Raw genomic sequence first — 57,671 nt, forward strand, 5'->3', positions numbered from 1 at the left:
GACTACGCCTGGACGGACCTGACCTACCTGCTCCACCAACAGCACATCCCCTGGGCCTACTACGTCTTCGACGGCACCGAACCCGACTGCCGCGACGACACCGCCACCTGCGCCCCGGTGAAGCAGAACGCCAAAACGCCCGGCCTGTGGAATCCCCTCCTGTACTTCGACACCGTCAAGGAGGACGGCGAACTGGGCAACATCCAGTCCCAGAAGAACTTCTACGACGCGGCCCGCCAAGGCACCCTCCCTGCCGTTAGCTGGGTGGCGCCAACAGACAAGGTCAGCGAGCATGCCCCCGCCAAAATCAGCACCGGCCAGGCCTACGTTGCCGGGCTTGTCAACGCCATTATGAACGGCCCCGACTGGAACAGCACCGCCATATTCCTTACGTGGGACGACTGGGGCGGATTCTACGACCACGTGCCGCCGCCCGTGGCCGACGCCAACGGCTACGGCTTCCGCGTCCCGGGCCTGGTCATCAGCCCCTATGCCAAAAAGGGCTATATCGACCACCAGACGCTGAGCCACGACGCCTACATCAAGTTCATCGAGGACGATTTCCTGCACGGCCAGCGGCTCGATCCGGCCACCGACGGCCGCCCCGACGCCCGCCCCGGCGTCCGTGAAAACAACCCGCTCCTGGGCGACCTGCCCAGAGCCTTCGACTTCAACCAGGCACCCCTGCCGCCGCTCATCCTGACGAACGCTGCCACCTACTGACGCGCCGCAGAGGGCCGTCGGCAGCGGGGTTCATTGCCAGCGCAGCTACGCGGACCCGCCGGGATGCGCGTCCCTGAGGGCCGGAGGCGTTGCGCCCTGGATGACCCAGCGGTTGCCGTCCGGGTCGGCGAAGTAGGCAAACAGCACTCCACCCATGTCCTGGACGTCACTGATATCAGCACCACGGCCCAGGAGTTCGGCGCGCGCAGCAGCTATGTCGGGTACGACGAGCTGCAGCCCTTCGAGGCTGCCCGGCGTCATGCCCGTCATTCCGGTGCCTATGACGATCGACGCAGCCGAACTTGGCGGTGTCAGCTGCACCACCCTCATCCCGGGGATGTACTCGACATCGTGGTCAAGGACAAAGCCCAGCTTCTCGGTATAGAACGACTTGGACCGGTCGACATCCGCGACGGGTACCTGCACAACTTCAAGGCGCATTTCCATGCGCCTTACAGTACCGCCGCCCGACCAGGTGCTGCTGGACGGCCCCGGCACTTCTTAAGCCTTTCTTAACGGCCGCACGGGAGAGTGGAAGCAGGCGCCGCACAGCGCCCTTGCCCCGACCCCGTAGGACTCCATGCCTGGACCAGCCCCAGTTAACCGCGTGACAGCACCCCGGAACCCCGCCGGCACACATCCGGCTGCAGGCCTGCAGTTCTGGGCCATCCCGCAGGCCCGCCACTGGCTGCTGTGGGGCGCGCTGCTGTCCGCGGCAGTCCTCACGCTCGGCCTGACGGCACAGCTTGTGCCCGGTGGCAGCGCGGCCGAACTCGTCGCGGACCAGGACCTCAGCCAGCACCATGCCGCGCTCCTGACCGGGGTGGCCATGGTCCTGAACGTGGTGTTCGGCCCAGCGGCCGGCGTGGTTCTCGTTGCCGCCGTCGCGCTTTATCTCTGGGTGGTCCGCCGCTCGTTGGTGAAGGCTGTCGCGTTCGGCCTCGTCGCCTGCTCCGGCTGGGTGGCCAGTGAGTTCTTCAAGCTCATCATCGCCCGCCAGCGGCCCAACCCGGCCCTGCTGTTCGATCCGCTCTCGCCCGAAACGGGCTCCAACAGCTTCCCAAGCGGGCACGTTTCCTTTGCGGTCGCGCTGGGATTTGCGCTGTACTTCCTGGCCCGCGGAACCCGCTGGGCCAAGGTCACCGCCGTCGCTGCCGTGCTGCTGGCCCTGGTGGTGGCCTGGTCGCGGCTGTATATCGGGGTCCACTATCCCACCGACGTGGCTGCCTCGTTCCTCGCGGCGAGTGCAGCAGTGCTGCTGCTTGCAGGGCTGTGGAACCGTTTCGCTCCGCGCATCCTGGACCGCCTGCCGGCCGCAGCCTCGCCCCGTTTAACCGGTTCAACTGGCTCAACCGGCTCCACCCGATCCACCCGATCCACCCGATCCTAAGGACGTGACCATGCACGGCATCTACGCTTCAGGACTCGCCCCGGCACTATCGGCCGCGGCCGGGACCCCGTCCCTCCTTGACCCCGCGAGCCTGCTCGAGGGCCTCGGCCCGGCCGCGCTCGGCGTCATCTCCCTGATGGTGTTCATTGAGTCCGGAGTGCTGTTCCCCTTCCTGCCCGGCGATTCGCTGCTCTTCACCGCGGGCCTGCTGCATGAGCAACTCCAGCTAACGCTTCCGGTGCTCATCGGCGTCGTCACCGCCGCCGCGGTGGCCGGCGACCAGATCGGCTACATGATCGGACGCAAGTACGGCCGCCGGTGGTTCAAGGACGACGCACGGATCCTCAAGACAGCGCACCTGAGCACCACGGAGGATTTCTTCCGCCGCCACGGAGGTGCCGCCGTCGTGCTGGCCCGTTTCGTGCCCATGGTCCGGACGTTCGCTCCCCTCAGCGCCGGCATCGCCCGCTATGAGTACAAGTCCTTCACGCTCTGGAACGTCGCCGGTGCGCTGGCCTGGGGCTCGTCCGTGACACTGCTGGGGACGTGGCTGGGCCACTATGAGATCGTCGCCAAGAACATCGACGTTATCGCCGTCTTTATGGTCCTCGCCTCCGTCCTGCCGTGGGGCATCCAGCTCCTGAAACGCCGGCGCCAGAACCGCAGCGGCGCTGCCGAACCCGAAGCCGAGCTCAGCGACGACACAGCGGGCGAACTGCCGGCGGAAGGCATGGCACGGGAGAATAGCTGACATGACAACCGCTGACGGCCGGCCGTCCCTGCTCCTGGTGGAGGACGACGTCGTCCTCGGACCGCTGATCGCAGAACTGCTGGAACCGGACTACCGGATCCGGCTGGCCAGCAACGGCCAGGACGGCCTGCACCTGGCGCTGACCCAGGGGTGGGACGTGATGGTGATCGACCGTGGCCTGCCCCTGATGGACGGCATCGCGCTGATCACCGCGCTGAGGTCCAAGGGGGTTTCGACGCCGATCCTGATCCTCACGGCCCTTGGGGCCACGGATGAAAAGGTCAGGGGGCTCGATGCGGGCGCCAATGACTACATGACCAAACCGTTCGACGCTGGCGAACTCGCGGCCCGCCTGCGCGCCCTGACGCGCACCTTCACGCCGGCCACGGCGCCTGTGAGCATCGGAGACTGGGACTTCGATCCGGCGTCGCGTTCCGTGCGTTCGATCTACGGGCAACTGGTGTCCCTCACAGCCAAGGAGGCCGAGCTGCTGGCCGCCCTGGCCGCCGAACCGGGCAGGGTTTTCACCCGGGAAGAACTGCTTGGCGAACATTTCCAGGCCGCCGACCAGCCCGGCCTGATCGACACGTATGTGCACCACCTCCGAAGGAAGATTTCCAAGGCCGTGGTCCGAACGGTCCACGGCGTCGGCTACCAGATCGGCGATGCCCCATGAATCGGATGCCCTCCGCGGCAGGCGAACCGGACCGGGACACGCTCCGGCGGGCCTCGCTCAAAGTCGCTGTACGGATCAGCGCCGCCTGCGCGGTGCTGGTCCTTTGCCTCCTCGCTGCGGCGACCGTTTACCTGATGAACAAGCTGGCGCACCCGGACCTGCCAGGTTCCGCGGCGGCCGGGGAGGCTTACACCTATCTCGATTCCAGGGACCTGATCGAGGCGATGATCATCGCCGGGGTGGCCGGCATCGTGCTGGCCGGGGCCGTCGGGTGGCTCAGCGCGCGCAGCGCCATCCGGCCGCTGGGGGAGGCGCTGGCCTTGCAGCGGCGGTTCGTCCAGGATGCCAGCCATGAACTGCGCACACCCCTGGCCATCCTGGACGCGCGCATCCAGCTCGCCCAGCGCGATGCCATCCCCGACTCCAAACCTGGCCGGGCCCTGGGCAAGATCCGGGAAGATGCGGCCACCCTGACCGGGATCGTCAACGAACTACTGCTCGCGGCAACCGGGGCCGCACCGGATCCCGCCGCGGAACCGGTGGAGCTGGCCGACGTCGCCGGGTCCGTTACTGAAAGCCTGCAGGACCTTGCGGCCCGGCAGGACATTCGTCTCTCCTTCTCCGACGGCGGCCAGCCGCTGGCCCGCATCGACCGGAGCTCCCTGCGGCGGGCCGTGCTCGCCCTGGCGGACAATGCCCTGGCCCACACGCGGTCCGGCGGGAGCATCACCATCAGCACAGGAATCGAGGGCGACCAGGCGGTTGTCTGCGTGGCGGACACGGGATCCGGAATCACTGGCGTGGACCAGGCCCGGATTTTTGACCGTTTCGTCAGGACCCCCAGCCCGGATGGAACCCGGGGCCAGCGAAGCTTCGGCATCGGCCTGGCGCTGGTCCGTGAAATCGCGTCGGCCGCCGGCGGCACTGTCGAGGTGGCCAGGACCGGGCCCGAGGGTACGGCGATGAAAATCAGGCTTCCGCTGGCCCGGCACTGAGAGCGGCCGGCGGTCCGGCGGGAAGCCGGTTGTATTGTGGTGGCGGCGTAACTGCGCCACCATGACGGTATGGATGCTGAAAAAACTACGGCAGCGGAGCTGAACCTTCCCCAGGCCTTCCTCCTACTGGCAACGAACGACAAAGACGGCAAACCTCAGGTGCCGGTGTTTGCACTCAGGACCACCTTGGCGGGGGCCATTTTGGCCGAGCTGGACCTGGTCGGTGCCATCGGACTGCAAGGTAAGCACGTCCGGACTACCGGCGCCGCCCCGCAAACGGACCTCCAGCACGAGCTGGAGATCATCCGTCACAAATCACGCCCCCACACGCCCAAGCGGTGGGTCTCCATGCTGGAGGGCCGCGCCGAAGTGCAGCGTGTCTACGAGGGGATGGCGGAACTGGGCATCGTGGAACATGTCGGCGAAAAGCGCCTGGGTCGGTTCCGGACAGTGCGGTACCCGGAGAAGGACCACGCTCCGGAGGCAGCGCTCCTGAAAAAGATCGAGGTGGCACTCAGTGGTGCGCCGTCCGATTCCGGGGCGTCTGATACTAAGGCGCCTGATGCTGGGCCAGTGTTTGACGCCGGGACGCCTGACACCGGGACGCCTGACGACGCGAAGCCTGACGCCAAGAAGCCCGAATCCCAAGCTACCGACGAAAGGACCACAGCGCTGATCGCCCTGCTTCATGCGGCCGGGCTGCTGGGCAAGCTCTTCCCGGCGGCAGACAGAAGCCGCACGGGGGAGTTGGCGAAGGAATATTGGCCAGCCCGCGCGGTGGAGGACGAACTTCGGATGATCAGGCTGGCGGAGGAAGAAACCGCAACTTTGTGATGCTGCCGGGAATCGCCAGGCGGGCGTCGCTGTACGGCGTGCCGTCCGCGGAGACCAAAGAACGCCCCGGCAACTCGCCGGAGGCGTTCTTTGGCTGAGCTGGGCTACTTGGCCGGGGTGACGGTGGCCTCATAGGTGATGATTTCGGTGCCGTTGCCCTCTTCGCCGTTGTCGGGGGCCACCTTCATGGTGAGGTGGTCGCCGTCGGCGGTCATTTTGAACGGGTTGCGGGTGGCCACGTGCCCGGCGGTGGACCACTGCTGGAAGGGAACGTCGCGGACCACGCTGCGGGACTTAAGGTCGATCATTGCCATGCCGCCGAGTTCGTAGTTGGCGCCGGTGCCGCCGGCCGCCGGGGTCTGCGGGAGGTTGGTGATGCCGCCGCAGAGCATCTTGGAGTTGGGCACGTACTGGCAGTCCTGGTAGTCGATGAAGAAGTTCGGGTTCTCCCAGGTCGCGAGCTGCTTGCCGCGCAGATCCCATTCGGCGAAGCGGCGCGAGCCCCAGGTGTTGCCGACCAAGTGGCCGGTCTGCTTGTCCACTACTATGCCGCCAAAGTGGTCCTTCACTTCAAACTGCTTGTGCACGTCCAAGGTGTCCGCATTCACCCGGTAGATGATGGCGCTGCTGTTGGGCCGGTACTGGGCAACGGGGACCCAGACGTTGGTGCCGTCGAAGTCGATACCGCCCGGGTGGTACATGTCGCCCTCGCCCAGAATGATGTCCTTCTGGAGGTTCCCGGCCTTGTCCATGACGAACAGGTGGCCGATGCCCTTCCCGGGCGTGCGGTCAAAGCCGTCCTGCGGGACCGGGAACTTTGTGGTCGGTTCGATGATCTGAACGGCCGAGAGGAAAATGTGGTCCTCACTGAAGGCGATTCCCTCGGTGTGGTACGTGGGAAAGTTCAGGTTCAGTTTGCCGGTCTGCTGCCAGGCCGTGTTCCGGTCCACGCCTTCGAAGGCTTCGGCCAGGGCTGTGTTGCCTTCGTGGTGTGTGCCGGAGCCGGCGTCGAATCCGCCGTCCCGATCAGAGTTGCCTGCGGCCTGGGCGGCGGCGGTGCCGCCGATCGCGGAGGCGGCCAGGATGATGGCTGCGGCGGCCGTGAGGATGGTTCGGGTGCGGGTCGTGCTCATGGGGGAGCCTCTCAAAGGTTGGATCTCGACAGGACCCCGCCAAACTACTTAGTGGTCATGAACCGTTCGTGGAGGGCTAGTGAACGGCAGGCGGGGCGCCGGCTACACGAACGCCCGCGCATGCACCGGAGAGCCCTACGCCGAGCCCGGCGGGACTTTCAAGGGCTCGACCCGGCCCAGGACGAAGAGGTAATTCGCGGCGCCAACCAGCGAGATGATTCCGATGACCGCGAGCGGTGCCACGAAGGATCCCGTCTGGTCTACCAATACGCCGATCAGGATGGGAGTGAAGATGCCCGCCAGATTGGAGGCGAAGTTCTGGACGCCGCCAATGGATCCCACATGCCGGGAGCTCGGGGCGACGTCCGCAGGCAGTGACCAAATCCCGGTTGCGGCGACGGTGAGGCTGGAATAGGCCAGTGACAGTAAGGCCAGAGCCATCCATGCCTCCGGAACCACTGCGGCGAACATGATGACCGAACCGCCGATCAAGCCGCCGGAGATGGCTGCTTTGCGAACCCGGGTCACCGAGGCGCCACGCTGCACGGCGCGGTCGGCAAGGTAGCCGGCCGACCAGCCGAAGGCCACCGCGCAGATGCCGGGGATGGCTCCAAAGACGCCGAGTTTGAGCAGGTCGAAGCCTCGCTCCTTCACGAGGTAGCTCGGGAAGAAAGTGATAAAGAAGTAAATGGCGCTGTTCAGGCAAAAGAAGCCAAACATCATGCTGAGAATCGTTCGGTATTTGAACAGCGCCCGCCACGGGAGCTTCGCTGCGCCCTCGTTGTCGCTTGCTTCGCTCCGGGCGCCACCTTCCCGGATGTAGGCCAGTTCCTCGGCATTCGCCCCCGGGTGCTCCTCGGGACTGCGATAGGACTTCCACCACACTGCAGCCCAGATGAGACCGGCCACGCCGATGATAATGAAGACCGCGTGCCACGAGGTGAACGCGACGATCAGAGTGATGATCGGAAGCGCGATGACTGCGCCCACGCGGGACCCGGAATCCCAGATGCTCGTGGCAAGGGCCCGCTCCCGAACGGGAAACCAGACAGCCACCACCTTGGCTGCGGTGCTGGGGGCCGGGCTTTCACCGACGCCAAGCAGGAACCGGGCGGCGAACAACGACCAAAAATTCTGCGAAACGGCGGTCATGATAGTGAAGACGGACCACCATACGGCTGCGAGCGAGAAGGATTTCCGCGGGCCGACCTTGTCGACGTACCAGCCGGCTGCCAGTTGGCAGAAGTCGTAGGCCCAGAAGAAGGCAGCGAAGATCATGCCCTGCTGCGTTGCCGAGAGCTGGAAGTCTTTGCCCATGAACGGCAACGCCACACTGAGGCTGGAGCGGTCCAGATAGTTGATGCTGAGCCCAATGAACGCGAGCCAGATGATCATCCAGCGCCTGCGGGATCTGGTGCGGGGAACCGTGGGGGAAGGCGTGGGTGTGTGCGTGCTGGCCATGGCAGCCATACGGTCTCCTTTGACGTAACGAGGCTCTGGAAGCCTGGGCACCAGGACGGGGAAACGCGAAGGGAAGCCTCCGCCAAATCCATATCGAAATCTGGCTAATCATATAGAGGTGCGAGCCAGGCCACATCCCGGCGGACTCCCTTTAGACACATACCCCAAGGGCCGTGCCTTATGATTCCCACAGCGACTCCGTTCAACCAGCACAAAGAGGTAACCGCGTGCCCCCACGTCAACCGTCCGATTCGTCCAAAGGCAAGGCGGGCGTCAGCGACGTCTACGCGTCCATGCGGGCCTCCATCCTCAGGGGCGAAATCGCCCCCGGCACCCGCATCAACATCGATGCGGTTTCGCGCGAACTGGGTGTGTCACAGACGCCGGTCCGGGAAGTTCTTCAACGGCTCGAGGGCGACAACCTGGTGGTTTACAGTCCCGGGCGCGGCTACAGCACCACGCCTTTGCTCGATCTCCCCGCGTTGCGTGCCCTCTTCGAATTCCGGCTGCTGGTGGAGCCGTGGGCGGCGCGGTCCGCGGCCGTCGACCGACTCGCAAACCCGGCCGCAGCGCTGGAGAAGGAGCTGTCCGCCTTTCGCGCCACCATGGAAGTCGGGGGCGAGCTGCGACAGGATCTTGTTGCCCACGACACCCGCTTCCACGACTCCATCCTCGCCGCAGCCGGGAACCCGGTGGTGCGGCATGCCTTCGCTCAAACGCACTGCCACCTGCACACGTTCCGCCTCTACCCCGCAGACATCGACGGCGCCATCACCGTAGCGGAGCACTCCGCCGTGCGGGACGCCATCTCGGCCTGCCTGCCGGATCAGGCGGAGCAGGCCATGGCCGAGCACATCAGGAACTCCTTCTACCGGTTCTCCCAGGCCTTCGAGGGCGCCGAGGACCTCCCACCGCTGGAAGACAGTGGGCCTCCGAGAAGGCACATCGTCGACTGAATCGAAGCCCTGGCCTGCTGGCCGGGGCTTCTTTCTTGCCCAACCCCTTGATCTGGATCACTGTTCCTATATGATTATATAAATTCATATAGGAATTGCGCACGCTCGTGTAATTGACCAGAGAGAAGATAACTGTGACTTCCATCGTTTCCATCCGTACCCAGGACGTACGCTTCCCCACGTCCCTCGAGCTCGATGGCTCTGACGCCGTCAACGTGGACCCTGACTACTCGGCCGCCTACGTCATCATCCGCACCGATGGGGGCGACGAGGGCCACGGCTTCGTCTTCAGCTGCGGCCGCGGCAACGAGATCCTCACCCATGCGATCGAGGCCTACGCCAAGCTCCTGCTCGGCCGCGATATCGACGAACTCATCTATGACCTCGGCGGCGCCTCCAAACGCCTCATCCATGATTCCCAGCTGCGCTGGCTGGGCCCGGAAAAGGGCGTGACCCAGATGGCCTGTGGTGCACTGGTCAGCGCACTCTGGGACATCCGGGCACGGCGCGAAAACAAGCCCCTCTGGCTTCTGCTCAGTGAGATGCCAGCAGAGGAGATTGTCGACGTCGTGGACTTCACCCACATCCGGGATGCCTTGAGCCCGCAGCAGGCGCTCGATATCCTGCGCGCCGGCGAGGACGGCAAGGCCGCCCGCATCGCAGCACTCAAGGTGGACGGTTTTCCGGCGTACACGACGTCTCCCGGCTGGCTCGGCTACAGCGACGAGAAGCTGGTCCGGCTCAGCAAGGAAGCGGCAGCCGACGGATTCTCCATGATCAAGCTCAAGGTGGGTGGCGACATCAACGACGACCGCCGCCGGATGGCCCTGGCGCGCCAGGCCGTCGGCGATCTGCCCATCGCTATCGACGCCAACCAGCGCTGGGAAGTGTCCGAGGCCATCGAATGGGTCAACCAGCTCGCCGAGTTCAATCCCTACTGGATTGAAGAGCCCACCAGCACCGATGACATCCTGGGCCACGCGGAGATCCGCAAGGGCGTTTCCCCCGTGCGCGTCGCCACCGGCGAGGCCGTCGCAAGCCGCATCGTCTTCAAGCAACTGCTACAGGCCGGGGCCATCGACGTGCTCCAACTGGACTCCACCCGCGTCGGCGGCGTGAACGAGAACATCGCCAATCTCCTGCTCGCCGCCCGCTTCGACGTGCCGGTCTGCCCGCACGCCGGCGGGGTGGGGCTGTGCGAACTCGTCCAGCACTTCTCCTTCTTCGACTACGCGGCTGTCAGCGGCAGCCAGGACGGGCGCATGATCGAATACGTCGACCACCTCCACGAGCACTTTGCCGAGCCGGTCCGCATCGTCAACGGCCGCTACGCCGCGCCGCAGCTGCCGGGCACGGGAGCCGAAATGATTAGCGCTTCCCGCTCCCGGTGGGAATTTCCCGGCGGCGCCGGCTGGCTGGAGGTCGGCGACCGCGCCGCCGTCACGGGCGGTTCGCTGGCGGCCACCGGCGCGGTCCGATGACCACGGCAATCTCCGAGCTGAACGCGCAGGTTGAGGCTGCCCACACAGCGTTCGAAAAGGGCCGCGCCGCGGACCCCCGTACCCGGGGGAGCTGGCTCGACGCGGTGGCGGACGGTCTCGAGGCCGACGCGGAGACGCTGGTGGAAATCGCCGTTCAGGAGACGCACCTCGGTGAGGCGCGGTTGCGCGGCGAACTGAAGCGCACGGTCTTCCAGCTTCGCCTCCTCGCCACCGAGATCCGTGCCGGCGAGCACTTCGATGCGACCATCGACCAGGCGGACGCGGAGTGGGGCATGGGCCCGCGGCCCGACCTGCGCAGGCTCAACGTGCCAATCGGCGTCGTCGGTGTATTCGGGGCATCCAACTTCCCCTTTGCCTTTAGTGTGATCGGCGGGGACAGCGCCTCGGCACTTGCCGCGGGCTGCGCCGTCGTCCACAAGGCACACGACGGACACCTGAAACTCGCGCTGCGCACAGCCGAGGCCGTCGTCGCGGCGCTCGACGTCGCCGGGGCGCCGTCCGGGCTGTTCTCGCTCGTCGCTGGGAGGGCCGCAGCAGAGGCTTTGGTGGACCATCCCCTGGTGAAGGCCATAGGTTTCACGGGGTCGACGGCGGGTGGCCGGGCGCTGTTCGACCGCGCCAACTCCCGTCCGGAGCCGATCCCGTTCTACGGCGAACTCGGCGGCATCAATGCGGTGTTCGTGACCGAAAAGGCCTGGGTTGCGCGGCGTGACGAGATCCTTGGCGGCTATGCCGGTTCCTTCACGATGGGAATGGGCCAGTTCTGCACCAAGCCGGGACTCCTCTTCGTGCCCGGCGGCCACACCGACAGGGTCCGGGAGGTGCTGAGCGACGCCCTGGCGGGTTTTGTTCCGACCCGGCTGCTGAGCGACCGCCTGCACGAGGGGTTCTCCGACGCTGTCCGCTCGCTGCAAAGGGGGGACGGGGTGGATGTTCTCGTCGAGGGCGACTTCGCCGAGACTCCGGCGCCCACCCTGCTTCACACGACGTCTGCCGCCGTGCGCAGCGATCCGTCGATCCTCCGGCAGGAGATGTTCGGACCCGCCAGCGTGCTGGTGGAATACGGCGACGAGTCTGAGCTCCCCGCGCTCGCTGAGCTCCTGGAAGGACAGCTCACCACGACGCTGCAGGCGGAACCGGATGATGAGGTCGCCGAGCTCGCGGCACGGCTGACGGACATCAGCGGCCGGGTGCTCTGGAACGGCTGGCCCACGGGAGTCACCGTCAGCTACGCCCAGCACCACGGCGGCCCGTATCCGGCCACGACGTCGGCCACCACCTCGGTGGGCACGGCCGCCATCCGCCGCTTCCTGCGCCCCGTGGCGTACCAGTCCTTCCCCGAGGGACGGCTGCCGGAACCCCTGCGGGACGCCAACCCGTGGAACGTGCCGCAGCGGATCGACGGGACCTGGCAGGTGCCTGCGGCTCCGGCTGGGCGCACGGAACCAAGGGACGGTCAGCGGTGAGTGCGCCCGTGGCTTCTGCGGCATCGGTCCTCCCGGACGATGCGGCGCAGGCCCTGCTGGTCGGCCGGCTCTGGGACCCCGCAACGGCCGGACCCAGAGTGGTCGCGGTGCAGGAGGGTGATGTCTTCGATCTGACCGGCCTGGCGGGAACGGTCTCCGAACTGCTGGAGCTTCCCGGCCTGGCGGCCGCAATGCGTGCCGCGCTGACGGAGCCGCGGTGGAGCACTGACGACATTGTCAGTGCATCCCTGGCGCAGGAACTGGACCGTCCGCACTTTCTGGCCCCGGTGGATCTGCAGGTCATCAAGGCCTGCGGTGTGACCTTCGTGGACAGCATGATCGAGCGCGTCATCGAGGAGCGGTGCGGCGGGGACGCCAGCCGCGCCCTGGAGATGCGTGAGCTGGTGGGACGTACACTCGGCGGCAGCATAGGCTCCATCCGCCCGGGTTCAGCGGAGGCAGCCGCGGCCAAGAAAGTGCTGATCGCTGAGGGGCTGTGGTCACAGTATCTTGAGGTCGGCATCGGACCGGACCCCGAGGTCTTCACAAAAGCCCCAGTGCTCTCCTCGGTGGGGCTGGGCGCCGGGGTCGGAATTCCATCGTTCTCCACCTGGAACAACCCGGAGCCGGAATTGGTGCTCATCGTCACCTCGAAAGGGGCCGTGGTGGGCGCAACGCTCGGAAACGACGTCAATCTCCGGGACGTGGAGGGCCGGAGCGCCCTGCTGCTTGGGAAGGCGAAGGACAACAACGCGTCCAGCGCTCTGGGGCCCTTGATCCGGTTGTTCGACGGCAGCTTCAGCCTGGAGACGTTGCGCCAGGAGGAAATCCTGCTGCGGGTGGAGGGGGAGGACGGCTACGCGCTGGAGGGCCGCAACTCCGTGGCGCGGATCAGCCGGCCGTTCGAGGAGTTGGTCGCGGCGACGTACGGCAGCCACCACCAGTACCCGGACGGCTTCGCGCTTTTCACGGGCACCCTGTTCGCGCCGACTCAGGACCGGGAGGAGCCCGGGCAGGGCTTCACCCACCGGCCGGGCGACCTCGTGACCATCCGCAGCAGCCACCTCGGCGCGCTCGTGAACCGTGTGGGCGCGGCGGAGGAGCTGCCCCAATGGTCATACGGTCTGCGGGAACTCTTCGGCTATCTGCATGACCAGCGCAACGTCCCGGAATCCACCCTCAGCGCCAGCTAACGCACACAGACCGGCCGGCAGGCAGTTTGCTGACAGCCCGGATTGGGGGGAGGACGACGGTGGGAGCTTCCCGCCGTCGTCCTTCTGCGTACCGATGAATGCCCGAAAGGAACACTTTCATGAAGTTTGCCCAGATAGGCGCCGCAGGCGCCGAACAACCCGTTCTCGTCCACGAGGGAAGGCACTATGCGCTCAGCAGCCTCACCCCGGCGGTCGACGGAAACTTCCTGTCCCAGGGCGGTCCGGCGGCAGCCGCCGCCGCGCTGGCAGCGGGGACACTCCCGGAAGTCAGCGCAGCCGGCGTGCGCTACGGCGCCCCGGTGGCGCGGCCGTCGGCTGTTATCTGCGTCGGCCTGAACTACGCCGCACACGCCGCGGAATCGGGCGCGGAGCCGCCTGGACACCCGGTCATTTTCCTCAAGACCCCCAACACCGTTGCGGGTCCGGACGACGCTGTGTGCATCCCCCGCGGATCCACCCGGACCGACTGGGAAGTCGAACTCGGTGTGGTCGTCGGGAGGCGTGCCTCATATCTGGAGTCCACGGAAGCGGCCCGCGATCACATTGCAGGGTTCGTGGTGGTCGATGATCTCTCCGAGCGTGACTTCCAGCTGAACGTTTCCGGCGGCCAATGGTCCAAGGGCAAAAGCTCGCCTGGGTTCTGCCCCACCGGGCCATACCTGGTCACCCCCGAGGAGGTACACCCCGGTGATCTGCGGCTGCGCAGCTGGGTCAATGGCGAACTCCGCCAGGATTCATCCACGGCGGACATGATCTTCGACGTCGCGACCATTATCTGGAACCTGAGTCAGTACATGGTTCTCGAGCCGGGCGATCTGATCTGCACCGGCACACCGGAGGGGGTCGCGTTGTCCGGACGCTTCCCGTATCTGAAGGCCGGCGATGTTGTGGAAATCGAGATCGAAGGGCTGGGACGCCAGCGTCATGAGTTCGTAGCATGAACGGGGAGCCAGGCATGGAGTTTGAAGGTATCCGGGTCATCGTCACCGGCGGAGCCTCCGGTATAGGAGCCGCCACGACGTCCCATCTGCTCAGAAGGGGAGCCAAAGTGGCGGTGCTGGATCTTAATCCGGATGGCGTGCCCGCTTCGGCGCTCGCGATCCAGTGCGACGTCGCCAATGACGCTTCCGTCCGCGCCGCAGTCGAGCGGGTCGCGCGGGAACTGGGTGGAATCGACGTCGTGGTCAACAACGCCGGGATAGGTGCGCAGGGCACTGTTGCGGATAACGACGACGCCGAATGGCACCGCGTTTTCGACGTCAACGTGGTCGGGGCAGTGCGCGTATGCCGTGCAGCACTGCCCTACCTCCGGCGGTCGCCCGCCGCCGCCATTGTCAATACCTCTTCCCTTGCCGCCACCGCCGGGTTGCCGGCCCGCGCGTTGTACGCGGCAACCAAAGGAGCTGTGCGGGCCCTGACGATGAGTATGGCGGCGGACCACATCCGTGAGGGAATCCGGGTCAACTGCGTCAATCCGGGCACCGCAGACACGCCATGGGTCAGCCGCCTGCTGGGCCAGGCCGAGGACCCGGCGGCAGAACGCGCTGCGCTGGAGGCCCGCCAGCCGCACGGACGGCTGGTCACTCCGGAAGAGATCGCAGCAGCCATCGCCTACCTTGCGAGCCCTCTTGCCGGCTCGACCACGGGAACCGAACTAGCCGTCGACGGCGGCATGCAGGCGCTGCGCCTGCGTCCGGCCGGTTAAGAGGCTACGGGCGATCCGGGGTCATCCGCACGAGCGTGGCTTCAGCCAACGCAGTCGGTTCCTCGTCGAATGCCCGCGCGAAGCGGTAGAAGGAGTTGCGGATGTGCTCGCTCATCGCATTTTCGGCCGCGCCTGGATCCTGGGCTGCGATAGCTTCGCGAATGGCGTGGTGCTCCGTCAGGGTGATCCGGCCGTCCATGTCGGCGGGGTAGAGCCGGAACATGTGCAGATGGCAGTGAGTCTGGACGTAGGCCTGCTGGACGACTTGGTTGCCGGCAGAGGCCAAAATCAGGTCATGGAAGCGTGCATCGTGGGCCACCAGGTCCTGGCGCAGGTTTGCCGTGTCATCGACGTGACGCTCGAGCGCTGCCAGCTCTGCCCGCAGGGCTCCGGCCGGGTTTGACAGGCGCTCCACCGCGGCAGAGCGCGCCGCCCAGGGCTCAACCAGAAGCCGGAACTCGAACAGGGACCGGAGCTCCGAAAGGCTCAGCAGCGGCGTCGTGCTGTAACCGCGGCTTGGGTAATACATCAGCAGGTTGTCGCCCTCCAGGCGCTGCAGGGCTTCTCGGACCGGGGTGTGGGACACTCCCAGCCGCCTGGAGACGGCGTCGATGTTAATGCGTGTGCCCGGGGTGATGTCGCCGTCCAGTATCGACTGGCGAAGTGCCGAGTAGACCCCGCCGGCAGCGACCTTGGTCAGCGCGGCGTCGCTTGCGGTTGGTGCCGTCATTTGTCTTTCCTCTCTGTGGCCGCGCGCACCCCATGCGGGCGCCCCGCTGGCAACTGGGCGACAGGCCCAAGTTCGCAAAGCTTGACCTGGATCACATTGCATATATGATACAACATATTCCTATACGATCCTCGTCGTGAAAGCGGCCGGGGACACCCGGGCCGTCAGCGCCCACTTCCGATACGCACTAACGATCACAGGAGAGTTCCCATGTTCAGAGCAACACCGAAGTTGCTTCTTGTTCCGGCCGTCGCTTTGGCCCTGGCGGTGGGGGGCTGTTCATCGAACGGCGCCGCTAACGCCGGCGCCGCACCAGGAGCCGTGGCGGACAGCCATCTCACGAAGGTTCTCAAATCGAAGACGGTCAAGATTGCCGTCAGTGCAGACTCCCCGGGTTTCGGGGTAATGAATTCGTCTGGGGACCGTGAGGGTTTCGACATTGACGTCGCCAACGCGCTTGGTGCCTCGCTGGGCGCAAAGGTCGAGTTCGTTACCGCCACGAACGAAAGCCGCATCCCTTTGCTGCAGACCGATAAGGCGGATGTCGTGATTGCCACTTTCACTGCTTCGGATGCGCGTGCCCAGGTAGTCGAAATGTCTGACCCGTACGCTGCCAGCTCCACGGTCTTCATGGTTCCGGCTGGAAGCCCGATCACCACCTACGCCGATTTGGACGGCAAATCGGTGGCCACCTCCAGGGGCAGCGTGGGCGAGCAGATCCTCAAGGCCAGCTTCCCCAACGCCAAAGTGACGGGGTTCAACACAACGGCCGACTCCATTCAGGCGCTCAAGAGCGGCAAGGTGGACGCTTTGATCGAAAACAACGCCATCGTTGGCGGCCTGGTGAAGAAAGAGCCTGCCGCGTTCCAGGTCCTCAAGGGCGACCCGATCAAGCCGGCACTGTTCTCGATCGGCGTTAAGCCGGGAGACCAGACGTGGCTGAACTACCTCAACAACTTCATCCGGAACTACAACATCTCCGGACAGAACGAGGCCTCGCTGCAGAAGTGGTTTGGGCTGAGCCTGCCCCCCTTCCTCGCCCACTAACAGAAGTCGGACGCACCCTCCAGCGTGGGTGGAGGACCTGAAGTTCTCCACCCTCGCTGCCGTTCACGAACAGGACCCTTTGCACATGGCTTTATATTTTGGAGACCTTCTCCCGTACAGCTCGCTTCTTCTGGAGGGGCTTTGGACTGCGTTGTACATCACCCTCGTGGCCATGCTGGCGGGAAGCGCGCTCGGTGTTGTCGTGTACCTGGGGAAGGCCGGACCCGGAAAATCGGTAAGCGTCCTCTGCACCTGCTACATCGAGGCCATCCGCAACACGCCTCTGCTCGTGCAGCTGTACCTGATCTACTTTGCCCTTCCCGGCCTGGGTATCAACCTCGAGCCCGTCTGGGCGGCCATTATCGGCCTCACGCTGAACAATGCCGCTTACACAGCCGAAATCTACCGCGCAGGGTTCGAATCGGTGCCCCGCGGCCTGCGTGAGGCAGGGAAAGCGCTGGGCATGAAACCCGCCCAGATCGTCCGCTACATCGTGCTGTTGCCGGCCACCCGAAACGTTTTCCCCGCACTGACCAACCAGCTCATTCTGCTGTTCTTGGCCTCGTCGATTGGATCCATCATCTCGCTCCCTGAACTGACCAACGCGATCATGAGCGTCAGCAACACCACGTACCGGACCATTGAGGTGCTTGCCGTCGGTGGGCTCCTCTACCTCGGAGTATCAGCACTGATGTCGCTGGTCTCAAAGCGGGCCGAAACGACACTGTTCCGGTGGGCGGTGGGGACGCATGTTTAGGGACTTCGAGTGGCAGGACCTCGTGCCCCTGGCCGAGGGGGCGTGGCTGACCATCCAGCTCTGTGCTGTGTCCGGAATACTCGGAGTGATCTTCGGCCTGATCCTCGGCATCGCCCGGACTTCCCCGAGCAGAATTGCGCGCTGGATCAGCACCATCTACATCAGCTGCGTACGCGGGATTCCCGTGCTGGTCATCATCTTCTTCGTCTTCTTCGGGATTCCGTTGCTGTTTCCGGGCCTGGAACCGGACAAGTTTTCCTCGGCCGTGATAGCGCTGACCTGCTTTGCTGCCGCCTATGTGGCTGAAATCGTGCGCGGCAGCATCGAAGCTGTCGCCAAGGGGCAGAGCGAAGCAGCCGACGCCTTGGGCCTCGACTACTGGCGGAAACTGCGGTACGTCATCCTGCCCCAGGCGGTAAAGATCATGGTTCCGCCCGGCATCGGCTTCCTCATCGGTCTGGTCAAGGACTCGTCGCTGGTTACCGTCACCGGCCTACTCGAGCTCACTCACGCGGGAAACGTTGTCACCAACCTGACTGGTGATCCCATCAAGACATTCCTGGTTGTAGCCGCCATGTATTTCGTCATTTGCTACAGCATCTCCCTGTTGGGGCGGCTGTATGAGAAAAGGACCGGGATCCACGTCGACCCCCTCAAACTCCCAGAGCCCGCGGGCCTCTAGAACGGAATATTGACAGTGATTTTTGTTGAGAACCTTAATAAGAAGTTCGGACCAAACCATGTGCTTAAGGGGGTGGACTGCCACATCCGTGAGCGGGAGGTCGTGTGCGTCATTGGCCCCTCGGGTTCCGGGAAAAGCACCTTTTTGAGGTGCATGAACGGCCTGGAATCGATCAGTTCCGGCAGTATCGTCATCAACAAACACAGGCTGGACGACGCAAAAACCAACATCAACCTGGTTCGGCAGGAGGCGGGGATGGTCTTCCAACATTTCAACCTCTTCCCGCATTTGAAGGTCATCGACAACGTCATGCTTGCCCCGCTCAAAGTAGGGAAGGTTTCGAAAGAAGAAGCCCGCGCCAAGGCCGAAATGCTCCTGGCAAAGGTCGGCCTCGCAGAAAAAATGGACACCTTCCCGGGGAGCCTGTCGGGCGGCCAGATGCAGAGGGTTGCCATCGCCCGGGCGCTGGCGATGGACCCCAAAATCATGCTTTTTGACGAACCGACCTCCGCCCTCGACCCCGAGATCGTCGGCGAAGTGCTGGCGGTGATGAAGGACCTGGCCAATGAAGGTATGACCATGGTGGTCGTCACCCACGAAATGGGCTTCGCCAGGGAAGTAGCCGACCGAGTGCTTTTCATGGATCAGGGGCTGATCGTTGAGGAAGGCACACCGGAGCAGATCTTTTCCTCTCCACGGCACGCAAGAACGCAAGGTTTCCTCAGCAAAGTTCTCTAAGCGCCGCCAGCCCCGCGACCTGTGCTCGCCTTGCCGTGGCGTTTCCCGGCCTGGACCGCTTCCACGACTTGGGCCATGGCGTCCAAGGGGCACTTTGCTTATACTCCCTCAACCATTGCAAGGAGCATCTCCATGACCGCTGCCACATACAACGGATCTCGAACCTTCGGCACCATTGAGACGCGCCCTGCCGCGCCGCGACCAGGAGAGGTTCAAATCGCGGTGTCGTATACCGGGCTTTGCGGAACCGATCTGCATATCTTCCACGGTGACATGGACGCCCGCGTCAGCATGCCGGCGATCATTGGACACGAAATGTCCGGTGTCATCGCCGACTTGGGTGAAGGCGTGACCGGGTGGGCCGTCGGCCAACCGGTAACCGTCATGCCCACCCGGTCCTGCGGTTCATGCCCGGCGTGCAGTCGTGGATATGGAAACATCTGTCACAAGCTGGACTTCATCGGCATCGACTCCGACGGCTCGATGCAGAGCTCTTGGAATGTGCCTGCGGAAGTCGTCGTCGCCTTACCCGAGGACCTTGCGCTTGACGAGGCGGCCCTTATCGAGCCAACCGCAGTGGCCGTCCACGACGTTCGTCGTGCGAGATTAGTCGCCGGCGAATTCGTCGTCGTCATCGGCGGTGGCCCGGTTGGCCAACTTATCGCGGCTGTCGCGCTGAAACGGGGCGCTCGCGTAGTGCTTGTCGAGCTGGACCCCAGCAGGCGGGCTCTCGCGAAAGAATCGGGCATCAACGCCATTGACCCGCGCGAGCAGAACCTGCTCGACCTCGTGATGCGGGAAACGGATGGAGCCGGAGCCGATGTGGCTTTCGAAGTCTCCGGCGCAGCGGCCGGCGTGAACTCCGCCGTCGAAGTGCTCACCACCCGGGGACGACTCGTCATGGTGGCGATTCATCCTCAGCCCAAGGAGATTGACCTGCACCGATTCTTCTGGCGGGAGCTGGAAATGTTCGGTGCACGGCTGTACCAGCGCGAAGATTTCGAGGAGGCAGTGAGGCTTGTGGCCACCGGCTCGATGCCGGCAAGACGTCTGATCTCGCGGATCGTTACCCTGCACGACGTCGAACAAGGTTTCCTGGCGCTGGAGTCCGGCGGCGCGATGAAAGTCCTTGTCGACTGCCGTGCTGTTGCCGGGGTCACTTCATGAGCGTTGGCGGACTCTTCGACCTCACCGGACAGACTGCCGTCGTCACTGGAGCACGGCGGGGTATTGGCCTTGCCATGGCTGTGGCCCTGGCCGAGGCGGGAGCGGACATCATCGGGGTGTCGGCCAATCTCGAGTCCGAAGGCAGCATCGTCGCGCAGCGTGTTACGGATCTTGGGCGCCGGTTCACTGGTATTCGCGCGGACTTTGCCGACCGTGAAGCCGTACGCGGACTCACGGACGACCTGATCGCTGGGGGACCGATCGACATCCTTGTCAACAACGGCGGCACGATTGCCCGGATGCCGGCAGCGGAGCACCCAGACGACATGTGGGATCAAGTCATCGAAGTGAACCTCTCCACTCAGTTCATGCTGAGCAGGGAAATCGGCAAGACAATGATCGAGCGGGGCAGCGGGAAGATCATCTTCACGGCCTCACTACTCAGTTTCCAAGGCGGCATTAACGTACCGGGGTACACCGCGTCCAAGGCTGGCATCGCCGGTCTGACCAAAGCTCTGGCCAACGAGTGGGCGCCCAGGGGCATCAACGTCAATGCGGTTGCGCCCGGCTACATTGCCACCGATAACACCCAGGCGTTGCAGGATGATCCTGTCCGCGAAAGGGGCATCATCGAGCGAATTCCCGCTGGTAGGTGGGGGCGCCCCGACGACCTCGCCGGCGCAACGGTTTCCTCGCCTCCCGGGCCTCGGACTACGTAAACGGGGTAATCCTTCCCGTCGACGGGGGATGGCTGGGCCGCTGACGCGAACCGTGTGCCGCGTGCGCCGTGCCTCTGCCCCCTCAACCCTAAGGAAATGTCCTTGTCCTCAATCCCAATCCCTGCCGTTGCAAGCCGTCCCGCGCCATCGCAGATCCTGCTCGATACCCGGGTGATTGCCGTCATGCGGGCATCCCACGCCAGCGCCTACGCGCCGGCCATTGAAGCACTTCTCAAGGGCGGCGTGCTCAGTGTCGAACTGACTTTGAGCACGCCCGGAGTCTTCGAAGAACTTCCGCGGCTTCAGCAGTGTTTCGGCGTTAGTGCCGAATTCGGGGTGGGGACTATCACCACCGTTGCCGAGGCGCTACGGGCAATCGAGGCAGGGGCGAAGTACCTCGTAACTCCGCTGACAAATAAGGCCATCATCGCGGCCGCCGTCGAACATGGGGTTGCCGTCTACCCGGGCGGCCTGACGCCGACGGAGTTGTTCGCCGGCTGGTCGGCCGGAGCTACCGCCGTCAAAGTCTTCCCCGCGTCGGTGGTTGGGGCGGGCTACGTTTCTATGCTCCGCGGCCCGTTTCCCGACATCGAACTCGTTCCGTCGGGAGGAGTGGGCATCACCGACGCCGCAGCGTGGATCAGCGCTGGAGCACTCGCCGTCAGTCTGGGTGGACCGTTGATCGGCGATGCCTTCCACGGCGGAGATCGGAAGCAGCTCACCGAACGCGCCGTGCGGCTGCGCGGCCTTGTCGACGAGGCGCGGGGGGCGAAGTGAATCTCTCCATTCCATCGGCCCCGTACCTTGTGACCATGGGGGAGACGATGGCGCTCCTCACGGCAGAGCATCCGGGACCGCTGGCCCACGTCTCGACAATGGGCCTTGGCATCGGTGGCTCCGAATCGAACGTGGCCATCGGCGTGCAGCGGCTCGGGGGGAATGCCGTATGGTGCGGGCGGGTGGGCGCCGATTCCCTCGGGCAGCTCGTTGCACGTGAGATACGGGCGGAGGGAGTTACGGTTCGGATTACGGAGGACCCAGCAGCCCCGACCGGTCTTATGCTGAAGGAACGCCGCACTTTGTCGACGCAAAAGGTGAGCTATTACCGCGCCGGCAGCGCCGGCTCACGCATCTCACCCTCAGACCTTGACCGGCTCCTGATCAATGGCGCCTCAATCTTGCACGTCAGCGGCATAACGCCGGCACTGTCCGGATCCGCTGCGGCAACGGTCCGAGAGGCCATGGAGTTGGCGGGGGAAAACGGGGTGACTGTCTCGTTCGACCTCAACTATCGGGCCAACCTCTGGACTGCGGACGCCGCCGGCCATTCCTACCGCGCGCTGATTCCCCTGGCCGACGTCGTCTTTGCCGGCGGCGACGAAGCAGCCCTGGCGGTCGGGAATGCGGAAAGCCCGGCTGAAATGGCAGAGCGCATGGCTGCCATGGGCCCAGCCCAGGCAATAATCAAGCTGGGCAGTGAGGGGGCCGTCGCTTTCATTGACGGTGAACTATTCCACCAGGGCGCCATGCCAATCAAGCCTGTGGATACCGTTGGCGCGGGTGACGCGTTCGTCGCCGGCTACCTGACGGAACTCATGGCCGGCAGCGCCCCGGCACAACGACTTGAGCTCGCCGCCAAGACCGGAGCTTTTGCCTGTCTTGCCTATGGCGATTGGGAAGGGCTCCCGCGGCGGGCGGAACTTGGCCTTCTGCAACAAAACGAACCAGTGACGCGATAAGGAGGAACCGAGCTCCGGCTGCGCCTGTCCGTTGGCGCTGCGGAAACGGCCGTCCCGGCGGACGCGGACGCGGCGGAACACCAGGTGTTGGCCAAGGCCCTGCTGTTCGCCGCCGACCACGACATGTACCGGGTCAAGACCGAGATGCACGGAGCCTCGGGCGCCAGGCCGCCGACCGTCAGACGCGTCCCTTGAGGATCAGGTTCCAATACATAAACGGAAGCCCGAAGCGCTTGAGCAGCCACATGTCGCTGCGGTCATCTCGCTGTTGAAGCGGAGTTCGACGCCGTACTTGGCCACCACCCGCTCAAGCTCGTCGGCGAACACCTTGACCCCGAACATGCCCGGCTCCCAGTCCAACTGGATGCCGGGAGAGACCACGAGGTAGTCATAAGTGACGGAACCACCGGAGGCGAGTGCGACACTGCGCCGCTCAGGGTCGATGTCTGTTGCGGCGTCCTTAAGCCAGGCGGCCCCTTGGGGCATGACGGATGCCTGCGGACGGACCGATTCGTTTTGGCTGGCGGAACCGCCTCCGACAGGGTCCACAACGGCTGATAGTAGTGCCGTTCGCTCGGCTCGATCACACCGATATCGGTCCGTCCTGCACGGCGGAGCCGGGCTGCAACGCTCAGCCCCGCGTTGCCGCCTCCGATGATCAGGATCTCGTGGTGCATGCTCATGGAAGACGCCTCTCTGCGAGCCGCATGCGAACCGGCCCGCGGTCATCACCTGTTCATGGTCTGGCGCCAACCCGCCCGCGCCAGCGGAGCTGGGCACTTTGACCGGCCCCTGACATAGAACGACGACGGCGGGAGACTCCCGCCGTCGTCGTGGTGTTGCGTCGTGCTGTGGTTGCTACAGGTTGACCGTCTCGAGGTTGGCTTCGCCGTGGTTCAGGCTGAGCGTGAAGGTGTTGGGGCCGCTGGCGTGGACGGCGATGTTGCTCTTGGGGGTGTTGTGGCGGACCGAGAGGTCATGGACGAGGGCGTCCAGCTCGCTGTGCATGTTGGAGCGGTCCCAGAGCTTGTGGGTTACAGAGGTGGCAGTTTCAAACGTCATTGTTCAGTGCTTCCATTCATGATCCGGAGGTCCGGCTGCCGCACCGATGCGGAGCCGCCGTGTGGCCAAACCGGGAACGTTCCGGGACCGTTGGCGGCTCTGCGAGCTCACCGGTTTGGCCTCATTGCGTCCACCAGGATGGGTAAAACTTTTGCCGCTGGTCCGCTGCGGCGCGTGGCGTCGCCGTGGTCAGGGCCGGCTCGGCGGGGTTTTGACATCCATGCCTTGCCTTTCCATAGTGCACAGCGCGGCGCGCGAGGCTCAAGCCAGATAGTGATTATTGCGGGTGAGTCTCATCACAGCCAGGTGACTGCAGGATGGGTTCCGGAACTCGAGCGCCCGCTGGGACTTCCTGCAGCGCCGCGTCCAGAAAAGCCGACGTCAGACTCGAGTGCGGACTAGGGCCGGCCCCGCTTGGGTCGAAAACGGGGAGTGGGCGTGTGCGTGCGGCTCAGGCCGCGGGCGGGTGCGGGGGCGACCGGCACCGGGCCGCCGGGTTCCGGTCCCGCTGCGGCAGCGGCCCGTCCGTAGCGGGCGGCCAACGGCGCGGCGCTGAATCCATGGGCCAGGACGCTGAGCAGCACGGTGGCTGTAATGACGGCCACGGCCTCATTGGACACTGGTCCGAGGGTTTCCAGCGCCAGGAGGACGAACACGAGGGAAGCCAGGCCGCGGGGACCGAACCATCCCACGAACAGGATGGTGTCCCGGTTCAGGCCGGCACCAATCGAGGCCAGTGCCACCGGCAGCATGCGCACCACCGTGAGGCTGAGCACCGCATACACAATGGTCAGGGGGACGAAATGCGCCAGCATGGTCGGAACGGCGATGGCGCCGAATGCCAGCCACACGAGCAGTGAGACCAGCCCGCCCATCTGTTCGACGAAGACGAGTTCAGCCGGCACCCGTTTGCCGCTGCACGTGCCGAAGGCCAGCCCGCCGCAGAACGCGGCAACGAATCCGTTGCCGCCCACGGCGAGTGCGGCGGTGTAGGCGAGCAGGCTCAGGGCGAGGACTCCGATGCCGGCGAAATCCTCGACGGCCGTCCCGTGCCGGCGGGCCAACTGCAGCAGCCACCCACCCACGGCGCCGGCCGCGGCCCCGACAGCGGCGCCGATGAGCAGCTCGACGGCCGCGCTGCCAGGAGCCGCGGCGCTCTCCAGGCCCGCCGCGGCGGCTGCCCCGGCAATCGCGACCATGACCACCGGGGTGGCGATGCCATCGTTGAGGCCGCTCTCGACGGTGATCAGCTGGCGGATCCGTGACGGCACCGCCGGGTTCGTCACCACGGGGACCCCGAGGGCGGCGTCGGTAGGGGCCAGCGCCGCGCCAACGAGAAGGGCCAGCCACAGCCCCAGCTGGGGGAAGAACCAGGCGGCCAGAACCCAACCGGACACGATCGTCAGCGGCAGGCCGACTCCCAGCAGCCGCGCATAGCGGCCGAGGTCGCGGCGCAGCTGCTGGAGGGGCAGGCGGGCGGCGTCGGAGAAGAGCACCCACACCAGCGTGACCTCGACCATCGGGGTGAGACCTGCCGGGGGAGAAGCGGCGTCGACCAGTCCGGACCAGGCCATGGCCGCGCCGACAGCGGTGAACACAATCGGCGCGGTCAGGTCCGCCTGCTGCAGCCGCGCCGAAACCAGTGCCCACGCGAACAGCGCGGCGGCGATGAGAACGATGGTCGTCAACTCCATGACGGACCTGCCCCCGATTCGAGCAGCCGGATGGGTCCGTCCACAGGGACCACGCTCCCTCCGCCACACAAGAAACTAAACGAGCCCTACGGTTCAGTACACAGCCCGGCCCGTCACGGCGACAGAGAACTAAGCCCTGTTCTGTGACCGTGGCTGCGCGGGTGCGGGGAACGGCTTCGTGGCCTTCGAGTCCCCCAGTCCTAGAACGGGTACGGCGCGATGTCTGAACGCATGGTGAGCCACTGGACTTCGGTGAAGGCCTCGATGTTCGCCGTGGCCCCGCCGAACCGCGAGCCGGTGCCGGAGGCGCCCACGCCGCCGAAAGGTGCGTTGGCTTCGTCCAGGACGGTTTGTTCGTTGATGTGCACCTTGCCGGAGTGCACCCGGTCGGCGATTGTCATTGCTGCGCCCACTTCGCCAAGGATTCCGACGGAGAGGCCGTATTCGTTGGCGTTGACGAGTTCCACCGCCTCGTCGAGGGTGGAGAACTTGACCACCGGGGCGACCGGGCCAAAGATTTCCTCGGCGAACGCCGGGTTGTCCGGGCTGAGATCCGCCAGCACCGTGGGCCGGTAGAACAGCCCCTCGTGGGTTCCGCCCGCCGCTATCCGGGCGCCGGCCTGGACGGCCTCTTCGACGATCGAGTGGATGCGGTTGAGTTGTGGCTCGTCGATGATCGGCCCCAAGGCCACCTCACCGCTGGCCGGGTCGCCGACCGGGAGATGGGCGGCCTTTTCGCTGAGGGCCGCCACATAGGCATCGTAGACGGACTCGTGGACAAGGTGCCGGCCGGTCGTCATGCAGATCTGGCCCTGGTGCATAAAGGAGCCGAACGCGCCCGCGGAGGCGGCCTTCGCGACGTCCGCGCCCGGCAGCACGATCAGCGCGTTATTGCCGCCGAGCTCAAGGTGCGCGCGCTTGAGGTGCCGGGCCGCGGCCTCGCCCACCTTGCGGCCCGCCGCCGTCGAACCGGTGAAGGACACCACCCGGACTTCAGGGGCCTCGACGACGGCGGCGCCCGTCTCGGCGCCGCCGGGAAGGAGCGAGAGAACGCCAGCGGGCAGGCCGGCTTCCTCGAAGACCCGCATCAGCGCAACACCGCCGCACACCGCGGTGCGGGGGTCCGGCTTCAGCAGCACGGCGTTGCCCAGCGCCAGGGCCGGTGCTACCGAGCGGATGGACAGGATCAGGGGGAAGTTGAAGGGCGCGATCACGGACACGACGCCGGCGGGGCGGCGCCGCGCGAATGACCAGCGCGCCTCATTGGAGGTCAGAACTTCTCCGGCCGGGTGCGACGGCAGCGCTGCGGCCTCGTAGCATTCGTTGGCTGCGATGTGCGTTTCCAGGGCGGCCTTGGCCGGGATACCGCCGCTTTCGCGGATGATCCAGCGCTGGATTTCCTCGGCGTGCTCCTCCCAGAGCTGGCCGGCGCGGCGCAGGATGGCGGCCCGTTCCTCCGGTCGTGTGGCAGCCCACGCGCGCTGGGCTTCGGCGGCCACGGTGGCGGCGCGACCGACGTCGGCAGCCGTGGCGACACCGAAACGGCCCAGGACCATGCCCGTGGCCGGCTCAATGACATCCCGGCTTCCGCCGGATCCTTCGGTCCAGCCGGCGATGTTGATTTTTCCGTCCCAGCGGCCGGAATCGAGGAAGGTGTCGAGAATAACGTCGGAGACAGTCATGATGTCCCTTTCAATGGGTTGGGTCAGAACGGGGAGACGGTCGTGATGGGGACTTCGATCAGCGTGGGGCCGTCGGAGGCAAGGGCCTTGGTGAAGCAGTCGCGCAGCTTCTCCAGCGACCCGGCACGGTCCGCTTCCACGCCGTACCCTGCAGCGAGCGAGACGAAGTCGATCCCGGGCACGTCCAGGCCGGGTGCGTCGAGGGCGTTGAGTTTGGCGGCGAAGCCGCGCAGGGCGCCGTAGGTGCCGTTGTTCAGGATCACGAACACCACGGGGATCCTGTACTGTGCCGCCGTCCAAAGTGCCGTGATGCCGTAGTTTGCGGAGCCGTCGCCGATGAAGGCCACCACGCGGCGTCCCGGCTCGGCCAGCTGGACTCCGACCGCGGCCGGCATGCCGAACCCGAGGCCGCCGGAGGCCGGGAAGTAGTAGCTTCCGGGCTGGCGCATGTCCATCCGGTCCCAGAAGGCCCCGACTGTGGACGTCGTCTCGTTAACGTACACCGCGTCCTCGGGGGCGAGGTCATTAATGAGCTCGAAGACGGCTTCCGGGGCCAGCCCGCCTCCAGCGTCGGGTCCCGGGGCGGCCAGCGCGGAGAGAACCGGCCTTGGGCGCGGCTGCAGCTGCACGCCGCGGGGCGCCACTGTCCCGGCCAGCCGGCGCAGTGCAGGACCGATCGAGGCCACCAGCGCGCGCCCCATCGGTGCCCGGGCCGCCTCTCCCGGATCGCACGTGATCTGCAGCAGGGATGCGCCCGCCGGGAGGTAGTTCCCGGGCTCGTACTGGTGGTAGCGGAACACCGGGGCGCCGACCACCAGGATCAGATCGTGCCCGGCCAGCAGACGGGTGATGCCGTCGACGGAGGCGGGCAGCACGCCGCGGAACGCTGCGTGTGTGGTCGGGAACGGGCAGCGGGGGGCGGACGGCGCCACCCACACCGGGGCGCCGAGGCGCTCGGCGAGCGTGACGGCGTCGGCGTTCCCGCGCGCGGAGTCGACGTCGGGTCCCAGGACCAGGACGGGGTGCTCGGCCGCGTCGAGCGCTGCCACGAGGTCCGTGAGCTGGCCATCGGAAAGCTCACCGGCGTGTTCGACCACGCGCGCGGCCAGATGTTCCTCCTCAGGTCCGGTTTCCTGGGCCCAGTCGTCGTAAGGAATGGACACGTAGACGGGCCCGGACGGCTCAAGGGCTGCGGTGTGGATGGCCTGGCCGATGGTGCGGACGACGTCGCGGGGTGAGGCCGGCTCGGCGCTCCACTTCACGAGCGGGCGGGGCAGCGAGGCGGCGTCCACATTGGACAGCATCACCTCCTGACCGATCGTGGCGCGGACCTGCTGGCCTGCGGTGATCACCAGCGGCGTGTGCGAGTACCAGGCATTGGTGAGCGCACCCATGGCGTTGCCCGATCCCGAGGCGGCGTGCAGGTTGACCAGGGCTGGACGACGGGTGGCCTGGGCGTAGCCGTCCGCCATCCCGGCCACCACGCCCTCGTGGAGGCCCAGGACATAGCGGAAATCCTCCGGCATGGCAGCGAGGAACGGCAGCTCGTTGGAGCCCGGGTTGCCGAATATCGTAGTGAGTCCATGCTGGCGCAGGAGCTGGTAAGTGGCGTCGTTGACAGTGGTCATGGTGATGCTTTCCTATCCCGGGGCTGCTGGTCCTACAAAACTAGGATCCACACCCCTATGCCGACAAACAAATAAATCGACTCTCCCTCATAGATAATCTCTATGATGGGCTGGTGAGCCTGGACCTTAATCTGATCCGTACGTTCCTGAGCATTTATGACCACCGCTCGGTGACCCGCGCCGCGCAGGACCTGTCCCTGACGCAGCCCACGGTCAGCCATGCCCTCGGCAGGCTGCGGCGTGCCCTTCATGACCCGCTGTTCGTCCGCGGTCCCGCCGGGTACGAGCCGACAGTGCGCGCCTCGGAACTGGCCGCCGTGTTCCGCAAGTCGGTGCTCGCCGTCGACGAAGCCGTGGACGCGGACCGCGTCTTTGATCCCTCCCAAACCAGCAGAACGTTCCGCCTGTGCCTGACGGACATCGGCGAAAACGCCTTCCTGCCGCGGATCATGAAGCAACTGGTGGTCCAGGCTCCGGGGGCCAGCCTCGAAGTGGTCCCCATGCAGATCTCCCAGGTCCAAAGCTGGCTTGCCCATGGCGAGATCGACGGCGCCATCGCGAGCGTTCCGCTGGAAGTGTCCGGCCGCCGCACCATCGTCGCCGACGACCGCTACGTTTGTGTGCTGCCACAGGATGCGGCGGCACCGGAATCGCGCATCGCCTGGAAAGATTTCCTGGCCCTGAAGCATGTCGCCATGGACCCGGCGGCGGGCCACGACCAGGTGGAGCAGGCCATCCGGGCGCAGCAGGTGGACCGGACCATTGCGCTGCGGGTTCCGCATTTCACCGCGCTGGCCGAGGTGGTGGTGGGCTGCGGCATGGTGGCCATCCTGCCGCGGCAGATGGCCACCAGAATGGCGGAGCGGTGGCCCGTTGCCATCCGTGGGCTGCCGTTCGATATGCCCCAGTTCGAGGTCACCCTGTACTGGGATGCCGCCGTCTCCTCCACCGGCGCCGCAGCCTGGTTCCTGGATCTCGTGGCCGAGGCGCTGGTCGAGCCGGGCACCGAACCCTAGCTCACGGGGTCCGGAATCCGGGCTCGGGCCTAGACGGCGCCCGCAGCCCTGGCGGCCGTGGGGGAGGCGTCCTCCGTAACCTCCGGGGCGCCGGGCTTGACCTTCGGGATGACAGCCACTGCCGCGACGCCGAGCAGCGCCGCTGCCGCGAAGACATAGAAGCTGAAGGGATACGCGATGCCGGCAACCACCAGCAGGCCTGTGATCCATGGACCCGAAATCGCGCCGAGGCGGCCGACGGCGGAGACGAAGCCCATACCGGAGGCGACGATGTGGCGGGGGTACAGGTAGCCGACGAAGCCGTAGACGAGCACCTGGGCGCAGAACACGAAGAACCCGGTGACGAAAACGACGCCGTTGAGCACCAGCTGGTTGTCCATCTTGATGCTCAGCAGGGCCAGCAGCACGGCGGCGGCCGCGAACCAGAACATCGTCGTGCCCTTGACCCCGCGGCGGTCGGCGACCCGGCCTCCGACCAGCAGGCCGGCGACGGCGCCGACATTCAGCACAAGGAGCAGGACCAGGGAGTCCGCGACGTTGTATCCGGCGCCCCGCATCAGCTGCGGCAGCCAGGTGTTCAGGGCGTAGACCAGCATGAGGCCCATGAAGGCTGCAACCCAAAGTCCCAGCGTGATGCGCAGATACGGCCGGCGCAGCAGGCTGCCGATGCGGACCGTCCGCGCGGGCGCACCGGCGGTCTTCGAGGCTGCGGCGACAGGGGACGTTTCCGGCAGCTTGGCCCACATGAGGGGGACGGCGAGGAGACCGAGGATGCCGCCCGCATAGAAGAGCCATTCCCACTGGCGGCCGACCAGCAGGGCGATCAGCGACGCGGCGACGGCGCCGACGTGGTAACCGGTCATGGTCAGGGTGCTGGAGTGCGCTTTGCCATTGCTGGAAGCGGCTTCCTGCATGGCGGTCACGGCGACCGGCATGCAGCCACCCAGGCCAAGGCCGGCGAGGAGCCGCAGGATGCCCATCAGGGCCACATTCGGCATCAGCGGGAACAGCAGGGTGAAGACGGAGAAGAGTGCCACGCAGATAATCAGGGGCAGACGCCGGCCGAAGCGGTCCGAGATTGGACCGATCAGGGCCGCGCCGATTCCGACGCCGACGAGGGAAATCGTGGCCACGAAGGTGGCCCCAGCCGGGTCAATGCCGGCGTGCTTCGTGTCCAGCAGGGTGGGGATGGAGGCGCCCAAAGCAACGAGGTCGAAACCTTCGAAGACGACAGTGAGCCAACAGAGAATGACGACCCATTTTCGTTGAGTGTGCATAGTGTGAACGTCCTTGGTTTACACAGCCGGACGTGAAAATGTCCGGCGGAAGTTGTTATCACCCCAAGTCTGATGAGACCCCCGCCACAAGTCCAATAGATAAAGATCGCCCGTTTCATAGATGGTGTCTATGGGCGAGGAGGACGACGGCGGGAGGTTCCCGCCATCGTCCTCCTTAATTCCCGCTTCATGCGGGAGTTTTGGCGCCTACCGGTGCTCTCCCGCGGGAGCCGCCGCAGTCAGGGCAGCGAGGGCTCCGGTGTCCACATTCTCCGACGGCCCCTGCAGGTAACGGGACAGGCTGTCATCCATGGCATTGAGCCAGCGCGTGTGGTGCTTCCCAGCCAGCGTGCCGGTCATCACCGAGCGGTGCACATTGTCCCGGTACCCCAGGATGTTGTCCTGTTTGTCGCGCATCCACTGCTTTAACAGCTCGGAAACGGTGTCCAGGTCGAACTCGGGGTAGTCCGTCTGCGCGATGAGCCCGCGCAGATAATCCGTCTGGTAATCGGCCTCGGCGTCGTGGTCCGCCAGGACGGCCTGCCGCTCCAGCCAGCCCGCGATGTCGGCTGCCCGCTCCGCGGCATCCGGCAGTTGGATGCGGCCGAGCATCACATCGCGGGCGAACCAGGCCTGCGCGTCGAACATATTGAAGGTGTAGTACTGGTCCTGCGCGCCGAGATAGAACAGGTTCGTGTTGTCCTGCCACACGACGCCCTGGTAGAGGTGATCCGGGTAGAGCACGTTGCGCGACTTCAGCGACAGCTCGCTCGGCAGGAACGGGTACTTGTGCTGGTAGCCCGTGCACAGGACGACGGCGTCGAAGTCTCCGGTGGTGCCGTCGCTGAAATGCGCCGCGCTGCCCTCGAAACGTGTCACCAGGGGACGTTCCGTCGTGTTCTCGGGCCAGTCGAAGCCCATCGGTGCGCTGCGGTAACTGAACGTTACGGACTTGGCGCCCATTTTGTGTGTCTGCATGCCGATGTCCTCGGCGGAGTAGCTGCTGCCGATCAGCAGGATGTTCTGGCCGGCGAACCGTTCGGCGCCGCGGAAATCGTGGGCATGCAGAACCTCGCCCGGGAAGCCGCCGATGCCTTCGAACTCGGGGACATTGGGGAAGGAAAAGTGGCCGGTGGAGACCACCAGTTTGTCGAAGACATGGGTCTCGGTGGTCTCGGTGACCAGATCCTCGACGGTTACGGTGAATTCCTGCGCCTCTTCGTCATACGAGACCCAGCGGGCCGCCGTGTTGAAACGCACGTACTTGCGCACGTCGGACTTCGCCACCCGGCCCTTGATGTAATCGAAGAGGACCTCGCGCGGGGGATAGGACGAGATCGCCCGGCCGAAATGCTCGTCGAAGGTGTAGTCCGCGAACTCCAGGCACTCCTTCGGGCCGTTGGACCACAGGTGCCGGTACATGCTGCTGTGCACGGGTTCGCCGAAGGCATCCAGACCGATCCGCCAGCTGTTGTTCCACTGGCCACCCCAGTCGCCCTGCTTTTCGAAGCACATGATCTCCGGGATGCTGGCTCCTGCCTGCCGTGCCGACTCAAACGCCCGTAGCTGTGCCATACCGCTGGGGCCAGCCCCGATGATTCCGACTCGCATTGACATGCCTACTCCTGTTCGTTGGATCTTCTCCATCAGATTCGACGCCCGGAAGGCATATGGTCTTGAAACATACCTGCCGTACCGCAGGCGGCGCGCGGCGGGTGACGGCTTCTTCTGTGACACACAGCCGGCGCGTCTGCGCGCCGGGCCTCGATAGTCAATCCCTGCGGGCCTGTGCCTGCAGCGGGAGAAGGGGCAATAGGTGTCTGCCGTCAGCAGGAAAGTGGTCCTGCATGGCTGTTCCGAGCGGTCCGCCTACGATCCAATAAGGTCGGCGGGCCTCTTGCATTATGCTCATCCGGGCTGTGGATAAGTCAAAAGGAGATGATGCAGACCGCGGGCGGTGGACCGCGGGGCAGGGGTGGATCAACCGAATGGTTGACCCGGGGGTCAGCCATTCCTCCGCCGCGGATCAACCAACGGCGCGATGACGCCGGGGCAGGTGCGCGGGAGAGTGGATCTAAGAGCCTTTCGGCCGCACTTCACCCACTGAAAGAAGAACAAACGTGTTTCTTGCTATCCGCGATATCCGCTTTGCCAAGGGACGGTTCGCCCTGATGGGCGGCGTGGTCGCCCTGATCACCCTGCTGCTCGTCATGCTCTCCGGGCTGACGGCCGGGCTGGGTGACCAGTCGACGTCGGCCATTGACAAACTCGGCGCCGGCAACGGCAGCGGCGTCGCATCCAAAGCGGCGGACGGCATTGTCTTTGGGGCCCCGGGCGCCAATGAGCCGAAGGCCTCCTTTACCGAAAGCGAAATCACCGCCACGCAGCTCGACAGCTGGAAGAACCGTGCGGGCGTACAAAACGCCGAGGCCCTGGGCATCAGCCAGACTCGCTTCCAGGCCGTGGCTTCGTATACCGGGACAGGCACCGGCACCACCAATGTCGCCGTCTTCGGCGTCGCACCGGATGGCCAGCTGGCGCCGTCCAGGGTAACGGCCGACACCGTCGTGATCGGCAAGACCGTGGCCAAAGCGCTGTCCCTGAAGACAGGGGACAGGGCCAGCGTCGGAGGGAACGAACTGACCGTCAGCGCCGTGGTGGAGGACCAGTGGTACTCCCACACCAGCGTCGTCTGGACCGCGCTTCCCACCTGGTCCACATTGGCCCACCTCACGGACCCGGAGCAACTCGGAACCGTCGCCGTCATCACCTACAAGGATGGAGCCTCGGTGGACGAGGCCGCTGCGAACATCGCAGCCCACACCGTGAGCGCCTCGCGAACAGGATCCTTCCAGGCGCTGGGCTCCTACAAGAGCGAGAACGGCTCCCTGACGCTGATGCAGGCTTTCCTCTACGGCATCTCCGCACTGGTCATCGTGGCCTTCCTGACCGTCTGGACCGTCCAGCGGACACGCGACATCGCGGTCCTGAAAGCCATGGGGGCATCCGGCAGTTACGTCCTGCGCGACGCCATCACCCAGGCCGCAATCGTCCTGCTCGCCGGGGCCGGAGTCGGCGGCGGGATCGGCTTCCTCGGCGGCTTCTTCGCAGCCCAGGCCGCCCCCTTCCTGGTCAACCCCGCAACCACGCTCCTGCCCATCCTCGGAATCATCGCCCTGGGCCTGGCAGGAGCGGCACTGGCCGTCCGCCGCGTCACCAAGGTCGACGCGCTCATCGCCCTCGGCGGGAACTAGGCCCTCCGTCGCCGGCCTGCCCGTCCGCAGCCGCGTTACCGATCTGCCCCCAGAACTTTCCCGAAAGGCAGTAACTCCATGTCCTCCACCCCCAGCCCTCTCGACCCCCGGTCCTCCGCCCGGGGCCCCCTGAACCTCGTCAACGTCACGCTCGAATACCCGGACGGGGACGGGACCATCAAAGCCCTGGACGCCGTGAACCTCACCGTGCAGGCGGGCCAGATGGTCTCCCTCGTCGGCCCGTCAGGTTCCGGAAAATCCAGCCTCCTGGCTGCAGCCGCCACCCTGGTCCGCCCCACCCATGGCCTGGTGGTCATCGACGGCACCGACGCCACCGGGCTCGGCGACAAGGACCTCACCATGCTGCGGCGGGAGAAGGTCGGCATCATCTTCCAGCAGCCCAACCTGCTCGCCTCCCTGACTGCCGCCGAACAGCTCATTATCGGCGACCACCTGCGCGGAAAGTCCGTCAAAGCCGCCCGGGCCAAAGCCGCGGAACTGCTCGACGTCGTCGGACTCAGCTCCAGCGCGGGCAAACGCCCGCACCAGCTCTCCGGCGGCCAGCGCCAGCGGGTCAACATCGCCCGGGCCCTCATGGGCGATCCCAAGGTCCTGCTCGTGGACGAACCCACCGCCGCCCTGGACCACGAACGCAGCGACTCCATCGTCCGGCTCCTGCGCCGCGTCACCGACGACTTCAGGGTCGCCACGGTCATGGTGACCCACGACACCGAATTCGTCCCGCTGACCGATTCGGTCGCCACCATGCGCGACGGAAAGCTCACCGCCCCCGTACTGACGACGGTCTGAGACGCAACTTCCCCATCAAGCCAAGGACTGCCCCCGACTCACCCGCGCCAACTGAACCATCCGGTCCGTCCCACCGCCCCTCCCGCCTCGTGTACAACTGAGACCATGACGCGAACCACCATGGCCCGGCTGGCCGACGGCCGCGAGATCCTCTACTTTGACGACGACGCCGTCGAGCGGCCCGCAGCATCCCTCGTGGATCACCGCGGGCTGCCCGCCCGCCCGGAACCGGGCGAGTTGCGCTTCGATGCGCTCAGCCGCGAATGGGTTGCCGTCGCCGCGCACCGGCAGTCGCGGACCCACCTGCCGCCGGCGGACCAATGCCCCATCTGCCCGACGACGCCGGCCAACCAGACCGAGATCCCGGCCCCGGACTACGACGTCGCCGTCTTCGAAAACCGCTTTCCCTCGCTCGGCCCGGATGTGAGCGAACTCCCCGCCGCGCCGGGCTGGGGGGACTCGGCCCCCGCCGTCGGCCGCTGCGAAGTGGTGGCTTTTACCCCGCAGCACACCGGGTCCTTCGCTGAACTGGGCTGGCGCCGCACCCGCACGGTGATTGACGCCTGGGCCCACCGGACGGAAGCGCTCAGCGGCCTCCCCGGTATCCAGCAGGTCTTCCCCTTCGAAAACCGGGGCGCCGAAATCGGCGTCACCCTGCACCACCCGCACGGACAGATCTACGCCTACCCGTACGTGACGCCCCGCGCCGCGGTCCTGGCCGCCGCGGCAGGGCATTACGCCGCGACGTCCAACGGCACTTCGACCCTCACTTCCGCGCTGCTCCGGAACGAGCGCAGCGACGGCAGCCGCATGGTGCTGGAGGGCGAACATTTCAGCGCCTATGTGCCCTTCGCGGCCCGCTGGCCGCTGGAGGTCCACCTCGTCCCGCACCGCGAAGTCCCGGACCTGGCGGCGCTGGACGGGGCCGAGCGGGACGAGTTGGCGGAGCTGTACCCCGAACTCCTAAAGCGCTTCGACGCCCTCTACCCGACGCCGACCCCCTACATCGCGGCCTGGCACCAGGCGCCGCTGGAGCCAGCCCTGCGCAGGACCGGCCACCTGCACCTGCAGCTGACCTCGCCCCGCCGCGCCGCGGACAAGCTCAAGTACCTGGCGGGCTCCGAGGCCGCCATGGGCGCCTTCATCAACGACACCACCCCCGAAGCCGTCGCCGCCCGCTTGCGGGAGGTGGCCGCCGCGGTGGAACCGGGGCGCCCTTCCTGACGCCGGCTACTTCCACACCCGCACATAGTCCACCCTCACGCTGCCCCGCTCGCCGAAAATCCGGGGGCCCGCCGAGACGCCTAGATTCAGGATCAGGTAGTGGGGGCTGTTTCCGTCAACCGTGGGATAGGAGTGAACGAGCCGGCCGTCGTAGTAGACGTCGTTGGCTCCGGCCTTCCGGTGCACACCGTAGGTGTGGTAGGCCCCGGCCCAGCAGGCGTCAATCGTCCGCTTTTTCCTGCCCTCCGCTGAGTGATAGACGCTCCACATGTCACCGGCAAGGGGCTCTGCTATGTCGATTTCCCCGGTACGGGGATACCGCTGGCCCACGGTCCACCACGCCGGCCAGTTGGGGATCCCGCTGCTGCACGTTCCCGGGAAGTAGATCCGTGCTTCGACGTAGCCGCTGGTGAACTCGAAGCCCGCATGGCCGGGAGCGCCGTCCTCGGGATTGGTGGAGAGAAGTGCGCCGGACTGGGCATCGGTGAGCTGGAGAACTGCTTCGCCATTGGCGACCTTAACGTTGCTCGAACAGGTCTTGACGTTGTTCATCACCGATTTGGGGATGCAGTCATTGAACCAGTAGGGAGTCCAGACTGCTGTATTCAGGGTGTCGAAGTCATCGTCGAAAATCAGATGCGACAAGCCGTCGACGCCGAGCGGCACCGTATGCGTCGAGCCCAGGACCGGCGTGACTGTCAGCGCATCAGTTCCAGCGGGATTGCCGGAGGAGGCGTCGCCGGAAGTGTCTGCCCCAGTGTCAGGAGCAGGGGCTTCCGCCGGGATGCCAGCCCCGCGATCGGAGGACGGCGAGTCCGCCGCCATGCCGGTTCCTGAGGCGCCGGAGGACGCGGGATCGGCTGCAGCAGATTCTGTAATAGGTGCACTCCCTGCCAGCCCGGCCAGGATGAGAAAGCAGCACAGCCCCTGCATAGAACGGCCCTTCATGGAAAAGCCACGCCTCGGGTCGGGGCCAGGACCGAATGCTGCCGATGCTGTGGTCCCCCGTCGGCCGGTGCCCACCCCGTGGCACCGGGCGCTGTGGCTGGTTGCACGATGGTCCTTCCGTTTACGACTCGGCAGGCGGCCTGATCCTCTTCTTGCGCTCAGGCTATAGGCGGCCTTGCCGCAGGTCAGGAGTACCGGCTACTCGTCTATTGGCTTCCTACTCGCGTTTCGGCGTCCCGGATTACTTGATAAGAGCCAGCCACTGAAGCTGGACATTGTTCCGAGCCCACACCCCACCAAACTGCTAGGCTCCAGCTATCGGCACCGTCCGGCGACGGCAGCTAGTGCAACAGCGGGGTTGCGAGTGAGGGAGACGCCATGACGGTTGCCGAAATCCAGGTTGACCAGCGGGTGATCGGGATCGACTCCCGCCGGTTCGCTTCCGTGGAGAAGGCGCTGGTGGAGCTCATCACCAACAGCGACGACAGCTACGCCCGGCTGGAGAAAACCGGGGCGCCCGTGACCGGCAGCATCCACGTCGGCTACGAGCGGCACTACACCGGTGCCGTGCTCATGGTGACTGACCAGGCGGAGGGCATGTCCTTCGAAGAGGCCGCCCGCATCCTCACCTACGGCGGCGCGCACAGCCCGCTCTCCCGCGGCGAGGGCAACGGCCGCGGATACTTCGGTCGCGGACTCAAGCAGGCCATCTTCGGCCTGGGTCACGGCTGGATCGAGACCATCAAGGACGGCCGGTTCACCCGCATCGACGTCTTCCGCGGCGAGAACGGCGGCTACCTCTACGACGACGGCGAGGAGGACCGCCGTGCGTTTCCCGCCGACTACGCCCGCCTCGGCATTCCCGCGGGCGTCGCCGAGAGCGGCACCCGGGTGACCGTCGTCGTCGATAATCCCCACGTCACGATCACCCAGCACGCAACCCTGCTGCAGTCCCTCTCGGACAACATCTATCTGCGTGACGTGCTGGACCGCCGGACGGTGGAGCTGGTGCCTGGCCGGGGCAGCGGTCAGCACGGAACCGGGCACGATGGCAGCGAGTTGATCCGCTTCCAGGAGCCCCCGGCCATTCCGCTCCTCGGCCCGGAGCGCCCCGGCAGCTTCAGCCACGAGGGAGGGGAGTATCCATTTACCCTCACGCTGAAGCGGGCGAAGGATGTGGAGCTGACGCTCAAGGGCGACGAACGCACCAACGGCCTGGTGGTCCTGTCCGGGATGGCGGCGCTCGACTGCACACTGTTCGAGTACGAGAACCAGGTGGGAACGGAGTATCTGTTCGGCACTGTCCGCTGCGCGGCGCTGACCGAGATGCTGGGCCGCGGCAAGGCGGTCATCAGCGACGAGCGGGAAGGGCTGAACTTCAAGGATCCGTTTGTGGCAGCGTTCTCCCAGGCCGTCAGCGCCATGATCGGCAGCGCGGTGCGGGACGAGAAGGAGAAGCTCGTGCACCTGGAACGGGCCACCACCTCCGGCCGCACCGCCGAGATGATCGAGCGCCTGCTGCAGCACATGAGTGAGGCGGCCGTGGTGGACCTGGGCATCGAGTCCTCCCCGGAAGCCGCCGGCCGGATCCCGGCCGAGGAGGAACCACCGGCCGCCCTGCGGTTCACCACCCCGTTCTACTACCGGAAGCCGGGGCACCCGTTCCACGTCGCCCTGCTGGTCGATGCAGGCCAGTTGCCCGACGGCGAACAGCTCACCTTCGAACTCGTTCTGCCCGAGTCGATGCGGATTGAACCTGAGCCTGTTCCCGTTCCGGTCGGTTCGTTGGACGGCACCCAGCGGATCGAGTGGACGGTCACGGGGGACGCCGCGGGGGAGCGGGGTGAGATCACCGTCCGGGCCGGCGCCTACTGGGCATGGTGTGAGATCGTGGTTGCCGAGCACGCGTCCCACCGAAGCGAAGGCCAGCCCCCGCACCCTGCGGTTGTTCGACCCGCCGGCCACCCCGCTGAGCACCCCGCGGCGCACCCCGCGGCGCACCCCGCGGCGCACCCCGCTGAACACCCCGCGGCGCACCGGGTTCCCCGGGACCACGGTATGGATCTGTTCATCGGCTACGAATTCCGGAACCTGCACAACAGCGCGGACCGGGCCGTCTACAGCGCCGCGGAACGCAAGGTCATCATCAACACCGGCGCACCGACCGTGCGGCTCTATGTCGACGGCCGCGGGCGCTTCCGAGACTCAGCGCGGCTGCTGCTCGCCGAACTCTTTATGGACGTGATCTCGGACGAACTGGCCCGGCGGCGCATCGGCCAGCACGGGCATGGGGGCGAGCTTGAGGCTTTCCACAGCGCCAAGCAGGACATCATCCGGCGCTACGGCAGCGACATCCACTTGTCGTTCCTGAGCTGAAACACGCTCCCGAGGTGGCATTGTGATGCGGTGCCGCGCCCCGGCACTGGCGCATGGCCGCCAGGCTACCGCTGCAGCGGCAGGTACAGAACCGTGTAGATGCCCAGGCCGGCGAGTACCACAACGCTGCCGGCAATCGCCGCCGTCCCCCGGATGTTCGCGGTCATCACCGCCCCGCCGATACCGCTGGCGTGGTGGTGGTAGCGGCGCCGCTGCGTGAGGGCGATGCCCAGGGCGACCAGGAGTGAAGCCGCCACAAGGGTGCCGGCAAACCAGCCGTGGTGGGGCACCCAGCGCAGGAAGATGCAGGCCGCCGTAACCAGCGTGAAGGAGGTCCGCCGCCAGGCGAGGTCCGTGCGCTCGGGCTGGAGCCCCGGGTCGTTATGAACAGCAGCGGGCCTGGTCTTCGCCACGGCTAGGCCGCCCGCCCGATCACAAAGACAATCAGCACGGCCGCAACGAGGGCGCCGCCGACGGCCAGGACCGGAGCGAGCAGGGGCGCCGGGAGCGGAGCCTGGCGCCGCATGGCCCGTTCCACATTGAGCCAGCGGAAGAACGAACCGCCGCCCGTCACCAGCCCCAGCAGAAGCAAGAGCACGGAGACGGTCTTGCGGAGTTCCGGGTCGAACAGTTCCGCGGTGAAGGCCTCGACCGCGATGCCGCCGGCGACCATCGCCAGCGAGGTCCGGATCCAGGCCAGGAACGTGCGCTCGTTGGCGAGCGTGAACCGGGGATCCGGGTCGGTCCCGCCGGCCAGTGCCCGGGCCAAGATCCCGCGACGACTCCGACCGGTGCCCGAAACCTCCCCGACAGCCTCAGCCTGAGCCCCGGCCTCAGACCCGGTGCCGGTCGCGGCCGGGGGTGCGCCGCCCGGTGCCTCGCCGACGTTGTGGGACGTGTCGTGTGCCTCTTCGTGTGCGGTCATGATGCTTTCAGGATGTCACTCGACGAGAGAATTCCACATTTTTCTGCCACGGCCGCGTCGTTCTCAGTTGTTCACGGCCGCATACAGGTTCAGGCTGGCCGAGAACACAAGCCACGAGACGTAGGGCAGCATCAGCAAACCGGCGGTCCTGCTGATGGGCCCGAAGCTGAGGACGGCAATGGTTGCCGTCACGGCGTGGCCCCCGATGACGAGAAGTGCCAGCCACAGGGCAGCGGTTTCCAGCATCGGGTACAGGCCAAAGAACGTAAACGGCCACGCCAGATTCAACAGCAGCAGGGCGCCATAGGCCCGGAGCGCCGGCCGCCGGTCGACGCGCCGCTGCCGCCACACGAGCCACACCGCTACGGCCATGGCTGCATAGAGCACCAACCACACGGAGCCGAAGATCCATCCCGGCGGGGTCCATGGGGCCTTGTCCGCGACGGCGTACCAGCCGTCCCCGTTCATCCGGATCGGCAGGGAGCCCAGCAGCGACACGCACCAGGACATCGTCAGGAAGCCGAGCAAGGCTGCGCTTTGCCGCCGCCACGGCCGGTCAACCGGCAGCGCGGGGCGCGGGAGACTGGTGTCAACGTTCGCAAGCACTGACTTACTGTGGTCAATCGGCGCCCATACGTCAAACCCGCGACGGCGGGACCTGCCGCCGTCGCTGTCGTCCGCGGCGCAAAATGGATGGCGCCGCGCCAAATGCCCAGCGCTACCCGAATGCCCGCAGCGAGGGCGCAATTGCGCAGCGCAGGGTGATTTGCGCAGCGACAGCGCGTTGGGACAGCGCGTTGGCGACGGCGTCACCTGCCGCCCCTGCCCTCGGTGGAATCCGTCTGTCAGGCCTCCGGCACCCGCAGCACCTCGACTGAAGCCAGGAGGTACGGCACCGGATCAGGGTCCGTTCCCGCGGCCCACCGCACCCACGCTTCAAATGTCGCGGCGAGATAGGCCGCACACAGGTAGCCGGCCGTCTCGTCCGGAACCCCGAGATCAACAAGATAGAGCCGAGCCCTCTCGCGCTGGGGCGCCAGGGAATCATAGCTCCGGCTGGCCAGTTCGGGATGCTCAGCGATCAGGCGCAGCCGCCCCCGCGACACCGAAAGATCGGGAATTGCCGCCACTCCGGCGATGGCCGCGGCACGCAATCCCGCCATGAGGCCGTCGCCGCCCTCGCGACCGTCCCCGGCCACTTCGAGGGCGAGCCCAGAGGCCTGGATCACCGGTTCCATGCCGCCCCAGATGAGATCGGCCTTGCTGGAGAAGTACCGGTACAGGCTCTTACGCCCAATCCCGGCCTCGCGGGCAATGTCCTCCATCGAGGTCCGTTCGTAGCCGTTCTCGGCGAACAGCCGCAGCGCGAGCCTGGCGATGGCGTCCGGATCGATGGTCACGGGACGCCCGGCGGAACGCATGCCGGAGGGCTTGGGGTCTTGCGAAGGCATCCCACCAGTATTCACCCTTTCATAATGACACAGCGTGTCATAAGGTGGGAGATGTCAGCACTGGGAAACACTCGGAAGGACATCATGGGCAACGAAGCTTCATGGCAGGAATCCGTCACCTCGGGCCGCTTCGCCGGCAAGACAGTCATCGTCACGGGCGCCGGCTCGGGCATCGGGCTGGCCACGGCCCTGCGCGTTGCCAAGGAGGGCGGCAAGGTCATCGCCGCCGACATCAGCGCCGAGCGGCTGGACGAGCTGGTCGCCGGGAACAGCGGCCTGGACCTGGTTCCCGTCGCCGGCGACATCGCTGATGAGGCAACCGTCGCCGCCGTCGTCGCCGCCGCAGGCGGCCGGGTCGACGCCCTCGCGAACGTCGCGGGCATCATGGACCACTTCGCCCCGATCCACGAGGTTGACGACGTCACCTGGGAGCGGGTCTTCAGGATCAACGTCACGGCCCTCATGCGGCTGACCCGCGCCGTTGTGCCGTTGATGCTTGAAGCCGGTTCCGGCTCCGTGGTCAACGTCGCCTCCGAGGCCGGCCTCCGGGGTTCGGCCGCCGGTGCCGCGTACACCGCGTCCAAGCACGCCGTCATCGGACTGACCAAGAACTCCTCGGTGATGTACGGGCCGAAGGGCCTGCGCTTCAATGCCGTGGCCCCCGGCGCCACCATCACCAACATCGAAGCCACGTGGGGTTCCCAGCTGGCAGCCGAGCGGCTCGGCCCGCTGATGGGAGCGAACATCCCGGCCCCCGCTACTGCGGCGCAGCTGGCGGCCTCGATCACCTTCCTGCTCAGCGACGACGGCACCAACGTCAACGGCGCGATCCTCGCCTCCGACGGCGGTTGGTCGGCGGTCTAACAGCACGCCGGCACAACGAAAGAGGACGACGGCGGGAGGGCTCCCGCCGCCGTCCTCTTGCTATATCCCGGCTGTCTGTCAGCAGGGCCCCGTTGGCTTGGCCTGGTCAGGCCGGCTTCAGCGCTGTCCGCCAGACTGCGACGGCTTTTGCGGTGAATGTCCAGGTGGCTGTGCCGCTGGCGCCCGCGGTGGCTTGCGTCTTGTCTGCCAGTTCAGCGATCTGTGCGTCGGCGGCTTCCCAGCGTTCGGTCCAGCCGCTTGGGGCGGTGGCCGCTGGTGAGGAGCTGTCGAAGCCGACGCCGCCGATCAGCATCGCGTTGTTGCTCGCCGTGGTGACGCTGGGGGCTGCGATGCTGGTCGCCGTGTAGGTGGTGTTCGCGGCCGTGACAACGCTGCTGTCCAGCGGGGTGCTGTTGTTGACACCCCGGTAGGCAGTGACGCCGCCACCCCACTTCACCGCGGTGCTCAGCGTCCAGCTGTAACTTGCCGGGTCAGAGGAACCGACGACCCGGTAGTACGCAAACACCCGGGCGCCGCTGCCGATGTTGAGGGTGTTGACGATCGGGGTCCAGCCCGACGGGGTGCTGGCTGTCGGGTTCTTGTCCGCCGTGAATGAAGCTACCAGGACATCGCCCGCTGCCGTTCCGGAAGGTTTGTTCAGCGTGACGGTGGTGGTGGCCGTGGTGTTGTTCGTCGTGGTGGAGGCGCCGACGGTGATCCCTGATGTCGGCGGCGGGGTGGTGCCCGGGCTGACCGTGATGGTCTTGCTGGCCGACGTCGAGCCTCCGGCGTTGGTGGCGGTCAGTGTCGCGGTGTAGGTGCCGGCCGTGGTGTAGGTGTACGAGGGATTTTGGGCGGTGGAGGTCCCGCCGTCCCCGAACGCCCAGGCCCAGGAGGTCGGTGAACCCGTCGACGTGTCAGTGAAGCTAACGCCCAGTGGTGCGGTGCCTGACGTCGGCGTCGCGGTGAACGAGGCCACCGGGGCTGCCGGCGGGGGCGGGGGAGTGGTCCCTCCCGTGCTGGCGCCTGGTTTCAGCGCTGTCCGCCAGACTGCGACGGCTTTTGCGGTGAATGTCCAGGTGGCTGTGCCGCTGGCGCCCGCGGTGGCTTGCGTCTTGTCTGCCAGTTCAGCGATCTGTGCGTCGGCGGCTTCCCAGCGTTCGGTCCAGCCGCTTGGGGCGGTGGCCGCTGGTGAGGAGCTGTCGAAGCCGACGCCGCCGATCAGCATCGCGTTGTTGCTCGCCGTGGTGACGCTGGGGGCTGCGATGCTGGTCGCCGTGTAGGTGGTGTTCGCGGCCGTGACAACGCTGCTGTCCAGCGGGGTGCTGTTGTTGACACCCCGGTAGGCAGTGACGCCGCCACCCCACTTCACCGCGGTGCTCAGCGTCCAGCTGTAACTTGCCGGGTCAGAGGAACCGACGACCCGGTAGTACGCAAACACCCGGGCGCCGCTGCCGATGTTGAGGGTGTTGACGATCGGGGTCCAGCCCGACGGGGTGCTGGCTGTCGGGTTCTTGTCCGCCGTGAATGAAGCTACCAGGACATCGCCCGCTGCCGTTCCGGAAGGTTTGTTCAGCGTGACGGTGGTGGTGGCCGTGGTGTTGTTCGTCGTGGTGGAGGCGCCGACGGTGATCCCTGATGTCGGCGGCGGGGTGGTGCCCGGGCTGACCGTGATGGTCTTGCTGGCCGACGTCGAGCCTCCGGCGTTGGTCGCGGTCAGGGTCGCGGTGTAGGTGCCGGCGGTGGAGTAGGTGTGCGACGGATTCTGCGTGGTGGAGGTCCCGCCGTCCCCGAAGGTCCAGGCCCAGGAGGTCGGTGAACCCGTGGACGTGTCAGAGAAGGCCACGTCCAAGGGTGCGGTGCCCGACGTCGGAGACGCGGTGAACGAGGCCACCGGTGCTGCCGGCGGGGGCGGTGTGCTTCCCCCCAGGGTCCGGTAGGAGAACCAATAGCGCTTGGTCACGTTGTTGCTGGCCAGGACCACCAGGCCGGTCGTGCTGTTCACGCTCTGCTTGCTGGTGGTCACGTCGTTCATGTTGGCGGACGATCCGTCCTGGATGACCGGTGTGCCGCGCCCGGTCGGGAAGACCGGATTGTCCATGGACGCCGTCTTCTCATAGATGGCGCCGGGGATGCCGGAGTAGGCGCAGCCGCTGACGCCGGTGCCGGGCGCCGTGTGGAAGGCATGCACGGTGTTGTTCTGCGTATCCAGGATGATTTGCGGGCGGGAAACGCAGTCCCCGATCGTGGCGATCGTTGATTGCGAGAACGAGCCCGTTCCGGGCTTGAAAACCACCAGCAGCAACTGCGCCAGGCTCTGGTTGCTCGACGTGTCGTTGAGGCCGGTCTTGATCGCAGCGAACACCCGGCCGGTGCTGTCGGACTGAAGCGTCTTGACGCTCAGATGATCGTCGGCCAGCTTGTTGCCCTTGACGGCATCCTGGACCTTCCACGAGGAGGTCGCCGTGGGGCTGGTCCCATCGGTGCGGGTCGCCCAGCGCACGGAGCCTGCGAGCTGGTCGCTCCACATGACTCCGATCTTGTTGCCGCCGTAGGCCACCACCGCGGAAATGTCATCCGGTGCGGGGTTCGGGTTGGTGACCGGAATAACGAACGGGGAATCCCAGCTGGTCCCGCCCGCTGCGGAGCGGTTGACGTAGACGGTGTTGGTGAAGCCGCTGGTCGAATTGCCGGAGACCTGGGTCCAGGTCGCCCAGATGGCGCCTGTGCTGTCCTGGTCGATCGTCATCGACTCGCTGCTGTTGTTCATGATGGTGGTCGGGAAGCCGCTGTCCAACGTGAACGTTCCCCCGGAGTAGCTGTAGCGGTACAGCTTGGCCGGCTGCCCCGAGACCGAGGCCTTGGGCGATGTATCACCGGACACTGTCACTACATGGGAGGCGATGTAGAGGTGGGTGCCATCCCAGAGGGTGTCCGCCAGCGTGCTGGCCCGGGTGTCGTTCGTGATGCCGGTGCTGACCCAGGCCTTCGTGGGGACGTCCAGCCGGTAGATTTGCCAGCCCGTACCGGAGGTCCACATATCGGCCCACCACGATCCGCCGTTGTACCAGAGCTTGCTCTGCGGCTTGTCCGAGGTTGGCGGGTTGCTCACTCCGGTGTAGCTGATGCTGGGATAACCGTAGTCGGCGGCCGCCGAAGCGCTGCCTGAGATTCCGAGCAGGCCCCCGGCCACGACTAATGCCATTACCAGGCTCTGGCTAAGCCAGCGGACTGTACGTTTCATCTTGATCGCCGTTTCTTTCATGCGTTTTATCGCCGTTTCCATGGTGAGTTTGCAGATGTTTCCCGACGAGGTGATGCTAGCCACTCTTTCGGGAAGTGAAAAGAGCAATTTTCCTTAGTTGAGATTCTTATGTCTTTCCTGGCGGAGAAAGACCTTTCATGGAATACGCGATATGCCCCCTGGGCGTCAGTTGAACTGCGCCCAGAATCCCGTTTCCCCCTGAACCCGAAGCCCCGTCGCAACTTCGCTGTGGCGCCGGCGTGCGCCGGCTCTGGACGTTGCAGTCGAGGCGGCGTACGGTTCCAGTATCAGGACAAAATCGCTGAAACTCAACGGAATTTGGCACTTAAGCCGCCGACCGAGTACACCGTTCACGAATGACTCGTGGTTCCCGAGTAGACCGCCGGGAAGACCCAAGTAGAGGCACGGGAATCGCGTGCTGAGTGGAACAAACAACCAAGTATTAGCCACTCGTGACACAACATTGGGTGAACTTTAGGCTCTAGGCAAGGCCACCGTCCAGTGGCAGCTGGGGTTCGGAGTTGCTCGTAATTCGACGGACGTCTATGAATTCGTCCGATAGGTTCTCATTCGCTGATGGCAAGGCTGTCAGCGTCCGGAAATTCCATGAAGTGGTGAGGCTTTTGTCTATTCCCAATTTGGTCCCTAATTCGCCCACCGAGCGAATTACCGCCTCGCCGAGGGCTTCGGTGAGCGTGGTTATTCCAACGCTCAATGAAGAAATGAATTTGCCGTGGGTTCTGCGGCGTATGCCTTCATATGTGGATGAAGTGGTCATCGTGGACGGGCGCTCCCATGACCACACGATCGACGTCGCCCGGGCACTCAGGGTCGACGTCGTGGTGGTGGCTGAACCGCGCAAGGGCAAGGGCATCGCCGTCCGCGCCGGCTTTGCAGCGGCGTCGGGAGACATCATCGTGATGCTCGACGCGGACGGAAGCATGGACCCGCAGGAAATCGGCTGGTTCGTTTCCCCACTCCAGCATGACTACGACTTCGTCAAGGGCTCCCGCTACGTAACAGGCGGCGGGTCGGAAGACCTGACCTGGCTGCGGAACACCGGGAACCGGGTCCTGACGGGGTTGGCGAACACGGTGCTGAGAAGCAACTACTCGGATCTTTGCTACGGCTACATTGCGCTCCGCCGGGAATGCCTCGAAGTCCTCGAGCTGGAGTCGGACGGCTTTGAGATCGAGACGGAGCTGATCGTCAGGGCCGCCCGCGCAGGCCTGCGGATCGCGGAAGTGCCGAGCTTCGAACTTGACCGCATCTCCGGTGTCTCGAACCTGCAGACCTTCCGGGACGGATGGCGGGTCCTGCGCACGCTGGCCCGGGAATGCACTACGTGGGATGCGCCGACCGCGGGGGCAAGGCCCGAAGCCCTCCGACGGGTGAAGTACACCTATCCGAATGTCCGGTTTGCCCGCACTCCCACGGATCCGCACAGCGTGCTTACCGTGGCGGAAGGAGCCTAAGGTGCTCGACTTCAATTTCCGGCCCACCGCTTCCGTGGTCATCTGCTCCTACACGGAGCAGCGCTGGGAACTACTCATGGACGTCATTGACTCCGTCCACGCCCAGACGCTGCAGCCGAAGCAGGTGATCGTAGTCGTGGACCACAACGAGGATCTGTACAAGCGGCTGGTGGCCGCCGTTCAGGACGTCACCCTGGTGGAGAGCACCGGTCTCCAGGGCCTTTCCGGGGCCCGGAATACGGGCGTGGGCCTGGCCACCTCGGAGATCGTGGCGTTTTTGGATGACGACGCAGTGGCAGCCCCGGACTGGCTCGAGAAGCTGACGGCGCTCTACGACGATTCCGACGTCCTGGCCGTCGGCGGCAAGGTTGAGCCGGCGTGGGAAGGCGGCCGGCCCGGCCACTTCGGTCCTGAACTGGACTGGATCGTCGGCTGCAGCCACCGCGGCATGCCCAAGGTGGCCTCTGAAGTGCGGAATGTTATCGGCGCCAACATGTCCTTCCGGCTTCAGGTGCTCCAGCAGGTCGGCGGCTTCAACCTTTCCCTTGGACGTCAGGGGACGAAACCGCTGGGTTGCGAAGAGACGGAAATCTGTATCCGGGCGGCTGTCGGCTCCCCGGGCTCCCGCATCGTGTATGAGCCGGCAGCCCTCGTGCATCACCACGTCCCGGTCCAGCGGGGAACGTTCCGCTACATGCTGGAGCGTTCCTGGTCGGAGGGTATTTCCAAAGCCCAGGTCAGCCACATCGTGGGCCACAAACGGGCCCTGGGTCCCGAGCGGCGCTACGTGCGCAGCGTCCTGCCGCGAGCGGTCTTTTCCGCCCTGGCGGCCTGGGGCCGTGGTGCCGATCCCCAGGGTTTGCGCCGGGCAGGCGCCTCCGTCGCCGTTCTGGCAGTCACTGCCGCAGGCTATCTCCGCGGACGCCGGGTCGCCCAAGGCTCCGGATCGCTCCTGTCCGCCTCAACACCTGTCCCCCATAGCGGCCCTCCCTGGAGGGAAGCCACGTGATTGAAGTCGGAAACGAGTTTGTGGTGGCAATCGAGGACGCAGGCCTGGACATTGCTCCTTCGATGGGAACCGAGGCCGTCCCTGACTGGCCCGGCGCCCTGTGGGTCGGAGCCGTCGATCTTGATACCCTCGCGGGCTGCACCCACCTGAGGCTCCAGGATTCCGTGGGCTACCACCGCGCACGCCTACTGGTGCGCAGCGGACCGTCAGTGCGCGGGTTCATCGACGTCGACGCTCCAGGCGGTGTCCTGGACCGTGGCGTCCTTGAGTCTGCCGCGGCGTCACTGCCGGCGACCGCAGTATCCCAGACGTCGTCGACGCCTTCAATCACTGTGATTGTGTGCACGCGGGACCGCGCGGCCCTGCTGCGCGGCGCGATCGCCGCGATCCTGCGCCTCGACTACCCGAACTTCGACGTCATCGTTGTGGACAATGGCGCAAGCACTGACGAAACCCGCGACATGGTCCGTGATGAGTTTCAGGACCCCCGCTTGATCCTGATTTCCGAGCCCAGGCCGGGGCTGTCCAGGGCGCGCAACGCCGGCTTGCGGCGTGCGCGCGGGGACATCGTCGCGTTCACGGATGACGACGTCGTAGTGGACGAGTTCTGGCTGCGGGGAATCGCATCCGGCTTTGAACAGGCCCCTGATGTTGCCTGCGTGACAGGACTGGTTCCTGCGGGCGAGTTGCGGTCGGCCGCCCAGGGCTACTTCGACGAGCGTGTCAACTGGTCCAAGATCGTGGCGCCTAAAGTCTTTTCCATGGCGGATCCGCCGGCCGACCTGCCGACGTTCCCGTTCTGCCCGGGGGCCTTCGGCACCGGGGCGAACTTCGCGCTCGATCGACGCACCGCCCTGGCGCTGGGAGCTTTTGACCCGGCCCTCGGCGTCGGGACACGCACCTGTGGCGGCGAGGACATCGACATGTTCACCCGGGTCATCCTCGGCGGGCATTCCCTGGTTGTCCAGCCTTCAGCGATTGTCTGGCACCGCCACCGGGCAGAACTGGAAGACCTCATTGTTCAGGTCAGCGGTTATGGCAAAGGTCTGGGATCGTGGCTGACCAAGATCCTCTTGAACCCGCAAACGGCACGAATGGCCATCGCCCGGAGCCCGCAAGGCGCGCTGCATTTCCTCAGAAACGCCCGCAACCATTCCCGTGGGCAGAACGCGGCGATTACGACGGCGACGGCGCCCCGCGACCCGCGCATCGCGAAGGCCCTGCGGACAGAACTTGTCTCAGTGGCGCGAGGACCACTGAACTACCTTCTTGAGCGCCGGTCGGGAAAGACATAGGTGGGCTTACCGGCCGCCGGCACGGCAGATGGCCTTCACAGTTTTTGGGGGAACGCGTCACAAGGGGACGCTGACTACCCACTCTCACAGTCCCCGAAAATCGATCAAGGAAGTATCAGCGACATGGGTCTCTTACTCCACGACGAAACACCAACCCCCAAATCCCCGAAACCAACCGTATCGGCATTGAGGGCAGAGAGGCCTTTGGACTTTGGGCTGGCCCTCGCCGGCCTTATCCTAGCCGTCCTCATCCTGTTCGATCTGGGCGGCCCGGTGCTGGCGCCGGTCACCCTCCTCGGCTGCCTCGTGCTGCCCGGATGGGTCCTGGTCCGACGTCTTCCGGACACTGATCCGGTCGCACGGGTGGTCTGGACCGTCGTGATGAGCGCAGCCATCTACACCCTCCCCGCCGTCCTCATGGCGTGGGCCCATTTCTGGCATCCCCGGCTCGTCACGGCCGCCATCCTGATTGCGGCATCGGCACTCATCGCGGTCTTCCCTCCGGGGACCGGAACAGGCCGGCATGCAGTTTACGGGCATCCGGTCAGCAGGCGCGCGCTGGACTGGCGCTCCGTGCGGAGCCTCGAGGCGTTCCGGGCCCGCAGCCTCTCGACGTACGTGCCGTGGGCCATCCTCGGCGTAGCGTTGGTCGTGTGGGGCGTGGCCCTGGCCATGACAGGAGAGGAACTCGTCGGGAACAAAGGGCTCCTGACCACATTTCCCCTGATCTGGTACTTCGCCGTGGCCGCCGTCGTGGCGCTGTGCATCTGGGCTGTCGCTGCGCGGAAGATGGCGTCCAACGGCTTCCTGGCAGCCTCCACCACGGGACTCGTCGCCATGCTGTATGCCTCGGCGCCCATGGTGGTCAGTGTTCCGCGCCTGCCATGGTCCTACAAGCACATCGCCGTGACGAACTACATCGGTGCCGCCGGCCAGGTGGATCCTTCAATCGACATCTACAACCGGTGGCCCGGTTTCTTCTCAGTCAGCGCATTCATGGGCGAAGTGGTCGAGTACCGCGACGCCGTGGACTACGCTGCACTGGCGGAGTTCGGGTTCGCCCTGCTGGACGTCGTGATCATCCTCGCCATCGCACGGACCCTCAGCTCCAACCCGAGGATCTACTGGACCGCCACCCTGGTCTTTGCCCTCACCAACTGGGTGAACCAGAACTACTACTCGCCCCAGGCGTTCTCGTACACCCTCTACCTGACGATGTGCCTGATCGCACTGACGTTCCTCCGCAGCACTCCGGTCAAAATCGCCACCGCGGTGGAGGCCAGGCTGAAAGGACTGCAGGGGCGGTTCAGCCGGGGGCTCCCGGCCGCCACGAAGACTGTAGAGGTCCGGCCCAACCCGGCCATGGTGATGCCCGCGGCGGTGGCGATTCTCATCCTGCAGACTGCGACGGTCGTGAGCCATCAGCTGACGCCGTACATGGCCATCCTGGCACTGTTCCCGCTCTTCGTCTTTGGCTACTTCAAACCAAAGTGGGTGGGCCCGGCGCTCGCGCTTATGGCCATCGCATACCTGCTGCCGAATCTCGATTATGTGGACAACAAATATGGCCTGTTCAGCGGGTTCGACATCTTCAAGAACGCCAGTTACACCCTGCCCCAGGTCGGCAATATCGATAACGCCACCGGCTGGATGGCCCGTACTCCGGATGCACTATCCCTCTTCGCCGGGGTGCTCGGACTGGCCGGCTTCATCCGCAACCTGCTCCGGGGCAACGTCAGGCAAACGCTGATCGTCGGCTGGCTGGCAGTCGCGCCCATGTTTTGGCTCCTCGCCCAGTCCTACGGCGGGGAGGCCAAGTTCCGGGTCTTTCTCTTCGCGCTCCCGTGGCTGGCAGTCGGGACGGCTTGGCTGTTCTGGTCCGGGCCGATCCGCACCCGGAAGGCCGTTATGGGCGCCGTCGCCTCAATGACGATCATGGCTGTCCTGTTCACGATTGTGTACTTCCAGGCGGAAGCGAAATTCCGGGTCCCGAAAGCAGACGTGGTGGCAGCGCAGTGGCTGGACGCACGGGTGGGGCCGCGGGACGTTATTTTTGAAACCAACGCCTTCTTCCCGTTGCTGATCGGGCCGAACTACCCCAGCTACCTGGAATGGGGCCGGGTCACCTCGCTGACCAAGTTTCTCCAGGGCTCCAGCCGGAGCCTGACGCCAGAGGGAGTCGAGCGGTACGCGAACAACAACTGGAAGCCTGAGCGCATCTTTGTCGTCTTCTCGGACTCGCAACTGGCCCAGGCGATCAAGGACAAGCTATTCGATGCCGACATGCTCCCCGCTCTTGAACGGGAGATAGCCGTAGGGGATAAATCCGATCATGTATATGACAATGGAGCCGTCCGAATCTACCAAATCAAAAAAACCGGTTAACTTGGGGACAAGCGGCGGCATTCTCGCCAGAGTGGTCGCGGTCGTCGTCGCAACTGCGGTGGTCGTCGCGGCGGGCTTGTTCTTCTCGCGGGGACCCGACCCGTCGGACATGCCGGTGGGGGACCTCCCCGGCTGGAAGCAAACCGGCGCCCAGGACTTCAACACTCCGGCCCGGCTGGGCCAAGTGGGTGACGTCTACGGGCCGGACATGCGCGGATACCACGATCTCGAGGACACCTCCGGCCAGGGACTCTACACGCCGGATTCCGTGCTCTCCGTGAAGGATGGAAAACTCGATTACTACCTCCACACGAAGGGCAGGACGCCGCGGGTAGCGAGCATTGTCCCGTTCGGCTACGCCGGTCAGACCTATGGCCGCTACTCCATCCGGTTCCGGTCGGACAGCCTGCCTGGCTACAAAATCGCCTTTATGCTCTGGCCCACAAGCGATGATTGGCTCGAAGGCGAGATTGACTGGCCGGAAGGCGAGCTCAACGGGAAAATGTACGGCGTCTCGGCCATCAAGGATTCTCCGCTTAAAGGGCCGGACCGGTTCGACCCTTCCACGAGGTATTACTCGCGGACCGATGCGACCGAGTGGCATGTGGCGACGACGGAATGGACCCCCGGCAAAGTGAAGTGGTTTTGGGACGGGGAATTCGTCGGCAAGACGACCATTCCCGAAGGTGTCCCCACCACCAACATGCGGCTGACGCTGCAGGCCGAGACGAAGGACGGAGCCGACCAATCGTCACCCAAGCCTGAAACGGCCGGCCACCTGGAAGTCGACTGGGTCGTGCAGTATGCCTACGCGCCTTAGTACGGCCCGCCCGCATATCACCGGCAGGATTGTCAGGCACGATTTTCCAGTGTTACGGCGGGAGGAACAGATGGAAGTGCCCAGTAACGGCCAGACCGACCCAGGGGAATGGAACGGTGAGCAGCCGGACATCCACCCCTTGATCGCGAGGGCATTCCAGGCGCTTGACGGGTCGGGGCTTGCCTGGGTGCTGTTGCGCGGCGAAGATGACCTCGTCCGCCCCAGAGGCGATGTGGACATCCTTGTGGGGGACGGCCAGATGCAGCGCGTGGACGCATTGTTGGCGGGTGTTGGTTTCCGCCGCGTGCTCGCTCCCGGGCACGGAAGCCACCGGTTCTATTTCAGCTACGACGCCGCAGAAGACCTGTGGCTCAAACTGGACGTCGTCTCGGAGATCTCCTTCGGCCCCTACCAACAGTGGCACACGCCCCTGGCCCAGGGCTGCCTCAAACGGCGCCTCCGGAACGGGCTGCTCTGGCTCCCGGCAACAACCGAACAGGCATGGCTTCAGCTCCTCCACACCATGCTGGACAAGGGCGGAGCCGTCGGGCCGGAGCGTGTGGAAACCGTCCGGGTCGCCGGCGCGCTGGCCTCGACCGATGACGCGATCGCGGCCTATGTCGACCGGCAGGTGGGACCCGGAACCGCCGCGCAGCTGCTCAAACTCGTCAGATCAGGCAGCGTTGAGGATTTCCGGGGTCCGGCCCTGCGCATGGCGTCAGCCCTGACCCGGAACGCGCCGTTGCGTACCAGGTTTACCGCGGACCGAAACCGGGGGCTCCGGCTGATCAGCCCGACCTTTCAGGGGCGTGTCGGCCGCGGCATCGTGGTTGGTGTGGTGGGCCCGGAAGGTGCGGTCGAAACGACGCCGCTGCGCCGGCTCTGCGAGAGCTTTCCGGTTCCCAGCCGCTGCGTGTACCTGGGCATTCAGGGACCTGGGCGGAGGGGCGGCTGGGTCGCGCGGATTACCGGCGGGCGACTCGGCCAGGGCGCGGTCGGGCAGATCCGCGGCGCGGTGGCAGCCAGATACCACTATCGGCGGGGCCGGCTGGTTCTTGTGGTCCGGCCGGCCAACGACTCTTTGCTGCCCGGGTCTGCCGGGGGAAAGCTGACAGGGACGGCCCTGGCGGGCGCGCTGGCGCCGCGGCCCGACGTGCTGCTTGTGCTGGACGCCCCCGGCCGGGTCATGTTCGCGGCGAACGGTGGAAACCGGGCTGAGGTCCTTGAAGAGCGGCGACAGGCCCACCTGGAAACCGCACAGCGGCTCCCCACCACCTGGGTCATCGACGCTGCCCAGCCTCAGCCGCTCATCCAGAGGATTGCAACCGAGATTGTCTGGGGGCGGGTGGCTGGATCCGCGCCCACCCTGGCCGCGTCCGGACGGCCGGAGCCGGAGACCCCGGAATCCGGAGGGCGGCCGTGAACTTCATCGACTCGGTACTCCGCGAGCACTACGGCGAGTGGGAGCTGGCGGCTTTCGGGCTGGGGGCGGAGTGGACCAGCGTTATGGTGACGCCGCAGTTCACCACCTCACGGCACGTTGTGGGCCTGGTCTTCGCGGCCGGCGCCCGCTCACCCAGCCTGGTCGTCAAAGTTCCGCGCTGCCCTGGAGACAATGAAGGCGTCCAACGGGAGGCGGAGATGCTGCGGCAGCTCACCGCACTCAGCGGCGGGCGGGTGGAAGGGATCCCCCACATTGTGGCCACCTTGGAGGTGGGGGAGCACACCGTGCTGGTGGAGACTGCTTTGACCGGAGCCCCGCTGGACCCGGACAAGGTCGCCGGGGACCTGGCCGGCGCGGTCACCCTCGGTGTGGACTTCGTGGCCGCCCTGCCCTGCACCCGGCAGGGGGCGGACAACCGGGACTGGTACGAGCGGACGGTCGAGCGCCCGCTGGAGGCCCTCGCCGCGCTCCTGCCGCAGGACGCCGAGGTGTCCGCGTTGGTCGACCGCACCCACGAACTGCTGGGGCCCCTCCGGCACAGCACACTGCCCGCAGTATTCGAACACGCGGACCTGAGCCATCCAAATCTTCTGGTGCAGGCCGATGGGAGGCTTCAAGTCATGGACTGGGAACGCTCGTCGCTGTACGGCATTCCCGGGCACGACCTCATCTTCTACCTCCAGTACCTCAGTGAATCGTCCGACATGGCGTTTTCCCGGGTCGCCCAGCTGGCGGCGTTCGACAAAGCCTTCGGGCACGGCGGGTGGGCGCTGACGCCACTTCGCGAGCACCTGGCGCTCCGGAGCGTCGATCCGGAGCTGCTCCCGCTGCTCGTGATCGCCACCTGGGCGCGCTCAGCGTCCACGCTGGCCTACCGCCTTGCGAGCGAGGACGTTCCAGTGCCGGGGTCGGCCCAGCTGCGGGCCGCCGTCCTGGCGGACCGCGACTTCTGGCTGTGGCGGCATGTGGTGACCTCCGGCCTGAACTAGGTCTGCACCGGATGGTGCTGAGCCGGGAATTCGCCGGGGGACGGCGGTTCACGGCAAGATGTGACCATGGAGCACACTGACCAGCAGCCCTGGGTGAAGAACTACCAGCCGGGTGTCCCGGCCGAGATCGAATTGCCCACGGAATCCCTTACCGCGATGCTGGAGCGGTCTGTGGCCGAGGCCCGTACCGCCCCCGCGCTGGAGTTTTTCGGGCGCCGCACCAGCTACACCGAACTCGGTGAACAGGTCGACCGGGCAGCGGAGGGCCTGCGCAGGCTCGGCGTCCGCGCCGGCGACCGTGTGGCCCTGATATTGCCGAACTGCCCGCAGCACGTGGTCGCGTTCTACGCGGTGCTGCGCCTCGGCGCCGTCGTCGTCGAACACAACCCGCTGTACACCTCGCGGGAACTCCGCCACCAGTTCGAAGACCACCAGGCCCGCGTCGTCATTACCTGGGACAAGGCCGCGGCGGCCATCCGTGACTTCCCGTCCGACATCGAGATCGACCACGTCGTCTCGGTCAATCTCCTGGCGGCGTTCCCCGCCGTCAAGCGCCTTGCCCTGCACCTGCCGGTAAAGAAACTGCGGGAGTCCCGCGAGGCGCTGACCGGCCCCGCGCCGGGAACGACCCCGTGGAAGGAACTCCTCAGCCACGGCCGCATCGATCCGGGACACCCCCGTCCCGCGGTCAATGACCTCGCCGCAATCCAGTACACCTCGGGAACCACGGGCCGTCCCAAGGGCGCCATGCTCACCCACTTCAACCTGTACTCCAACGCCCTGCAGGGTGAAGCGTGGATGCACGGGGCCGAATACCGCAAGGAAGTCTTCTACGCGATCCTGCCGATGTTCCATGCCTTCGGCATGACGCTCTACCTTACCTACGGCATCCGCAAGCAGGGCCTGCTGGTTCTCTTCCCCAAGTTCGACCCGGACCTGGTGCTGGAGGCCATGAAGAAATCGCCCGCCACGGTCTACTGCGCGGTCCCGCCGATCTACGAGCGCACCGCCATGGCCGCGAAGGAGAAGGGCATCTCGCTCCGGTCCTGCAAATACTGCATCTCCGGCGCCATGAACCTTCCTGACCATGTCGTGGAACTGTGGGAGTCGGTCTCCGGCGGGCTGCTGGTGGAAGGCTACGGGATGACCGAGTCCTCGCCGGTTGCGCTGGGCAACCCCTTCCACCCGACGCGCCGCAACGGCACGATCGGCGTGCCGTTCCCGTCGACCCGGATGAAGGTCGTCAGCCTGGACGATCCCGACGTGGACGTGGCGCCGGGCCAGCCGGGGGAGTTGCTGCTGAAAGGCCCGCAGGTGTTCCAGGGTTACTGGAACAACCCGGAGGAAACAGCGAAGACCCTCACCGCTGACGGCTGGCTGCGGACCGGCGACGTCGTGACCGTGGACGAGGACGGATTCACCACGATCGTTGACCGGGCGAAGGAGCTCATCATCACCGGCGGTTTCAACGTCTCACCCACCGAGGTGGAGGCGGTGCTGCGCCTGCACCCGGACGTCAAGGACGCCGCCGTCGTCGGCAAGCCACTCGAGCGGGGCGGCGAGATGGTGGTCGCCGCCGTCGAACTCGAGCCGGGCACCATGCTGGACGAGGACTCCCTCCGCGGGCACTGCCGCGAGCACCTGGCCGGCTACAAGGTCCCCAAACGGATCGTTGCCATCCCGGACATGCCGCGGTCGATGCTCGGCAAAATCCTGCGGAAGCAGGTTCGCGAGCAGGTGCTGCCGACGCTATGACCTTGCCGGGGCACACGGCGAGCGGGCGAGGACGACGGCGGGGCGCGCCGTCGACGTCCTTCGGGCTGCCACGACTGAGCGAGTAGGCACACGTGGAGCCAATCACCCTGCTCAAGTAGCCGTCCAAGGCCGGGCCCAGAGGCTGCTACTAGTGACACCCGTTCGTGCAGATCGTAGGCTTCAGTACACAGTTGCAACGGCTGTCCCGCCGGTGCTGTCGTCTCGTGATTGACGCGGTCGATTGCAGTGGGGCAGCTGCTGGATGGCAGCTAACTGGAAACCCGGCCAAGGAGGTCTCACCCCGTGGTTCACGCGCTTCGCAGCGACTCGCCGGCGTCACGCCCGCCAGAGCGCGCCCGACGGCGGCGCACATGACTGCGGACCCGCACACGGGCCGTTCGGCCGTGCACCCGACGGTAGCCAAGGCCTTTCATGCCCTTGACGAAACGGGGCTGCCCTGGGTCCTGCTGCGCGGCGAGGACGACCTCGCCCTGCCCTCCGGCGACGTGGACATACTCGTGGCACGGGAGCTGCTGCCGGTCCTGGACGGGCTCATGAACGGGATCGGACTGTGCCGGGTTCACGCCACGGGACACGGTAGCCACCGCTTCTACTTTGGCTATTCGGACTCCGGTGAG

Annotated in this window: 52 protein-coding genes (2 of these 52 cut by a window edge); 35 read left to right on the forward strand and 17 right to left on the reverse strand. The window is 65.9% G+C overall.

Annotated features, from left to right (window positions below; translation table 11 throughout):
• On the forward strand, positions 1–723 hold the 3' end of the coding sequence (locus GXK59_RS00790; protein WP_160668911.1) for an alkaline phosphatase family protein. It extends 951 nt beyond the left edge of the window; 723 of the gene's 1,674 nt are visible here — the last part of the coding sequence; its start codon lies beyond the left edge, outside the window; its stop codon occupies positions 721–723.
• A gap of 45 nt (positions 724–768) precedes the next feature.
• Here GXK59_RS00790 and GXK59_RS00795 read toward each other — a convergent pair whose 3' ends face one another.
• Positions 769–1,170 (reverse strand): VOC family protein, encoded by a 402-nt coding sequence (locus GXK59_RS00795; protein ID WP_160663573.1) that lies wholly within the window; start codon positions 1,168–1,170, stop codon positions 769–771.
• A gap of 160 nt (positions 1,171–1,330) precedes the next feature.
• Here GXK59_RS00795 and GXK59_RS00800 point away from each other — a divergent pair, with 160 nt between their 5' ends.
• From GXK59_RS00800 to GXK59_RS00820, 5 genes are all read left to right on the forward strand, one after another.
• Positions 1,331–2,113, forward strand: a complete 783-nt coding sequence (locus GXK59_RS00800; RefSeq protein WP_237393722.1) for a phosphatase PAP2 family protein — start codon at positions 1,331–1,333, stop codon at positions 2,111–2,113.
• A 10-nt stretch (positions 2,114–2,123) separates the two neighbouring features.
• The gene (locus GXK59_RS00805; RefSeq protein WP_160663577.1) at positions 2,124–2,864 is read left to right on the forward strand and encodes a DedA family protein; all 741 of its coding nucleotides are present in this window, start codon (positions 2,124–2,126) and stop codon (positions 2,862–2,864) included.
• A gap of 1 nt (position 2,865) precedes the next feature.
• Positions 2,866–3,540, forward strand: coding sequence for a response regulator transcription factor (locus GXK59_RS00810; protein WP_160663579.1), 675 nt, complete (start codon positions 2,866–2,868; stop codon positions 3,538–3,540).
• Positions 3,537–4,535, forward strand: a complete 999-nt coding sequence (locus GXK59_RS00815; RefSeq protein WP_160663581.1) for a sensor histidine kinase — start codon at positions 3,537–3,539, stop codon at positions 4,533–4,535. Before GXK59_RS00810 ends, GXK59_RS00815 begins: the two co-directional genes overlap by 4 nt.
• A gap of 69 nt (positions 4,536–4,604) precedes the next feature.
• Positions 4,605–5,369 (forward strand): GOLPH3/VPS74 family protein, encoded by a 765-nt coding sequence (locus tag GXK59_RS00820; RefSeq protein ID WP_160663583.1) that lies wholly within the window; start codon positions 4,605–4,607, stop codon positions 5,367–5,369.
• A 104-nt stretch (positions 5,370–5,473) separates the two neighbouring features.
• On the opposite strand, the gene GXK59_RS00825 is transcribed toward GXK59_RS00820, so the two are convergent.
• On the reverse strand, positions 5,474–6,502 hold the full coding sequence (locus tag GXK59_RS00825; protein ID WP_160663585.1) for a DUF6454 family protein: 1,029 nt from the start codon (positions 6,500–6,502) through the stop codon (positions 5,474–5,476).
• Between the two features lie 135 nt (positions 6,503–6,637).
• Positions 6,638–7,972 carry an MFS transporter gene (locus GXK59_RS00830; RefSeq protein WP_160663587.1) on the reverse strand — a complete coding sequence of 445 codons (1,335 nt, stop codon included), beginning with the start codon at positions 7,970–7,972 and terminating at the stop codon, positions 6,638–6,640.
• A gap of 218 nt (positions 7,973–8,190) precedes the next feature.
• Between GXK59_RS00830 and GXK59_RS00835 the strand changes: the two genes are divergently transcribed.
• The 6 genes from GXK59_RS00835 (at position 8,191) to GXK59_RS00860 (ending at position 14,806) form a co-directional block, all read left to right on the forward strand.
• Positions 8,191–8,919, forward strand: a complete 729-nt coding sequence (locus GXK59_RS00835; protein WP_237393723.1) for a GntR family transcriptional regulator — start codon at positions 8,191–8,193, stop codon at positions 8,917–8,919.
• Positions 8,920–9,053: 134 nt separating this feature from the next.
• Positions 9,054–10,400, forward strand: a complete 1,347-nt coding sequence (locus tag GXK59_RS00840) for an enolase C-terminal domain-like protein (protein WP_160663589.1) — start codon at positions 9,054–9,056, stop codon at positions 10,398–10,400.
• Positions 10,397–11,887 carry an aldehyde dehydrogenase (NADP(+)) gene (locus tag GXK59_RS00845; protein ID WP_160663591.1) on the forward strand — a complete coding sequence of 497 codons (1,491 nt, stop codon included), beginning with the start codon at positions 10,397–10,399 and terminating at the stop codon, positions 11,885–11,887. Before GXK59_RS00840 ends, GXK59_RS00845 begins: the two co-directional genes overlap by 4 nt.
• A gap of 8 nt (positions 11,888–11,895) precedes the next feature.
• Positions 11,896–13,080 (forward strand): fumarylacetoacetate hydrolase family protein, encoded by a 1,185-nt coding sequence (locus GXK59_RS00850; RefSeq protein ID WP_237393724.1) that lies wholly within the window; start codon positions 11,896–11,898, stop codon positions 13,078–13,080.
• Positions 13,081–13,199: 119 nt separating this feature from the next.
• Positions 13,200–14,042, forward strand: coding sequence for a fumarylacetoacetate hydrolase family protein (locus GXK59_RS00855; protein WP_160663595.1), 843 nt, complete (start codon positions 13,200–13,202; stop codon positions 14,040–14,042).
• 14 nt (positions 14,043–14,056) lie between these two features.
• Positions 14,057–14,806 carry an SDR family NAD(P)-dependent oxidoreductase gene (locus GXK59_RS00860; RefSeq protein ID WP_160663597.1) on the forward strand — a complete coding sequence of 250 codons (750 nt, stop codon included), beginning with the start codon at positions 14,057–14,059 and terminating at the stop codon, positions 14,804–14,806.
• 4 nt (positions 14,807–14,810) lie between these two features.
• Here the strand turns inward: GXK59_RS00860 and GXK59_RS00865 are convergent, their stop codons facing one another.
• On the reverse strand, positions 14,811–15,536 hold the full coding sequence (locus tag GXK59_RS00865) for a GntR family transcriptional regulator (protein ID WP_024365426.1): 726 nt from the start codon (positions 15,534–15,536) through the stop codon (positions 14,811–14,813).
• Positions 15,537–15,746: 210 nt separating this feature from the next.
• On the opposite strand from GXK59_RS00865, the gene GXK59_RS00870 reads away from it, so the two are divergent.
• From GXK59_RS00870 to GXK59_RS00905, 8 genes are all read left to right on the forward strand, one after another.
• Positions 15,747–16,583, forward strand: a complete 837-nt coding sequence (locus GXK59_RS00870; protein ID WP_272927696.1) for a transporter substrate-binding domain-containing protein — start codon at positions 15,747–15,749, stop codon at positions 16,581–16,583.
• Between the two features lie 85 nt (positions 16,584–16,668).
• Positions 16,669–17,340: an amino acid ABC transporter permease gene (locus GXK59_RS00875; protein WP_160663601.1), complete on the forward strand. Its 672-nt coding sequence runs from the start codon at positions 16,669–16,671 to the stop codon at positions 17,338–17,340.
• Entirely contained in the window at positions 17,333–18,022 is a 690-nt protein-coding gene (locus GXK59_RS00880) for an amino acid ABC transporter permease (RefSeq protein ID WP_024365429.1), read from the forward strand. The genes GXK59_RS00875 and GXK59_RS00880 overlap by 8 nt, the downstream gene beginning before the upstream one ends.
• A gap of 9 nt (positions 18,023–18,031) precedes the next feature.
• Positions 18,032–18,760, forward strand: a complete 729-nt coding sequence (locus GXK59_RS00885; protein WP_272927697.1) for an amino acid ABC transporter ATP-binding protein — start codon at positions 18,032–18,034, stop codon at positions 18,758–18,760.
• A 132-nt stretch (positions 18,761–18,892) separates the two neighbouring features.
• The gene (locus tag GXK59_RS00890) at positions 18,893–19,927 is read left to right on the forward strand and encodes a zinc-dependent alcohol dehydrogenase (RefSeq protein WP_160663605.1); all 1,035 of its coding nucleotides are present in this window, start codon (positions 18,893–18,895) and stop codon (positions 19,925–19,927) included.
• Positions 19,924–20,646 (forward strand): SDR family NAD(P)-dependent oxidoreductase, encoded by a 723-nt coding sequence (locus GXK59_RS00895; protein WP_337248050.1) that lies wholly within the window; start codon positions 19,924–19,926, stop codon positions 20,644–20,646. Before GXK59_RS00890 ends, GXK59_RS00895 begins: the two co-directional genes overlap by 4 nt.
• Positions 20,647–20,748: 102 nt before the next feature.
• Positions 20,749–21,423, forward strand: coding sequence for a bifunctional 4-hydroxy-2-oxoglutarate aldolase/2-dehydro-3-deoxy-phosphogluconate aldolase (locus GXK59_RS00900; RefSeq protein ID WP_237393726.1), 675 nt, complete (start codon positions 20,749–20,751; stop codon positions 21,421–21,423).
• A 35-nt stretch (positions 21,424–21,458) separates the two neighbouring features.
• A complete protein-coding gene (locus GXK59_RS00905) occupies positions 21,459–22,385 on the forward strand; it encodes a sugar kinase (protein ID WP_160663609.1) in 927 nt (308 codons plus the stop codon).
• A gap of 198 nt (positions 22,386–22,583) precedes the next feature.
• On the opposite strand, the gene GXK59_RS00910 is transcribed toward GXK59_RS00905, so the two are convergent.
• From GXK59_RS00910 to mdlC, 5 genes are all read right to left on the reverse strand, one after another.
• Positions 22,584–22,871, reverse strand: a complete 288-nt coding sequence (locus tag GXK59_RS00910; protein WP_237393727.1) for an FAD/NAD(P)-binding oxidoreductase — start codon at positions 22,869–22,871, stop codon at positions 22,584–22,586.
• Positions 22,872–23,243: 372 nt separating this feature from the next.
• On the reverse strand, positions 23,244–23,447 hold the full coding sequence (locus tag GXK59_RS00915; RefSeq protein WP_160663611.1) for a hypothetical protein: 204 nt from the start codon (positions 23,445–23,447) through the stop codon (positions 23,244–23,246).
• 398 nt (positions 23,448–23,845) lie between these two features.
• A complete protein-coding gene (locus GXK59_RS00920) occupies positions 23,846–25,141 on the reverse strand; it encodes a cation:proton antiporter domain-containing protein (protein ID WP_160663613.1) in 1,296 nt (431 codons plus the stop codon).
• Between the two features lie 200 nt (positions 25,142–25,341).
• Positions 25,342–26,823, reverse strand: coding sequence for a benzaldehyde dehydrogenase (locus GXK59_RS00925; RefSeq protein WP_160663615.1), 1,482 nt, complete (start codon positions 26,821–26,823; stop codon positions 25,342–25,344).
• A 23-nt stretch (positions 26,824–26,846) separates the two neighbouring features.
• Entirely contained in the window at positions 26,847–28,451 is a 1,605-nt protein-coding gene (mdlC, locus tag GXK59_RS00930) for a benzoylformate decarboxylase (protein WP_160663617.1), read from the reverse strand.
• 113 nt (positions 28,452–28,564) lie between these two features.
• On the opposite strand from mdlC, the gene GXK59_RS00935 reads away from it, so the two are divergent.
• Positions 28,565–29,467: a LysR family transcriptional regulator gene (locus GXK59_RS00935; RefSeq protein WP_160663619.1), complete on the forward strand. Its 903-nt coding sequence runs from the start codon at positions 28,565–28,567 to the stop codon at positions 29,465–29,467.
• A gap of 29 nt (positions 29,468–29,496) precedes the next feature.
• On the opposite strand, the gene GXK59_RS00940 is transcribed toward GXK59_RS00935, so the two are convergent.
• Positions 29,497–30,744, reverse strand: a complete 1,248-nt coding sequence (locus tag GXK59_RS00940) for an MFS transporter (RefSeq protein WP_160663621.1) — start codon at positions 30,742–30,744, stop codon at positions 29,497–29,499.
• Between the two features lie 207 nt (positions 30,745–30,951).
• A complete protein-coding gene (locus GXK59_RS00945; protein ID WP_160663622.1) occupies positions 30,952–32,361 on the reverse strand; it encodes an NAD(P)-binding domain-containing protein in 1,410 nt (469 codons plus the stop codon).
• A 503-nt stretch (positions 32,362–32,864) separates the two neighbouring features.
• On the opposite strand from GXK59_RS00945, the gene GXK59_RS00950 reads away from it, so the two are divergent.
• The 3 genes from GXK59_RS00950 to galT all read left to right on the forward strand — a co-directional run bounded on the left by GXK59_RS00950 (position 32,865) and on the right by galT (position 36,032).
• Positions 32,865–33,998, forward strand: coding sequence for an ABC transporter permease (locus GXK59_RS00950; RefSeq protein ID WP_160663624.1), 1,134 nt, complete (start codon positions 32,865–32,867; stop codon positions 33,996–33,998).
• A gap of 78 nt (positions 33,999–34,076) precedes the next feature.
• Positions 34,077–34,808: an ABC transporter ATP-binding protein gene (locus GXK59_RS00955; RefSeq protein WP_160663626.1), complete on the forward strand. Its 732-nt coding sequence runs from the start codon at positions 34,077–34,079 to the stop codon at positions 34,806–34,808.
• Positions 34,809–34,913: 105 nt separating this feature from the next.
• A complete protein-coding gene (gene galT, locus GXK59_RS00960; protein ID WP_160663628.1) occupies positions 34,914–36,032 on the forward strand; it encodes a galactose-1-phosphate uridylyltransferase in 1,119 nt (372 codons plus the stop codon).
• A 6-nt stretch (positions 36,033–36,038) separates the two neighbouring features.
• On the opposite strand, the gene GXK59_RS00965 is transcribed toward galT, so the two are convergent.
• On the reverse strand, positions 36,039–36,857 hold the full coding sequence (locus GXK59_RS00965) for a glycoside hydrolase family 16 protein (RefSeq protein WP_160663630.1): 819 nt from the start codon (positions 36,855–36,857) through the stop codon (positions 36,039–36,041).
• A 501-nt stretch (positions 36,858–37,358) separates the two neighbouring features.
• Here GXK59_RS00965 and GXK59_RS00970 point away from each other — a divergent pair.
• Positions 37,359–39,356, forward strand: coding sequence for an ATP-binding protein (locus GXK59_RS00970; RefSeq protein ID WP_160663632.1), 1,998 nt, complete (start codon positions 37,359–37,361; stop codon positions 39,354–39,356).
• Between the two features lie 65 nt (positions 39,357–39,421).
• Here the strand turns inward: GXK59_RS00970 and GXK59_RS00975 are convergent, their stop codons facing one another.
• The 4 genes from GXK59_RS00975 to GXK59_RS00990 form a co-directional block, all read right to left on the reverse strand.
• Complete coding sequence (locus GXK59_RS00975; RefSeq protein WP_160663634.1) at positions 39,422–39,769, reverse strand: DUF202 domain-containing protein; 348 nt, start codon at positions 39,767–39,769, stop codon at positions 39,422–39,424.
• 2 nt (positions 39,770–39,771) lie between these two features.
• Positions 39,772–40,128, reverse strand: a complete 357-nt coding sequence (locus tag GXK59_RS00980; RefSeq protein WP_237393955.1) for a YidH family protein — start codon at positions 40,126–40,128, stop codon at positions 39,772–39,774.
• Between the two features lie 216 nt (positions 40,129–40,344).
• Entirely contained in the window at positions 40,345–40,887 is a 543-nt protein-coding gene (locus GXK59_RS00985) for a TspO/MBR family protein (RefSeq protein ID WP_237393728.1), read from the reverse strand.
• A 239-nt stretch (positions 40,888–41,126) separates the two neighbouring features.
• Positions 41,127–41,732, reverse strand: a complete 606-nt coding sequence (locus GXK59_RS00990; protein WP_160663638.1) for a TetR/AcrR family transcriptional regulator — start codon at positions 41,730–41,732, stop codon at positions 41,127–41,129.
• 84 nt (positions 41,733–41,816) lie between these two features.
• Here GXK59_RS00990 and GXK59_RS00995 point away from each other — a divergent pair, with 84 nt between their 5' ends.
• Positions 41,817–42,596 (forward strand): SDR family NAD(P)-dependent oxidoreductase, encoded by a 780-nt coding sequence (locus GXK59_RS00995; protein WP_160668914.1) that lies wholly within the window; start codon positions 41,817–41,819, stop codon positions 42,594–42,596.
• Between the two features lie 106 nt (positions 42,597–42,702).
• Here GXK59_RS00995 and GXK59_RS20385 read toward each other — a convergent pair whose 3' ends face one another.
• A complete protein-coding gene (locus GXK59_RS20385; protein ID WP_202129037.1) occupies positions 42,703–45,801 on the reverse strand; it encodes a PKD domain-containing protein in 3,099 nt (1,032 codons plus the stop codon).
• A gap of 755 nt (positions 45,802–46,556) precedes the next feature.
• Between GXK59_RS20385 and GXK59_RS01010 the strand changes: the two genes are divergently transcribed.
• From GXK59_RS01010 to GXK59_RS01050, 9 genes are all read left to right on the forward strand, one after another.
• A complete protein-coding gene (locus GXK59_RS01010) occupies positions 46,557–47,336 on the forward strand; it encodes a glycosyltransferase family 2 protein (protein ID WP_443094252.1) in 780 nt (259 codons plus the stop codon).
• A 1-nt stretch (position 47,337) separates the two neighbouring features.
• Entirely contained in the window at positions 47,338–48,345 is a 1,008-nt protein-coding gene (locus tag GXK59_RS01015; RefSeq protein WP_237393729.1) for a glycosyltransferase family 2 protein, read from the forward strand.
• The gene (locus tag GXK59_RS01020) at positions 48,342–49,640 is read left to right on the forward strand and encodes a glycosyltransferase family 2 protein (RefSeq protein ID WP_160663644.1); all 1,299 of its coding nucleotides are present in this window, start codon (positions 48,342–48,344) and stop codon (positions 49,638–49,640) included. The genes GXK59_RS01015 and GXK59_RS01020 overlap by 4 nt, the downstream gene beginning before the upstream one ends.
• A 204-nt stretch (positions 49,641–49,844) precedes the next feature.
• Positions 49,845–52,025, forward strand: coding sequence for a hypothetical protein (locus tag GXK59_RS01025; protein WP_160663646.1), 2,181 nt, complete (start codon positions 49,845–49,847; stop codon positions 52,023–52,025).
• A gap of 31 nt (positions 52,026–52,056) precedes the next feature.
• On the forward strand, positions 52,057–52,845 hold the full coding sequence (locus GXK59_RS01030) for a glycoside hydrolase family 16 protein (RefSeq protein WP_160663649.1): 789 nt from the start codon (positions 52,057–52,059) through the stop codon (positions 52,843–52,845).
• A 70-nt stretch (positions 52,846–52,915) separates the two neighbouring features.
• Positions 52,916–54,268 carry a hypothetical protein gene (locus GXK59_RS01035; RefSeq protein WP_160663651.1) on the forward strand — a complete coding sequence of 451 codons (1,353 nt, stop codon included), beginning with the start codon at positions 52,916–52,918 and terminating at the stop codon, positions 54,266–54,268.
• Positions 54,265–55,278 carry an aminoglycoside phosphotransferase family protein gene (locus GXK59_RS01040; RefSeq protein ID WP_160663653.1) on the forward strand — a complete coding sequence of 338 codons (1,014 nt, stop codon included), beginning with the start codon at positions 54,265–54,267 and terminating at the stop codon, positions 55,276–55,278. The genes GXK59_RS01035 and GXK59_RS01040 overlap by 4 nt, the downstream gene beginning before the upstream one ends.
• Before the next feature lie 66 nt (positions 55,279–55,344).
• Positions 55,345–57,033: a long-chain-fatty-acid--CoA ligase gene (locus GXK59_RS01045; RefSeq protein WP_160663655.1), complete on the forward strand. Its 1,689-nt coding sequence runs from the start codon at positions 55,345–55,347 to the stop codon at positions 57,031–57,033.
• 371 nt (positions 57,034–57,404) lie between these two features.
• On the forward strand, positions 57,405–57,671 hold the 5' portion of the coding sequence (locus GXK59_RS01050) for a hypothetical protein (RefSeq protein ID WP_160663657.1). It continues 1,596 nt past the right edge of the window; only the first 267 of its 1,863 coding nucleotides appear in the window; the start codon lies at positions 57,405–57,407; its stop codon lies beyond the right edge, outside the window.

Source organism: Pseudarthrobacter sp. ATCC 49987, from assembly GCF_009928425.1.
Classification (GTDB): Bacteria; Actinomycetota; Actinomycetes; order Actinomycetales; family Micrococcaceae; genus Arthrobacter.

What these genes read in the sequence shown, in the direction of transcription:
- GXK59_RS00795 (WP_160663573.1), bottom strand. Translation starts at nt 1,170, where the DNA reads ATGGAAATGCGCCTTGAAGTTGTGCAGGTACCCGTCGCGGATGTCGAC.
- GXK59_RS00805 (WP_160663577.1), top strand. Translation starts at nt 2,124, where the DNA reads ATGCACGGCATCTACGCTTCAGGACTCGCCCCGGCACTATCGGCCGCG.
- GXK59_RS00810 (WP_160663579.1), top strand. Translation starts at nt 2,866, where the DNA reads ATGACAACCGCTGACGGCCGGCCGTCCCTGCTCCTGGTGGAGGACGAC.
- GXK59_RS00815 (WP_160663581.1), top strand. Translation starts at nt 3,537, where the DNA reads ATGAATCGGATGCCCTCCGCGGCAGGCGAACCGGACCGGGACACGCTC.
- GXK59_RS00820 (WP_160663583.1), top strand. Translation starts at nt 4,605, where the DNA reads ATGGATGCTGAAAAAACTACGGCAGCGGAGCTGAACCTTCCCCAGGCC.
- GXK59_RS00825 (WP_160663585.1), bottom strand. Translation starts at nt 6,502, where the DNA reads ATGAGCACGACCCGCACCCGAACCATCCTCACGGCCGCCGCAGCCATC.
- GXK59_RS00830 (WP_160663587.1), bottom strand. Translation starts at nt 7,972, where the DNA reads ATGGCTGCCATGGCCAGCACGCACACACCCACGCCTTCCCCCACGGTT.
- GXK59_RS00845 (WP_160663591.1), top strand. Translation starts at nt 10,397, where the DNA reads ATGACCACGGCAATCTCCGAGCTGAACGCGCAGGTTGAGGCTGCCCAC.
- GXK59_RS00855 (WP_160663595.1), top strand. Translation starts at nt 13,200, where the DNA reads ATGAAGTTTGCCCAGATAGGCGCCGCAGGCGCCGAACAACCCGTTCTC.
- GXK59_RS00860 (WP_160663597.1), top strand. Translation starts at nt 14,057, where the DNA reads ATGGAGTTTGAAGGTATCCGGGTCATCGTCACCGGCGGAGCCTCCGGT.
- GXK59_RS00865 (WP_024365426.1), bottom strand. Translation starts at nt 15,536, where the DNA reads ATGACGGCACCAACCGCAAGCGACGCCGCGCTGACCAAGGTCGCTGCC.
- GXK59_RS00870 (WP_272927696.1), top strand. Translation starts at nt 15,747, where the DNA reads ATGTTCAGAGCAACACCGAAGTTGCTTCTTGTTCCGGCCGTCGCTTTG.
- GXK59_RS00875 (WP_160663601.1), top strand. Translation starts at nt 16,669, where the DNA reads ATGGCTTTATATTTTGGAGACCTTCTCCCGTACAGCTCGCTTCTTCTG.
- GXK59_RS00880 (WP_024365429.1), top strand. Translation starts at nt 17,333, where the DNA reads ATGTTTAGGGACTTCGAGTGGCAGGACCTCGTGCCCCTGGCCGAGGGG.
- GXK59_RS00890 (WP_160663605.1), top strand. Translation starts at nt 18,893, where the DNA reads ATGACCGCTGCCACATACAACGGATCTCGAACCTTCGGCACCATTGAG.
- GXK59_RS00895 (WP_337248050.1), top strand. Translation starts at nt 19,924, where the DNA reads ATGAGCGTTGGCGGACTCTTCGACCTCACCGGACAGACTGCCGTCGTC.
- GXK59_RS00905 (WP_160663609.1), top strand. Translation starts at nt 21,459, where the DNA reads ATGGGGGAGACGATGGCGCTCCTCACGGCAGAGCATCCGGGACCGCTG.
- GXK59_RS00910 (WP_237393727.1), bottom strand. Translation starts at nt 22,871, where the DNA reads ATGCCCCAAGGGGCCGCCTGGCTTAAGGACGCCGCAACAGACATCGAC.
- GXK59_RS00915 (WP_160663611.1), bottom strand. Translation starts at nt 23,447, where the DNA reads ATGACGTTTGAAACTGCCACCTCTGTAACCCACAAGCTCTGGGACCGC.
- GXK59_RS00920 (WP_160663613.1), bottom strand. Translation starts at nt 25,141, where the DNA reads ATGGAGTTGACGACCATCGTTCTCATCGCCGCCGCGCTGTTCGCGTGG.
- GXK59_RS00925 (WP_160663615.1), bottom strand. Translation starts at nt 26,823, where the DNA reads ATGACTGTCTCCGACGTTATTCTCGACACCTTCCTCGATTCCGGCCGC.
- mdlC (WP_160663617.1), bottom strand. Translation starts at nt 28,451, where the DNA reads ATGACCACTGTCAACGACGCCACTTACCAGCTCCTGCGCCAGCATGGA.
- GXK59_RS00940 (WP_160663621.1), bottom strand. Translation starts at nt 30,744, where the DNA reads ATGCACACTCAACGAAAATGGGTCGTCATTCTCTGTTGGCTCACTGTC.
- GXK59_RS00945 (WP_160663622.1), bottom strand. Translation starts at nt 32,361, where the DNA reads ATGTCAATGCGAGTCGGAATCATCGGGGCTGGCCCCAGCGGTATGGCA.
- GXK59_RS00955 (WP_160663626.1), top strand. Translation starts at nt 34,077, where the DNA reads ATGTCCTCCACCCCCAGCCCTCTCGACCCCCGGTCCTCCGCCCGGGGC.
- galT (WP_160663628.1), top strand. Translation starts at nt 34,914, where the DNA reads ATGACGCGAACCACCATGGCCCGGCTGGCCGACGGCCGCGAGATCCTC.
- GXK59_RS00965 (WP_160663630.1), bottom strand. Translation starts at nt 36,857, where the DNA reads ATGGCGGCGGACTCGCCGTCCTCCGATCGCGGGGCTGGCATCCCGGCG.
- GXK59_RS00970 (WP_160663632.1), top strand. Translation starts at nt 37,359, where the DNA reads ATGACGGTTGCCGAAATCCAGGTTGACCAGCGGGTGATCGGGATCGAC.
- GXK59_RS00990 (WP_160663638.1), bottom strand. Translation starts at nt 41,732, where the DNA reads ATGCCTTCGCAAGACCCCAAGCCCTCCGGCATGCGTTCCGCCGGGCGT.
- GXK59_RS00995 (WP_160668914.1), top strand. Translation starts at nt 41,817, where the DNA reads ATGGGCAACGAAGCTTCATGGCAGGAATCCGTCACCTCGGGCCGCTTC.
- GXK59_RS20385 (WP_202129037.1), bottom strand. Translation starts at nt 45,801, where the DNA reads ATGGCATTAGTCGTGGCCGGGGGCCTGCTCGGAATCTCAGGCAGCGCT.
- GXK59_RS01035 (WP_160663651.1), top strand. Translation starts at nt 52,916, where the DNA reads ATGGAAGTGCCCAGTAACGGCCAGACCGACCCAGGGGAATGGAACGGT.
- GXK59_RS01045 (WP_160663655.1), top strand. Translation starts at nt 55,345, where the DNA reads ATGGAGCACACTGACCAGCAGCCCTGGGTGAAGAACTACCAGCCGGGT.